This is a genomic window from Actinomadura fibrosa (genome assembly GCF_900659615.1).
GTDB lineage: Bacteria > Actinomycetota > Actinomycetes > Streptosporangiales > Streptosporangiaceae > Spirillospora > Spirillospora fibrosa.
Map to the genome: position 1 here is coordinate 169,838 of NZ_CAACUY010000001.1, position 52,620 is coordinate 222,457.

The following is a 52,620-nucleotide window of genomic DNA, read 5'->3' on the forward strand; positions in this document are numbered from 1 at the left end:
TTGCCGATGAACGTCTCCCAGGACATCTCGGCCAGCGGGGCGAACGGCGGTGCGATGTTGGCGTTGCAGACAAGGGCCTGGATCGGGCCGAAGGCGGCGGTGACGTCCGTGACCAGGTCCGTGACCTCGGACGGGTCGCGGACGTCGGCGCGGAACGCGCGGGCCGTTCCGCCGGCCGTCTCGATCTCCTTGACGACGGCCTCCGCCGAGTCCCGGTCGCGGTGGTAGTTGACGGCCACATGGAGGCCGAGGCGGGCCAGCTCTCGCGCGGTGGCGGCACCGATCCCGCGTCCGGCGCCCGTGATGAGTGCGGTGTCCATGCGCTGGACGGTAGGCCGCCGGGCTTACGAAACGGAAGTACGTACCTTTCGGTAAGCTGCTAACCCCACGGTAGTTGGCGAGGTGAGGCGCGTGAGCGACGACGTCTTCCGGCGGGACTGCCCCGCGCGGGTGGTGCTCGACCACGTGAGCGGGCGGTGGGGCGTGCTCGTCCTGACCGCGCTCGGCGGCGGCGATCTCCGCTTCTTCGAGCTCCGGGAGCGGATCGAGGGCATCAGCGAGAAGATGCTCTCCCAGACGCTGCGCACGCTCGTCCGGGACGGGCTGGTCGTGCGGACGGTGGAGCCGTCCGTCCCGCCGAAGGTGTCGTACGGGCTGACCGGGCTCGGCCGCGGCATCGGGGAGCCGCTGCGGGCCCTGACCGGCTGGATCAAGGAGCACGCGCCAGAGATCGTCGGCGCGCAGCTGGCCTACGACGAGGCGGCGATGAGGTCGCGGAACCAGGCGTAGGACCGCTTCGGCGTGCGCCGCTGCGTCGCGTAGTCGACGTGGACGAGGCCGAACCGCGGGTGGTAGCCCTCGGCCCACTCGAAGTTGTCGAGCAGCGACCAGGCGAAGTAGCCGCGGACGTCGGCGCCCTCGTCGACGGCGGTGCGGGTCGCGGCGATGTGCGCGTCCAGGAAGGCGATGCGGGCCGCGTCGTCGATCGTCCCGCCGGGGCCGGGCTCGTCGGGGAACGAGCAGCCGTTCTCGGTGATGTAGATCGGCGGGAGCGCGGACCGGTAGCGCTCGCCGAGCGTGCGGAGCAGGGACAGCAGGCCGTCCGGGACGATGGGCCAGCCCATGCCCGTCCGCGGGAACTCCATGATGTCGACCATGTCGAAGGGGAGCGGACCTCCCGCGGGCGGTGCGGTGACCCGCGTCGGCTGGTAGTAGTTCACGCCGAGGAAGTCGATGGGCGCCGAGATGACCGCGAGGTCCTCCGGGCGGACGAACGAGGCGAAGTCCGGTCCGCCGTGCCCGGAGACGTGCTCGGCGATGTCCGGGTAGCGGCCGAGCAGGACGGGATCGGTGAAGAGCCGGTTCATGAGGGTGTCGAACGCGTCCGCGGCACGCAGGTCGCCGGGGCTGGACGCGTCCGCGGCCCAGGCGGGCGAGTAGTGGTTGGTCAGCCCGATCTCGCGGGCGCCGCGCCCGCGCAGCGCGGTGACGGCGAGGCCGTGGCCGAGGAGCTGGTGGTGCGCGGTCGGCAGGGCGCCGAGCATGAGCGTCCGGCCGGGCGCGTAGACGCCGAACGCGTAGCCGTACGCCATCACGACGACGGGCTCGTTCAGCGTGATCCACATGCCGACGCGGTCGGCGAGGCGCTCGGCGGCGAGGTAGGCGAACTCGGCGAACCGGTAGGCGGTGTCGCGGTCCATCCAGCCGCCCCGGTCCTCCAGCGGCTGGGGGAGGTCCCAGTGGTAGAGGGTGGCGGCGGGCATGATGCCGTTCGCGAGGAGGGCGTCCACGAGGCGGTCGTAGAAGTCGAGGCCCTTCGCGTTGGCGGGCCCGCCGCCGGACGGCTGGACGCGGGGCCACGCGATCGAGAACCGGTAGGCGTCGACGCCGAGACCGGCCAGCAGCGCGACGTCCTCGGGCCACCGGTGGTAGTGGTCGCAGGCGACGTCGCCGGTGTGGCCGTCGCGGACGCGGCCGGGCGTGTGGGCGAAGGTGTCCCAGGTCGAGGGGCCGCGGCCGTCCTCGGCGACGGCGCCCTCGATCTGGTACGCGGCGGTGGCGACGCCCCACCGGAAGCCGTCCGGGAACCCCATCGGCGCCCCTCCCCAGGATGCGAATGTTTTTCGGATTTTAGGGGCGCGGCGGGTCGCGGCGGAAGAGTGGGGTGTCCCCGCGGCGCGGATCGTCCCGGCGGGCATGCCGGCGGGCGCGCCGCTCGGGTGACAATGGTGCGGTGACCGACATCCGGACCCCGCTCCGCCGCCGTCCCGCCCAGCGCCGCAGCGCCGAACGCGTCCAGCGGATGCTCGACGCGTGCGCGGAGATCCTCGACGAGGACGGCTACGAGGGCCTCACCACCACGCGGATCGCCCAGCGCGCCGAGGTCGCGATCGGCTCGGTCTACCAGTTCTTCCCCGACAAGCGCGCGGTCGCGCAGGCGCTCGCGCTGCGCAACCTGGAGGTCTTCGGCGCGCGCATCTCCCGGACGCTCGCCGACGGCACCTTCGCCGACTGGTCCGACACGGTCGGCGCGATCATCGGCATCTTCGTGGAGATGCACCGGACCGTCCCCGGCTTCCGCGTGCTGCGCTTCGGCGACGTCGCCGACGTCAACCTGCTCGACTCCGACGCCGACAACAACGCGGTCGTCGCCGACCGGCTCCGCCGGATGATCGTCGAGACGTTCGCGATCCAGGACACCCCCGCGCTCGCCACCGCGCTCGCCATCGCGGTGGAGGCCGGCGACGCCGTGCTGAAGCTGGCCTTCCGCCGCGACCCGGACGGCGATCCCGAGATCCTCGCCGAGGCCGAGCGGCTCATCCACGGCTATCTCGCGGGGCACATCGAGAAGTCCTGAGATACCGCTGGACCGGGCGCCGAGTCCGGACTGTGCCGTTCGCCGCCCTACGTCCGATACGTATGGCAGACTCCGCCCTTGTTTCACGATTTCACGACGGAACGGGTGAGTCCGCTGGACGAAGAGCGGTTCCAGGCGCAGACCAGGTTGCTGATACGGCAGCGCCTCCGCCTGATGGTGAACCAGTACGAGGTCCACGCCGAGGCGCCCGACGGGTCCGAGGGCGAGCTGCTCGCCTTCGCGCAGCAGAAGCGCATGGCGTTCAAGGAGCAGGTGACCCTGTACGCCGACGACTCCAAGACCCGTCCGATCCTCGGCTTCAAGGCCCGCAAGCGGATCGACCTGGCCTCGGCGTACGACATCACGGACGCGTCGGGCCAGCCGATCGGCGTGTTCCGCAAGGACTTCAAGAAGTCGCTGATCGCCTCGACCTGGCACCTGGAGCAGCCCGGCCTCGGCGTGACGACCGGCAGCGAGCGCAACAAGTTCGTCGCGGTGCTGCGGCGGGTCTGGAACGTCATCCCGTACGTGGAGAACCTGCCGTTCGCCTGGCCGTACCACTTCGACTTCCACGCCGGCGACCAGGTCGTCTTCTCGGTGGACAAGAAGTTCGGGTTCCGCGACCGGTACGTCGTCGAGATCAAGGACCCGCGCCTCGACCGGCGCCTGGTCATCGCCCAGGCCATCGGCCTGGACGCCCTCCAGTCGCGCTGATCGCCGCCGGCCCGCCGGTGACCGGTCACCGGCGGGCGGCCCGGTCCGAGGGGCGGCGCGCGTCAGAGGGCGGTGGCGGACGGCGCGGGCATGATCCCCTCCGGTGCCAGCGGCACCCGGACCGCCAGCCGGAAGCCGCCCTCCGGGCGGGGGCCCGCGTCGACGGTGCCGCCCGCCGCCGCGACCCGCTCGGCCAGCCCGGTCAGGCCGTTGCCCGGGGCGTCCGCCGCCTCGGGCCGCGCCCGCCCGTCGTCCACGACCTCCAGCACGGCGCACTCGCGCTCGCGGGCGACCGTGATGGTCACCGTGCGGGCGCGGGCATGCCGGACGACGTTGGTCACCCCCTCCCGCACCGCCCAGCCGAACAGGCCGTCCACCGCGTCCGGGAGCGGTTCGCCCGGGACGCGGACGACGGCCTCGACCTCGGCGGCCGCCAGGACCGCGCGGGCACCGTCCAGCTCCTCGGTGAGGTCGCGGCGGCGGTAGCCGGAGATCGCCGCCCGCACGTCCGCGAGCGACTGGCGCGCCACCGACTCGATGTCGGCGACCTCGGCCAGCGCCCGGTCGACGTCCCGGCCGGCGATCCGCCGCGCCAGCTCCGCCTTGATGACGATCAGCGACAGCCCCTGCCCGAGCAGGTCGTGCAGGTCGCGGGCGATGCGGAGCCGCTCGTCCGCCGCGGCCAGCCGGGCCACCTCGCCGCGCGCCTCGCGGAGCTCCTGGACGAGCGTCCGCGCGTGCCGGAAGCCGAACATGAACACGCCGAGCGACGCCGTGGTGACGGTGATGACCGGCAGCGAGTCCCGCGCGCCGTCGATCAGCGCGCCCTGGAGCGCGGCGAGCGCCGCCGCCGCGCCGACGCCCCACAGGACGCGGCACATCGGCAGCGTCATCGCGCAGATCAGCGACAGGTAGATCGGCATGCCCGTCCAGGCGTTCCCGAAGCCGAAAGGGAGGGCGGCGCACAGCGCGGCGAACAGCGCGAGCATCACGTAGGTGCGCGTGCGCACGGGGTGGATCCAGCTGGTCATGCTCAGCGGTGTCGCCAGGTAGAGGCCGACGAAGGCCAGCGTGCCGAGGACCCCGAGCCACAGCCTGGCCCCCGTGTACCCGGAGAGGACATGGACGAGCGGGACCATGTAGACGAGCCCGGTGGCGGCCCAGAACGTCCGCCGCTTCCGGGACTGGGCGGGGTCGGGGGGATTCCGGGCGTCGCCGTCGAAAAGCATGGTCATCAGGCCTGAATCGTACGCCGACGGCGGTCGCGGAGCGGTCCGCGCGCGGAATGCGGGGAAGTGGGTCCGTCCGGGCTATGGTCTCCGCGCGCTTTACATGTTACGAAGAGATGTAAAGCGATGGGCGGACCACTTTTCCCCGCGCCCCCCCGCGCCCGCGAACGCGGCCGCGCATCCCCGGAGGAGGCTTCCCCCGTGAGTTCGTACGACCTGTACACCACGCCGGTCAGCACCGACACCTGGAACGTCCCGATGGCCGGAGACTCCCGCTTCACCTGGGAGTACGACGACGGCCGGGACCGGTTGCTCAACCTGTACCAGAAGGGCAAGGACAAGCAGTGGGACGCCCAGAAGCGCATCGACTGGGACCAGGAGGTCGATCCGTTCAACGTCGCGGGCCTCCCGGAGCACTTCAACCCGCTGTTCGGCTCCGACATCTGGGACAAGATGACCCAGAAGGAGCGGGACGAGTACGGCCGGCACCAGGGCGCCTGGCTGTTCAGCCAGTTCCTGCACGGTGAGCAGGGCGCGCTGAACGTCTCGGCCCGCATCGTGCAGTCCGTCCCGGACCTCGACTCCAAGTTCTACGCCGCCACGCAGACCATGGACGAGGCGCGGCACGTCGAGCTGTACACCAAGTTCGTGCACGAGAAGATCGGCATGTACTACCCGATCAACCAGGACCTCGCGAAGCTGCTCGCCGAGTCGCTGGAGGACAGCCGCTGGGACCTCCCCTACCTCGGCATGCAGGTGCTCATCGAGGGCCTCGCGCTCGCGGCCTTCGGCCTCTACCGCGACCTGTCGACCACCCCGCTGGTCAAGCAGCTGCTCGCGTACGTCATGCAGGACGAGGCGCGGCACGTCGCGTTCGGCCGGCTCGCGCTCCGGGACTACTACGCCGAGCTGACCGACAAGGAGCGCGCGGAGCGCGAGGAGTTCGTCGTCGAGGGCTGCTACCTGATGCGGGACCGCTTCAAGGGCCGCGAGGTGTTCGAGCAGCTCGGCATGCCCGTCGACGAGTGCATGAAGTACGTCGACAACTCGGACATGTACACGCTCTACCAGTCGCTGCTGTTCAGCCGGATCGTGCCGTGCGTCCGCGACGTCGGCCTCTGGGGCGACAAGGTGCAGGCGGCCTACGCCGACATGGGCGTGCTCGACAACGCCAAGGCGGACCTCGAAGCGCTGATGCGCCAGGACGAGGAGATCGCCGAGAAGGTGGACGAGGAGCGGTACGCGGCCGAAGTGGCCGCGCGCAAGGAGGAGGTCGACGAGGCCATCTCCCTCGGCGGCGCCGCGGAGTAGACGACAGGTAAAAAGCGGGGGTGCTCCGGGACGGGCCCGGGGCGCCCCCGTCGCGCTGCCCGCGCCATGGTCCCCCCACGCGGGGCCAAAGCGTTTATCAAAGGGCCGGGCGAATCGTTCGATGATGTCGCGTTATGGCGCCCGTTCCTTCCTCCTCGGCCATTCTTCGTAGATCTTCATTGTGTTGGCCAACTGATTTCCGTAACGGCTGTGCGTCCTCCCGCCCTGTACTAATGTCCCCGCTCGACGGTGCGGCGGTTTCCCAAGCCACTCGGCATCACTCGGGGACGCAGCGCGCACACGTGCAGGGTCAGATCTCGAAAACCCCGGGGGGAAGAATGAACAGATCCGCCAGAAGCCTGCTCCGCGTCTCCGTGCTCGTCCCCGTCGCGGCGGCGGTGGCCGTCTCCGCGGCGGCCGCGCACGCCGAGGGGCCCGCCTCGGACCTGCTCGGCCGCACGGTGGGGCCCGCGGTCCCGGCGCAGGCCGTCCCGGCACCCGTCGCGGGCGTGACCGGCAAGGCGGCCGAGCTGTCCGCCTCCGCCCTGGACACCGCCCTGTCCACCGCCGAGGACGCCGCGGCGCCCGGCCTGCTCCCCGCGCCGTCCAAGCCGTCCGCCCACGGCCGGCCCGGCAGGGGGAGCAAGGCGGGCAAGGCGGGCAAGGGCGGAGTCCGCAAGCCCGGGAAGGGCCGCCGGTACGGCGTGCTGTCCGGCCGGAGCCGTGCCGCGGGCCGCGGCGCCCAGCGCCTCGCGCGGACCGGAACCGCCGCCGCGCCGTCCGCCGCCCGGTCCACCGCGCTGCCCGCCGCCCGGTCCGCGGCGCTGCCCGCCGCTCCGTGCGCCCTGAACCCCGGCGGCCTGCTGGACAAGGCGAACGGCATCGTCCCCGAGAACACGCTGCCCGGGCTGCGCCGCGTGCCCGAGTCGCTGCGCGCCACGTCCACCGCCGGTCTCGGGCTGCCGTTCGGCAAGACCAAGATGGTGATCAAGCCGAAGAAGAAGACCTCGCTCGGCGGCAGCCTCCCGCTGTCCAACGTGTCGCTGGAGAACGCCCGCAGCGCCGCCGCCCCGTCCACCGGGACCTGCGGGAACGCCCCGCACCGCGCCGGCGGCGCGCTGCGGGCCCGGCAGCGGCCCGCCGAGCGCCGGCTGCCCGTGCCCGTCGGCCCCGCGCTCATGATCGTCGGCGATCTCACCTCGCCCGCCAACACGGGCCGTCCGCCGCAGCTCCTGAACCCCGAGCAGCTCGGCTCGCTCGGCCCGCTGAGCGGTTCGAGCGGCCCCAAGACGATCAGCGCCCGCCGCGCCGCGCCCGCCGCGCCCGCCGCTCCGGCCGCGCCCGATGCGCCTGCCGCTCCGGCCGATGGGCCGCTCGACGCCGTCGCCAACCTCGGTCTCCCGCTGCTCCAGAACCCGACCGGCCCGCTACAGCAGCAGCCCGCCGACCCGGGGCCCGTGCCGGGCGTCCGTCCGGGAACGCACCACGGCCGTCCCGCCGGCGGGCACGCGGGTCACGGCGGCCACGGCCGCCCGTCCGCCGCCCACCGCGTCATGGGCTCCAACCCGGCGCCGGTGGACGACGCCCTGAAGTCGACCGACCGGACCATCAGCCTGGTGAACGAGGTCCTCAAGGCCGGCAACGTGTCCAACCCGGTGGGGACGAAGGTCGGCGGCGCGCCCGTTCTGCCCGGCAAGCCCTCGACCGGCGCCGGCAAGCGCTACGCCGGTGCGCGGTACGCGGTCGCGCCGACGTCGGCCGACCCGCTGAGCGGCGTGCTCAGCATGGTGCCCGGCATGCCCTTCAAGCAGCTTCCGGTGAACCCGCTCCAGGGCGTCCCGGGGGCCGGTCTCTCTGCCACGCCCAAGGGCTGACCGAGGTCCGACCCGAGGTTCGCCCAAGGTCACCGCGCGCCGCCGGCGCGGCGCGCGACCAGCCCTGACGGGGCGTTCCGCGAATGCCGTCGCATCCGCGGAACGCCCCGTTCGCTTTTCCTGCAAATTCCGATTTCGCAGTTGTTATCCGGCTGAGATCAGGCGGTCAAGGATCTGTCAAATCGATCTACGAAGGCGGTGGCGCTGCGGAGTCGATCGACTTCGCACGGCAAAAAGAGAGGTGACTTATCCCACAAACAGGGGCGTTGTGGTCGTACCATGCGGAGCACAACGTACGGTCATGAACTTGTGTGCGGCGGGAAGATTGTCAATCGCGTATCGCCTTGCGCCGCACCGGCCGGACGCCAGTTCCGCGATGACGCGGAAGCGCCTGCGAGAAGGGCGCGAGAGCGGGTGATGCGCACCCGCGGGCGGCGGGAACTCGGGGACGTGAGCGTCGCCTGAGCGCGCCGCCGGAACGGCGGTTCACGAAACGCCGGGCGTCCGGGGCCCTGTCCCCGATCGAAGGACTCCTCTGTGGGTAGCCCCAAGGTCAGCTTTCGCATGCTCCTGATCGTCTCCGGCGTCGCCATGGCCGTCCTCGCGGCCGGCGCGTTCGCCCTCCTCAGCGGCGGCGGTTCCGCCGAGTCGGCGCAGGCCGCGCAGACCGCCCCCCAGCTCACCGCCCCCCAGGCCACGGCACCGGCGGCCGACCCGCCCCGGGCCGCGCCCACCCGGGCCAGCAGGGGAAAGACCCGCTCCCCCGGACCCGCGCCGAAGAAGAGCGCGAAGCCCGCGAAGACGGCCAAGCCCAAGCCGAAGAAGAAGGCACCCGCCTACAAGGTGCTGAAGTCGGGCTCCTGCCAGGCCTCCTACTACTGGGAGGGGCAGATGACCGCCAGCGGCGAGCCGTTCGACCCGAGCGAGCTGACGGCCGCGCACAAGACGCTGCCGATGGGGTCGAAGGTCCGCGTGACCAACAAGAACAACGGCCGCTCGGTGATCGTCCGCATCAACGACCGCGGCCCGTACGCGGGCGGCCGCTGCCTGGACCTGTCCAAGGCCGCGATGGCCGAGGTCGGTGGCACCGGCGCGGGCGTGATCCCCGTCCGCTACGAGGTGCTCGCCCGCCGCTGACCGCGCTCAGCGGTCGGAGCCCGCACCGCTCGCCGCCGCGGCCTTCACCCGCTCGGCGAGCGAGACCCGCACGGCCGGGGCCTCCGCGACGGGAAGGTGCCGGACCTCGGCGAGCCGCTCCCGGAACCACTCGGTGAGGACGCCGTCCGCCCGCACCGCCTCGGTGATCGGCGGGCGCGGCTCGGTCCCGGGCTCCGGGACCAGCGCGTGCCCCATCCGGAGCGTGACGGACTCCACCGCGCACCCGGTTCCGGACGCCTCCCCGGACGCCTCCCCGGACGCGTTCGGGGAGGCGTCCGCCGGTGGCCCGTCCGCCGGGGCGGCGGCCGTCAAGGAGGCGGCGGAGCGGCGCAGCGCGTCGCAGAGGGCGGTGATCTCGCTGGGCGGGACGACCCGGTCCTTGGCGCCCGCGACGAACAGCAGCGCCACGTCGCGGGCCGCGATGTCGCCGGCGAGGGAGCCGAGGTCGAGCCGGTCGGCGAGCGCGCGGGCCGGCTCGGTCCACGTCCGGTCGCGTCCGGCGCGCTTCTCCACCGCCCGCGCGGCCCGCGACGGCGCGACGACCGGCGCCACGAGCGCGGCGGTGCTCACCGGAACGGTCCCGCGCGCGACCGCCAGCAGCGCGGCGGCGGCGCCCGCGCTGAACCCGGCGAGCCCGATCGGGCCGTCCGGGATCGCGAGGTCGCGGCGCAGCTCCGCGACCGTGGCGGGCAGGCTCTCGACGGCGCGGATCACAGCGGCGCCGTAGGCCTCGACGGCCTCGCTCTCCAGGATCGCGCCGGAGCCGAGCCCGCCCGGCGACCGGCCCGGCAGGTCCAGGAAGACGCGCCACGCCGGGACGCCGGTCATCGGGATCGCGGCGGCCAGCGCGCCCGCCGTGCGCGGCGGGTCGAAGCCCGGCCAGGCGATGATCAGCCGGGTCGCGCCGGTGGCGACGGCGTCCACCGCCGTCGGCGGCAGCGCGACGTAGCCGGCGCCCGCGGCGGTGCCGTACACGGGCAGCGCATGGACGACCGGCACCTGAGCGGCCGGCATCTGCGCGGCCGGCATCTGCGCGGTCGGCGCTTGCGCGACTGGTGCCTGCCCGGGCGGCACCTGTGCGACCGGTGCCTGTGCGACCGGTGCCTGTGCGGGCGGTGGCTGCATGGTCGGTGGGTCTTCTTGGGTTCGGTCGGCCGGTGCGTGGGCGGCCGTCGCCTGGGCGGACGGCGCGGAGCGCGGATCGTGCGGGTGGTCGCCGCTCATGTCGTACGTCAGCTCCCGGGGTGCTCGACGGGCGATGCCGATCGCGCCTGGAGATCGGTCAAGGGAGGCGGCGCTCCTCCTGCGAACCCAGGGGTTCCCGGGTCCCATGCTCGCAGCGGGCGCCGGAGAACGCGGGCTTTACCCCACAGTCCGCCCACGGGAGTGAGATAGAGCTCACCTGCGGTAACCGGGCCTTCGGCGTGTCCGGCAGGCCCGCTGTGACGCGGGCCTCACCGCCAGCGCGAGGGGAACAATCCGGTGCCGGGCCGCGTCGTAGTAGGTCGTGGGCGTTGCGGGGGCGCGCCCAAAACGTCCCACAAAGGAGTGCCTGTGGACAGGAAGCGCAACGCGGCCGCCGCCGGGCAGGCCTGGCAGATCTACAGCGAGACCCTGAGCCCCGACGCACCCGGGTTCTTCGAGCGCCTTCGCGCCGTCCCGCGGATGATGAAGTCAGTCCTGCGGGGCCAGTACAAGGGGATGTCGTACGGGACGCTCGGGCTGCTCGCCCTGGGCCTCGTCTACATCATCTCCCCGATCGACGCCATCCCCGACGTGTTCCCCGTCATCGGCATCGTCGACGACACGGGCTTGGCGCTGTGGCTGGCGGCGGTCCTCGTCAAGTCGGCGGGCGACTTCGTCACTTGGGAGCGCGGAGGCCGTCCCACCGTCATCGTGGGCGAGCCGGTCGACTGACCCGGCCCGCCGCAGGAAAGGCGAGACCACCTACATGGTGGTCTCGCCTTTCTCATGTTCAGGGGCGCGCCGTGCGGTGAGCCTCACGTCGAGCCCTATGACGGGTTCAGTTCCTTCGCGAACCCTTCGGCGGCGTTCCGCATGATGGGGACGACGTCGGCGACCGTCTCGCGCGTCATCCGCGCGGACGGCCCCGAGACCGACAGGGCCGTCAGCGCGGGTGCGCCGCGCAGCGCGACCGCCACGCAGCGGACACCGACCTCCTGCTCCTCGTCGTCCAGCGCGTACCCCTGGACGCGGATCCGCTCCAGCTCAGCCAGCAGCGCGTCCGGGTCGGTGAACGTGTTGGGTGTGTGCGCGTCCATGCCCGTCCGGGCGAGGATGTCGCGGACCCTCGGCTCGGGCAGCTGCGACAGCAGCGCCTTGCCCACGCCCGTGCAGTGCGGCTGCACGCGCCGGCCCACCTCGGTGAACATCCGCATCGAGTGCTTGGACGGCACCTGCGCGACGTACACGGCCTCGTCGCCCTCCAGCACCGCCATGTTGGCCGTCTCGCCGACCTCGTGCACGAGCCGCGTCAGCACCGGCCGGGCCCAGGACCCGAGGAGGCGGCTCGCGCCCTCGCCGAGCCTGATCAGCCGCGGGCCGAGGGCGTAGCGCTTGGACGGCTCCTGCCGCACGTACCCGTGGTTCACGAGCGTCCGCATCAACCGGTAGATCGTCGGCATCGGCAGCCCGGAGACCTCCGTCAGCTCCGACAGCGCCATCTCGCCGCCCGCGTCCGCCAGATGCTCCAGGAGCTCGAACGCGCGCTCCAGCGACCGTACGGCCTCCGCCACCGGCCCTCCCTTCCAGGACGTGTCTCGGGATCCGGTGCACCACTGCACCGCTCGCCTCGGGCGCCCGCTCTCGGGCACGCTTTCGCGACCGTCCGATTCTACGGAGATCCTATTTCGCTCTGCGAAAGAGGGGTGGTGGGTTACGCGCGGCCACGGGGTGGCAATAACTGTCTGTGCCCGGCGTCACACGCGCCGCCCCCCAGGCAGCCATAGGGACACAGGTAACGGCGAGAGGGGCACGGGTGCGAACGGGGCGCGGAGCGACACGGAGGACGGCACGTCCAGGCGGGAGGACGCGCGGGCGGTACGCCGGCGCGATCGCGGCGGGGGGCGCGCTCGCCGTCGCACCGGTCATGCTGGTCGGCCCGTCCGCGCTGGCCGTGCCCTGGCTCGATCCAGGGCAGCGCGCGCCGGCCGTCCGGCTCATCGCCGACCTGACGGCCACCCGCACCACCTCCACCGGCGCCGACTACGAGACGACGTACGCGGCGCGCGTCCGGGCGGCCGGCGGGACGGCGCGCAACACCGTCCTGCGGCTGACCGTCCCGAGACCGCTGTCGTGGACGCGGAAGTCTCCGGACTGCGTGGTCGCCGCCCAGGAACTCCGCTGCCTCCTCGGTGACGTCAGCGACGCCGTCTCCGAGCGCACGGCCACCGTGCGGGTGCCGGGCCCGGTGGCGTCCAGCCCGTCCAGGGGCAATCTCAGCGTCGACATGGCGGCGGAGGCGGCCAACGCGCCCGCGCAGTCGGCGCAGGCCGCGGTCGAGCCGTCGAACGGCACCGCACAGCCCGCGCAGCCCGCGCAGCCCGCACATCCTGTGACGGGCGCGGCACCGTGCTCTGGCAGCGCCCCGACTCCGGGCGCCGCGCCGGCTCCGACCCTTCCCGCCGGGAATGCTCCGGCGGCGGGCGGCCAGCCATGCGACGAGGACGGTCCGATAGCGAGCACGGCCCCGGCTCCGTCACCGAGTGCGAGTCCCTGCCCGAGCGGGACGGCGGCTGGGAGCGCGCAGGGCACCGGAACCGCGCCCGCCGGGAGCACGCCCGCGGGCACCGCGTCCGGGACGGACGGCGCGCCCTGCACCGGGACCGGACCGTCCGCGCAACCGGCTCCGGCTCCGAGCCCCACCCCATGTGTCAGTCCCACGCCTGCCGCGGGGGCTACGCCGAGCGCTGGCAGCACGCCCACCGCGCAGGGCGGGAACGGCGCACCCTGCGTCTCGGGGAACGGTGCACCGACGGCGGGCGGCAAGCCCGCGGGAGGCGGCAAGCCGGGCTGCCACGGCGGCAAGCACGGCAAGAAGGGCGCGACGCCGCGGAAGGGCAAGCCCTGCCACGGGAAGAAGCCCGTACCCGGGGGGAAGCCCACGACGGGCGGTAAGCCCCATGCCGGCGGCAAGCCGCACGCCGGTAAGCCGCGCCCCGGCAAGCCCCATACCGCCGCACCTCACAGCGGCAAGCCGCACGGTGGCCGGCCGCATGCCGCCGGATGCCACCGCGCGGACGGCAAGCCCTGCCATGTGAAGTTCAAGCTCAAGGCCAAGAAGGGGAGCGGCAAGCCGCGCGGGCACGGCGGCGCGAAGCCGGCCTCCGCGCACGAGCCCGGGCGTCCGAGCTCGACGCCGGGCACGCCGGGAGTTCCGGTGGGACGTCCGCGCGGGCAGGGCTCGGGTGGGGTGAAGCACACGGCCGGGCACGCGCACGCGCCCAAGAACGCGCACGCGTCGAAGGGCGGGCACAAGCCCAAGCACAAGCCGAGGAGCGCGCACGCTCCGGCCCTTCCGGGAGCTCCGGGATCGCCCCTTCAACCGGCGAAGCCGCCGTCGCGGGGCCCGGACGCGGTGCTGGTGCCGCCGCTGACGGTGCCTCAGCCGAATCCGCAGGCGCCCTACGGGCAGCCCCCGAACGCGCAGGCGCCCTACGCCCAGGCCCCGAGCGGGCAGGCGCCTTACGACCAGGCGCCTCAGCCGCCGCAGTCCGCCCCGTTCCCGCAGCTGCCGCAGGCCCTGCCCGCGGTTCCGGGACGGGCGCGGCCCCAGGCCGCGGCCGGGAGGAGCCAGATGACGCTGGTCTCGCCCACCGGTGTGGAGGAGGGGGACGGGACGGACTGGGCCGTCGTCCTCGGCATCGCGCTCATCGCGGAGATCGCGCTGCTGTGGGCCGCCGCGTGCTTCGGCCTCTGGAGGCGCAGGGTCGCCTTCGCCCGCGCGCTGGAAGCCGGCGCCGACCGGGGCCGCGAGCTGGGCTGAGCCGGAGCGTTCCACTCGTCCACGGCCACGAGACGAAAGGGGGCCGGCGAGTCCCTTTCCGGGTGCCGGCACCGAGGTGACGTGCACGAACGGAAGATCGCCGCACTGTCTGTGACGGTGCGAGCGCTCCAGGCGCATGGGTGTCCCAGCCCTTGTCACTGGGGTGACAAAGGGCCGGTCGGCTAATGTGACCGAGAGCTAATATCGCGCGCTGCCTACCATCCGGTAGCTTCACGATCATTGCCGGTAATCGGGGGCCGCGCCAGACACCGTCGTCCGGTCCCCATCGTCGAAACCGCCGACGGCGCTCACCCTCCTACGGCCCCGCCAGGCCCCTTCCCTCCGGGAGACTGATCAATGGCATTGGGCTCGCTGCTCCCCGAACTCCTGCCGGGCGGCTCCGGCCGCACCCCGCTGATCGAGCGGTTGGCGAGGTGGGCGGAAGAGAAGCCGGACGCCCCGGCCTTCACCTTCGTCGACTACTCGCTCGACCCGGCCGGCGCCAGGATCACGCTGGACTGGGCCGGGACGCACCGGCGGGCGCGCGCGATGGCGGCGCGGCTCCGCCAGGCGACCGTCCCCGGCGAGCGGGCCGCGCTGCTGCTCCCGCAGACCCTCGACTACATGATGACCATGCTCGGCGCGCTGTACGCGCACGTGGTCGCGGTGCCGCTGTTCTCCCCGGACCTGCCCGGGCACGCCGACCGGCTGATCGGCGCCTACGCCGACAGCGAGCCCGCGGTGATCGTGACGTCGCGGAACGCGCTGCCGCACGTGGAGAAGTTCCTCGCCGACCACGACGTCCCGCAGCCCAAGGAGATCGTCTTCGCCGAGGAGGTCGACCCGGCCCTCGCCGACACCTGGCAGGACGAGCCGATCGGTTTCGACGACCTGGCCTACCTCCAGTACACGTCGGGGTCGACGCGCCGCCCGGCCGGCGTGGAGATCACCCACGGGAACGTGACGGCGAACGCGGCGCAGCTCTGGGCCGGATGGGCGCCCGAGAAGCCCGAGCCCGAGCTGGTGAGCTGGCTGCCGCTGTTCCACGACATGGGGCTGATCGCGACGATGGCGCTGCCGCTGGTCCGCGGCGACCACGCGATCTACACCGACCCGGTGTCGTTCATCATGAACCCGATGCGCTGGATGGAGCTCATCGCCGAGCGCCCGGGCAAGAACGTCTACACCGCCGGCCCGAACTTCGCCTACGAGTACGTGGCGTCCATGGCCACCCCCGAGAAGCTCGCCGGGCTCGACCTGTCCGGCCTCACGACCTGCCTGAACGGCGCCGAGCCGATCCGCACGTCCACGCTGTCCACGTTCGCCGAGGCGTTCGCGGACGCGGGGCTGCGGCCCGGCGCGCAGGCCCCCGGCTACGGGCTCGCCGAGGCGACCGTGTTCGTCACCGCCGCCGCGGAGGACGTCCCGCCGAAGATCATCTCGGTGGACCGGGAGGCGCTCACCCAGGGCGAGCTGCGCCCGTGCGACGCCGGCTCCGAGCGGGCCAGCACGCTGGTGTCGTGCGGCGGCCCGTCCGGGCAGATCGTCGCGATCGTCGACCCGGACGCGCGCGCCGAGCAGCCGGACGGCCGCGTCGGCGAGATCTGGGTGCACGGGCCGAACACCGCGGCCGGGTACTGGCGCAACTCCGAGCGCAGCCAGGACGTCTTCGGCGGCGAGCTCGCCGAACCGGGCGACCTGCCCGCCGGGCCGTGGATGAGGACCGGCGACTACGGCGTGATCCACGAGGGCGAGCTGTACGTCACCGGCCGCATCAAGGACCTCATCATCGTGGACGGCCGCAACCACTACCCGCAGGACATCGAGGTCACCACGCAGGAGGCGCACCCGGCGATCCGTCCCGACCACGTCGCCGCTTTCGCGCTGCCGGGCGAGGAGACCGAGCGGCTCGTCGTCGTCGCCGAGCGCAACCGGCGCGTCCCGCTCGGGCGGCTCGACGTCGAGGAGGTGGAGGCGGCGGTGCGCGGCGCGGTGAACGTCGAGCACGAGATGAGCGTCCACGAGTTCGTGCTCATCGAGCCGGGCGGCGTGTCCCGCACCTCCAGCGGGAAGATCGCCCGGTCGGCCACCCGGCAGCGGTACCTCGACGGGGCGCTGCCGACGACCGCGGCCCGTCTCGCGTCCCGTAAGTAATGCCCTGGGCGGCGTCCTCGCGTAGGGTTCTCGCCGCGACCACATCAGGAGGATCATGCTTTCGGGGGCCGGGCGTCTCATCCACCGGCAGCGGTGGGCCAGCCTCGTCCTGATCCTGGTGCTGACCGGGATCGCGGGCGCGTGGGGCGTCGGCGTGTTCGCCAAGTTCAAGGCGGGCGGCTTCGAGGACCCGAACGCGTCGTCGACGCTGGTCGCCAAGCTCGGCGCCACCTACTTCGGCAGCACGAACCCCGACGTCCTCGTGGTCTACAAGAGCGACTCGATGACCGTGGCCGACCCGCGCTACGAGTCCGCCGTCATCACGACGGTCGCGCGGCTGCCCAAGGACCGGGTCGCCGAGATCATCTCGTACTGGGCGATCGACGGTAAGGACGCGGAGTCGTTCGCGTCCCGCGACGGGCACCAGACGTTCGTCGCGGTGAAGCTCCAGGGCAAGGACGACCCGACCAAGCTGGAGAACTACGACTACATCAAGCAGCGGCTCCAGGCCCCCGGCCTGGACGTGCGCTTCGGCGGCGCGATCCCGCTGGGGCAGGAGTTCGGCGAGCAGGTCACCGCCGACATCGTCCGCGCCGAGATGATCACGGCGCTGCCGCTGCTCGTCCTGCTGACGATCCTGTTCGGCGCGCTGGTCGCCTCCGTGCTGCCGATGGTCGTGGCGCTGTTCTCGATGATCGGCGGCCTCGCCGTCCTGCACATCGTGACCTACGCGGCGGACGTGACGTCCTTCGCCCTGGAGGTCGTCACGATGATGGGCGTCGGCCTGGCCATCGACTACTCGCTGTTCATCATCAGCAGGTTCCGAGAGGAACTCGACCGCGGCATGGCCCGGGAGGGTCTGCCGCCGGGCAAACCATGGAAGCGGGAGCGCGACAAACGGTCCCGCAAGGCGGCGAAGAAGGCCCACCGCCAGGCGATGAAACCGCTGCGCGAGGCCGCCCTCGGCGCCACCATGGCCACCGCGGGCCGCACCATCATGGTCTCCGGCGTCACCGTCTCGGCGGCACTCGCCGGCCTCCTGCTCTTCCCGCAGATGTTCCTCCGGACGATCGGCCTCGCCGGGATCGCCACCGTCATGGTCGCGGTGTTCGGCGCCACCGTCCTCCTGCCCACGCTCCTCGCCATCCTCGGCCACCGCGTCGAGGGCGGACGGATGCCGTGGCGGCGCCCCAACTCCAAGCGCGCCCGGCGCGACCCGGACAGCGGCTTCTGGTACCGCCTCGGCCACAGCGTCATGAAGCACCCGCTGCCCTACTTCGCCGTCGTCATCGTCATCCTCGGCGTCATGTTCGGGCCGTTCCTCAACGTCCAGTTCGGCAGCATCGACGCCCGCGTCCTCCCCAAGGACAGCCCCACCCGCGCCGTCGTCGAGACCGTCAAGCGGGACTTCCCCAACGGATCCGCCGAACCCATCGACGTGGTCGTCTCCGGCGACCTCATCCCGCGCAACTGGAAGCCCGTCCGCCAGGGCGACAACATCCCGCCCTACCTGGAGAACTTCCGCAAGCAACTGGACGCGCTGCCCGGGGTGACGCAGGCGAAGTTCACCGGATACTCCGGCGAGTACGGGGGCGTGCGGATCTCCGTCACCCACAAGTACGAGCCGATGGACAAGGGCGCGCAGAACCTCGTCAAGACGATCCGCGGGATGAGCCTGTCCAAGAACGGCTACCCGATGCACATCGACGTCGGCGGCAGCACCGCCGCGCAGATGGACCTCATGTCCAGCCTCATGCGCAGTCTGCCGAAGATGGCGATCGCGGTCGGCCTCGCCACGTTCCTCCTGCTGTTCATGTTCTTCGGCTCCGTCGTGCTGCCGCTGAAGGCGATCGTCATGAACGTCCTGTCCATCGGGGCATCGTTCGGCGCGATCGTCTGGGGCTTCCAGTACGGCCACCTCGCCGGGATCCTCGACTTCACCCCGACCGGCGGCGTCGAGGCCACCAGCATGATCCTCATCCTGGCGGTCGTGTTCGGCCTGTCCATGGACTACGAGGTCTTCCTGCTCAGCCGCATCCGCGAGGAGTGGGACCGCACCCACGACAACCGGCAGGCCGTCGCGTCCGGCATGCAGCACACCGGCGGCATCATCACCAGCGCCGCGCTGCTGTTCCTCGTCGTCATCGCCGCGTTCAGCATGGCCGGGATCACCGTCGTCAAGCTGATCGGCGTCGGCATGTTCGTCGCCGTCGTCGTGGACGCCGCGCTCGTCCGCTCGCTGCTCGTCCCGGCCACGATGCGGTTCATGGGCAACGCGAACTGGTGGCTGCCCGGACCGCTCGCCGGCCTGCACGCCCGCATGGACCTGCGCGAGCGCAGCGAGGTGCCCGCGGCGGCCGTCGTCGCCGCGCCGCCGCCGCTCCCGGCCGAGCAGCCCTTCCCGTACGCGCTCCGCTGGGAGCAGCCGGACCCCGCCGACGCCGCCCCGGGGCCGTCCGCCGGAGCGGCAGCCGCGGGAGCGGGACCTGCCGGGGCGAGGGCTGCCGGAGCAGGAGCCGCCGGAGCGAGGGCCGCCGCTCCGTCCCCGATGCCTGCCGCTCCGTCCCCGACGCCTGCCGCTCCGTCCCCGACGCCTGCCGCTCCGTCTCCGACGCCTGCCAACGGGGCGCCCGCCGCGTCCGGGATTCCTCCCGCGCCGCCGGTCGCGCCGAGCGCCCCGCGTCCACGGCCGGGCGCCGCGGCACCCGTCCCCACGCCCACGCCTGCGGGACCGCCCCCCGCGGACGCGAACGACGCCTTCAGGCCGGCCCTCCAGCCGACCATGGCGAGCCAGGTGAGGTTCGGCGGCGACGAGCGTCCGACCATGGTGTTCCGGTCCGCTCAGGACGCCGCCGGACCGGCGGTGCGGCCCGGAGTTCCGTGGGCTCCTTGGGCGAACGGTCAACCTCAGCCCCGTCCCGCACGTCACACTGGCATCAGACGTGAGATCGTGCCCACCCAGGACGGTACGGGGTGGCGCTGGAGAACAACTGGAGATTGAGTATGCCGATCGAGGCATGCCGCCGCGCCGCCCGGCGGGCGGGGACCACCCTGGCGGGCGCGGTCCTCGCGGGCGCGGCCGTGCTCCCCGTGAGCGCGCCGGCGGCCCACGCGGCCGCCTTCAAGCAGGCGGACACCGGTGCCCGCATCACGAGCTACACCTGGCTCAACAAGAGCAAGACCGCCTTCGACTTCCTCGTGAAGTCGCCGTCGCTCGGCTCGACCCAGCACGTCCGCGTGCTGCTCCCGAAGGGCTGGAAGAGCAAGTCCAACCAGAGCTGGCCCATCGTCTACGCCTACCACGGAGGCAACGACAACTGGACGTCCTGGACACGGAAGTCCAGCACCGACATCCAGACCCTGGCGCGGAAGTGGGGCGTCATGGTCGTGATGCCCGAGGGCGCGAACGGCTCCTACACGAACTGGTACAACGGCGGTAAGGGCGGCACGCCCAAGTGGGAGGACTTCCACCTCCGCGAGGTCCGCCAGCTCGCGGAGCGGAACTTCCACGCGGGCGGGTCCCGCGCCGCGATGGGCATCTCGTCCGGCGCCCAGGGCGCCTGCACCTACGCCGGGCGCGCCCCGGGCATGTTCCGCTACGCGGCCTGCTTCAGCGGCGTCCTGTCGATGAGCTCGCCCGGCATCCCCGCCCTGCTGATGTACACCAACAGCGGCAACGGCAACAGCGCCGCCGACATCTGGGGCCTGCCGTGGGTCGACCAGGCCAACTGGGACGCCCACGACCCGATCAAGCTGCTGCCCAAGATGCGCTCGACGAAGCTCTACGTCTCGTCCGGCACCACGGGGCAGCGGGGGCCGCTCGACCCGCCGGACATCGCGCCCTGGGACGTCGGCTACCTCAGCGAGCGGGCGATCGGCCCGACCGTCCAGGCGTTCGCGGCCGAGGCCAAGCGCCAGAACGTCCAGATCACCGCGCACATCTACGGTGACGGACGCCATTCCTGGCCGTACTGGAAACGTGAGATGCACACCGCGTGGCCGTCCATGATGAAGGCCATCGGCGCCAAACCCGTGAAATGACAGAACGCGAATGCTCCGGCCTTTCCCAGGCCGGAGCATTCGCATTTTCACTGATCAAAGAAGATTGGTGAGAAGATCGGCGGCGCGGGCCGTGCCGTCCTCCCGCTCGATGCGCCGGCCGATCTCGGCGGCCCGCTCCGCGATCTCCGGCGAGCCGGCGGCGCGGCGGATCGCGGCGGCCAGCCGCGGCACCGTGAGCCCGCCGAACGGCACCGGATCCGGCCCGGCGCCGAGCGCCGCCACCCGCTCCGCCCAGTACGGCTGGTCGCCGAAGAACGGGCACACGACCGTCGGCGCGCCCGCCCGCAGCCCCGCCGCCGTGGTCCCGGCACCGCCGTGGTGGACGACCGCGGCCATCCGCGGGAACAGCCACGAGTGCGGCACGTCGCTGACCGCCAGGACGTCGTCGTCGGACGTCGCCGGATCACCTTGAACCACGCCGCGGACACCGGCGAGGCGCAGCGCCGTCCGCACCACGCGGTCGGTCATCACCGGGTCGCGGGGCAGCATGCTGCCGAAACCCACGTACACCGGCGGCGGACCGTCGTCGAGGAAGCCCGCCAGCTCGGACGGCGGCTCGTACGCGGGCTCGTCCAGGAACCAGTAGCCGGTGAGGTGCACGTACGCGGGCCAGTCCTTCGGGCGCGGCACGACGGCCGGGCTGAAGCACGCCAGCACCGGCCGCTCCTGGGCCCGCGCCACGCGCATCGGACCGCGCACGGACAGCCCGTCCAGGCCGAGCCGCGTGCGGCGCCACGGGTCGATGAACGGCCGCGCGAGCTGCCAGGCGACCTGGTCGATCGCCATGAAGCTCGCCCGGTTCCCCCACGGCCCGAGCAGTCGCGCCTGCGGCACGAACGGATGCGGGAACGCGCCGGTGGGCTGGCTCGGCTGGAAGTGAATGAGCGCCCAGGGAACGTCCAAATGCTCGGCGATGTGCAGGGGCAGGAATCCGAGCGTGGGACCGAGCACCAGGTCGGCGCCCTTGCAGGCGTCCAGGCACTCGGTCAGGAGCCGTTCCGCCATCGGCCCGAGGATGCGCTTGAATCCGCGGAGGAATTTGACGGGATTACGGCCGCCCGAAAGCAGTTCCTGCCCCTCGTCCGATTCGAGGATCTCCGTCGGATCCGCCGTGAGCGGCGCGAGTTCCATGCCCGCGGCGACCACCATCGGCGCGTACCGCGCGCTCGCCACCAGCCGCACCTCGTGCCCGCGCTCCCGCAACTCGCGTCCCAGCGCGACGCAGGGCTGGATGTCCCCGCGCGATCCCGCCGCGAAGATCACTATCCGGCTCATCGCGGCCTCCTCACCAGGCATCGCTGCGCGGGTCGGCCTGCGGCTCGCCGGGCGGCGTCTCATCGGGGTCATAGGGCGCATACCACCCCGCCGGAGGCGTCGGCAGCTCCTCCGGCACCGGCCGCAACGCACCAGACCCGACCTGCACGACCCACCCCTCCTCGGGCACACGAACCGCCGCCCCCGGAGGCTGCGCGGCAGGTGACGCCCCCACAGGCGGCGCGGCCTGAGCAGCCGCGGCAGACACGTCCGAAGGCAGCGCGGGCTGCGCGGGCGCGGCGGGCGGCGTCGCATGCATGGGCGCGGCGGGCGTGCCAGCAGGTGGCGTGAGCTGCGCAGGCGCGGCGGGCACGTCCGAGGGCTGCGCGGGCTGCGCGGAATGCGCGGGCTCGGCGGGCGCGGTTGGACGTTGCGTGGTAGGTGGCGGCGCTTGCCTAGGGGCGGCGAGCGCGTCTGAGGGCTGCGCGGGATGCGTGGGCACGGGTCGGGCTTGCGCGGTGGGTGGTGTTGCTGGGGGGGTTGTTGGGTCGGGCCAGTCTTCCCAGGCGTTGTTGCTGGTCGGGAGGGCGCTTGGTGGGCTCGGCCAGGGAGTGGGGGTGGGGGGCGGGTTCTCGTCCTCGCGCCAGGTGTAGGTGTCGTCCGGCGGCTTGGGGGGCTCCTCGCCGTCGGTCCACCAGTGGGGGCCGGGCGTGGGCGTCGGGACGGGCTTCTGGGGCATGTCGTCGTCCTCCTGGGAGACGGACAGCGGGAGAGGCTCGTTGGGCGGCGCGGCGCTGGCGAGGGTGAGATCCAGGTCGGGGGCCGGGTCGGGGGCCAGGTCAGGGACGGGTTCCACCGGTGCCGCGAGCGGTCCGTCCGCGGCGGACACGATGGGCAGCGGGTCGCGTGGGGTGGCGTGGACGGCCGTCATGGCGAGCTCGGCGGCGGGGACCACGGGGAGCTCAGGGGCGGCGGGGTCGATGGCGGGGACCGAGGTCGCCGGGGCGGGTTTTTGTTTTTCGGCGAGCAGGGGGGCCTGTTTGCCGTGCTTCGGGCCGAGCCAGCCGCGGCGGCTCGGCAGGGTGAGGCCGCTGATCAGGCCGCCGATCAGGACGAGCACGGCGCCGAGGATCAGCCCGGAGGCCGTCCCCTTGCGGAAGGTCTCCAGTTCGGCGGCGCTCGCGCCCTGCTCGGGGACGTGGTGGATGAGCAGGCCGAGGATGGCGATGCCGAACGCGCCGGACGCCTCCCGGATGACGTTGATGACGCCGCTCGCGACGCCGGCCTGCTCCTCGGGGACGGCCTTGAGCACGTACATCACGAGGGGCATGCCCATGGCGGCGCCGACGCCGACGATCATGACGCCGGGCATGAGCTGGGCGTAGCCGTCGCCCTGCTGGATGGTGGAGAACAGGAACATGCCGAAGGCCATGAGCGCGAGGCCGCCGCCGATGGCGGGCCGGGGGCCGAGCTTGGCGGCCAGCCAGAACGCGACCGGCGTCATGACCATGATGGCGATGGACGGGGGCAGCATGACCAGGCCCGCCTGGGGCGGGGAGAAGCCGAGGAAGCGCTGGAGGAAGGTCGCCGAGTAGAAGATCATCCCGTTGAAGCCGATGCCGTAGAGCATCTGGGACAGCAGGCCGCCCGCGAAGACCCGGTTGCGGAAGAACCGCAGGTTGATCATCGGGTCGGGGGCCCAGTTCTCCACCATGACGAAGCACACGAAGGCGATCGCGGCGAGCGCGAAGACGCTGATCACGGAGGGGTCGGCCCAGCCGTGCTTGTTCCCGGCCTCCAGGCCGTAGGTGAAGGCGAAGAGCATCGTGGCCGAGATGAGCACGCCGGGGAGGTCGACCTTGGCGTCGCGGTTCTCGCCCTTGCCGGTGAGGACGACGAGGCCGAGCAGGATGACGAGCACGCCGGGCACGATGTTGATCAGGAAGATCCAGCCCCAGCTCCACTGCTGGACGATGAAGCCGCCGATGGTGGGGCCGAGCGCGGTGGCGACGGCGCCGGCGCCGACCCACACGATGGTGCCGAGGGAGCGCTGCTTGTCGGTGCGCCCGACGGTGACCATGACCTGCGTTGCGGGGAGGGCGAGGGCGGCGCCGGCGCCCTGGGTGACGCGGGCGAGGATGAGGACGCCGGACTCCTGGGCGAGTCCGCAGACGGCGGACGCGGCGGTGAAGACGATCATGCCGATGGTGAAGGTGACGCGGCAGCCGAAGACGTCGGTGAGCCGCCCGCCCGCGACCATCAGGCAGGAGAACATGAGGATGTAGCCCGTGGCGACCCAGTCCTTGGCGGAGTTGGACATGTCGAGGTCGCGCATGATGGTGGGCAGGGCGTTGGCGACCACCGTGTTGTCCATGGTGATCATGAATGCGCTGACGGCCACCACCGCCAGCGCCCATCGGTATCGGCCCCGGGTCACTGTCCGTCCGGCGTGCGCTCCCGGCCCGTCGGCCGGGAAATCCGCCGCTTCCCCCTAAAAGCACTAGTCGCTATTGTTACTGCAGGTTGGTCTCTGGTCACTCGGCCCCGGCCGTCCGGCAGGGAACCTCAACTATCCCATCAGGCCACATTGGTTACTCCTGAGTCTTGTCATCACCGTGACAAGTACCCACGGAGAAAAGTGGTCTGGATGCGCATCGTGAGCCGGTCATCGTAGGACAAAGTGGTCCCTCCGCTTCGATGAACGATCCCGGTTTCATGGGGGGAACCCACCGCATGCAGAGCAACGATCGTTCCGGAGCCGCGCGGGTCCGCCCGCAGGACGACACTCGGATCAGCGAGGATTCGATTCGCCGGTACCTGATCGAGCAGATCGCGCGTCGCTCCAGGATCGCCGCCGCCGAGGTCGACCCCGACCGTCCGCTGGAGGAGTTCGGACTCGCCTCCCGGGACGCCGTCGCCATCGCCGGCGAGCTGGAGCAGATGCTCGGCCGCGCGCTGCCCGCCACGCTGGTCTGGGAGCACCCGACGATCGACAGGCTCGCGGTGGCGCTCGCCGGGGGCGCGGTCGAGGCCGCGCCGGAGCCGGCCCCCGCCGCGGTGGCGCGGAAGGCCGCCGCGGACGAGCCCATCGCCGTCATCGGGATCGGCTGCCGCTTCCCCGGCGGCGAGCGGGACCTGACCGGGCCCGAGGACTACTGGCGGTTCCTGACCGGGCGCGGCGACGCGATCCGCGAGGTGCCGGACGGGCGCTGGGACGCGTTCGACGACGGTTCCCCCGAGGTCGGTGACCTGCTGGAGCGGACGACGCGGCTCGGCGGCTTCCTGGACGACGTCGCCGGGTTCGACGCGCGGTTCTTCGGCATCACCCCGCGCGAGGCCGCGGTGATGGACCCCCAGCAGCGCCTCGTCCTGGAAGTGGCGTGGGAGGCGTTCGAGCACGCGGGCATCGGTCCCGCGTCGCTGCGCGGCAGCCGCACCGGGGTGTTCGTGGGCGTCTCGGCGCCGGAGTACGCGGCGTTCACCGCGTCCGACCTGGCCTCGCTGGAGCCGTTCACGGCGACGGGCGCGGCGCTCAGCATCATCGCCAACCGGCTGTCGTACCTGCTGGACCTGCGCGGCCCCAGCATGATCGTGGACACGGCGTGCTCGTCGTCGCTCGTCTCGACGCATCTCGCGGTGCGGGCGCTGCGCAGCGGCGAGGCGGACGTGGCGCTGGCGGGCGGCGTGAACCTGTTGCTGTCGCCGACGGTCACGATGACGTTCGACCTCGCCGGCGGGACGGCCGCGGACGGGCACTGCAAGGCGTTCGACGCGTCCGCCGACGGGATGGTCCGCGCGGAGGGCTGCGGCGCCGTCGTCCTGAAGCGGCTGTCGGACGCGCAGCGCGACGGCGACCGGATCCTCGCCGTCGTCCGCGAGTCCGGGGTGAACTCCGACGGCCGGTCGAACGGGCTGGTCGCGCCGAACTCGGACGCGCAGCGGGCCCTGCTGCGCGACGTGTACGCGTCCGCGGGCATCGACACCCGCGAGGTCGACTACGTCGAGGCGCACGGGACGGGCACGTTCCTCGGCGACCCGATCGAGGCGAAGGCGGTCGGCGAGGTGCTCGGCGCGGGCCGTCCGGAGGACGAGCCGCTGCTGCTGGGGTCGGCCAAGTCGAACCTCGGGCACATGGAGTCGGCGGCGGGCGTCGCCGGGCTGATCAAGGCCGTGCTGGCGCTGCACCACCGGGTGATCCCGCCGAGCGCGCACTACAAGGAGCCGAACCCGCACATCCCGTTCGACGAGCTGCGGCTGCGGGTCGTGGCGGAGGAGACGCCCTGGCCCGAGCGGAGCCATCCGCCGCGCGCGGGCGTGTCCGGGTTCGGGTTCGGCGGGACGAACGCGCACGTGCTGCTGGAGGCGGCGCCCGTCCAGGAGGCGGACGTCCAGCCGACCGTGGTCCGCACGTTCCCGCTGTCGGACGTCTCCGACGACAGGATCCGCGACCACGCGGCGCTCCTGGCGGCATGGCTGCCGGGACGCGACGACGTCGAGCTCGCCGACCTGGCCCGCACCCTGCACCGGCGGGGCGGGCGGGGCCGTGCCCGCGCCGCCGTCGCCGCCCGCGACCGCGCCGGGCTGGTGGAGGGGCTGACCGCGCTGGCCGAGGGCCGCCCGCACCCCGGCGTGATCACCGGGAGCGCGCTCGGCGTGCCCGGCCGTCCGGTATGGGTGTTCTCCGGGTACGGCGCGCAGCGGGCCGGGATGGCGCAGCGGCTGCTGGAGGAGGAGCCCGCGTTCGCCGAGGCGATCGACGACCTGGACGGGCTGTTCGCCGAGGAGGGCGGCCCCGACCTGTGGTCGCTGCTGGAGGAGGGCCGCAAGCCGGACGGGCCCGCCGAGGCGATGCCGGTGCTGTTCGCGGTCCAGCTCGGCCTGGCCCGCATGTGGAAGGCGTACGGCGTCACGCCCGGCGCGGTGATCGGGCACTCGATGGGCGAGGTCGCGGCCGCGGTCGTCGCGGGCGCGCTCACCCCGCAGGACGGCGTCCGGGTGATCTGCCGCCGGTCCCGGCTGCTGACCCGGCTGGTCGGCGGCGGCGCGATGGCGGTGCTCGGCGCGTCCGCGGACGAGGTCGCGCGGCTCGCCCACGACCTGCCCGAGGTGTACGCGGCGGTGCACTCGTCGCCGAAGCAGACCGTCGTGACCGGCGACGCCGAGCAGGTCGCGCAGGTCGTCAAGCGGGCCGAGGCCGAGGGGCGGCTGGCCCGGATGGTGCAGGCCGAGGGCGCCGGGCACTCCCCGCAGGTCGATCCGCTGCTGCCCGACCTGCGCGAGCAGCTCGCCGAGGTCGGCGCGGAGCCCGGCACCCCGCTCGCCGAGGGCATCAGGCTCTACACGACCGCGCTGGAGGACCCGCGCGCCTTCCTCGGCGCCGAGGGCGGGCTCGACGAGAAGGCCCGGCTCGACGCCGGCTACTGGGCCGAGAACCTGCGCAACCCCGTCCGGCTGACGGACGCGGTCGCGGCGGCGGCCGAGGACGGTTTCCGGACGTTCGTCGAGGTCAACGCCCACCCGATCCTCGCGCACGCGGTCGGGGAGACCCTCGACGGGACGGGCGCGCTCGTCACGCACACGCTCAAGCGGGCGCGGAAGGGCGAGGAGACCGACGACACCCTGACCTTCCACGCGCAGCTCGCCACGCTGGCCGCGCACGGGCACGCGATCGCACCGCCCGCCGACGGCCGCGTCGTGGACGTGCCGCAGTCGCCGTGGCGGCACGAGCGGCACTGGGTGGACGTGTCGTCCCGCGCGGCCGGCGGCCGGGACGAGCACCCGCTGCTCGGCGCGTACGTCGAGCTGCCGGGCGAGGACCGGCACGCCTGGCGCGCCGACGTGGGCCTCGCGGCGCAGCCGTGGCTGCGCGAGACCGTCGTGCACGGCCTGCACGCGCTGCCCGTCGCCGCGTTCGCGGAGATGGCGGTCGCCGCGGGCGCGATCGCGCTCGGGACGGACGCCGTCCGCGTCAACAGCCTGTGGATGGAGCGCCCGCTCGCGCTGTCCGAGCACACGACCGTGACCACGACGTTCGCGGAGGCGGAGCAGCGGGTCGAGGTGCACGCGCTGACGCCCGCGGGGACGTGGGCGCGGCTCGCCAGCGCGGACGTGGGCGACGACCACCGCCCGCCCGCCTCGCCCGCCGCGGGCGCGGCGACCGAGGTGGCGGGCGCCGAGCGCGGCAGCCGCCACTACCGGCTGCACCCCGAGGTGTTCGACCGCTGCCTGGCGGTGCTGTCCGCCGAGGTCGCGGCCGGTGACGGCAGCGTGTGGCAGGCCGAGACGATCGGCAGCCTGCGCGTGTACGGGCCGACGCACCGGGGCGGCCACGTCCAGGCGGAGGTCGTCCACGACGACGACGCCGTGACCGGTTCCGTGCGGCTCCTCGGCTCGGACGGTGAGGTCCTCGTCGAGGCCACCGGCATCGTCCTGCGCCGTGTGGAGCGCCATGACGTGCCCGTCCCGCTGGAGGACAAGCTCGTCCACCTCGTCTGGGACGAGGTGGAGGCGCCCCCGGCCAGCGAAGAGGGCGGTACCTGGCTGCTGCTCTCCGACGAGGACGACGCGCTCGCCGGAGCCGCCGCCGCGGAGCTGGAGGAGCGCGGCCGGACCGTCGTCCGGCGGCGCCTGACCGACCGGTCACTGGCGGACGAGCCGCTCGCCGGAGTGGTCCTGATCCCCTCCGCCGAGCTTGTGGACGAGGACCTCGTCCTCACGGTCGCCGAGGTGAGCCGGACTCTCCCCGACGGACCCCGCCTGTACGTGGCGACCCGTTCCGCCCTGCCCGTCCTGGACGGGGAGGCGGGCGACCCCGGCCACGGGTTCGTGCGCGCGCTCACCCGCGTCCTCGCCTTCGAGCGCACCGTCCAGCGGGCCACGCTCGTGGACGTCGACCGTCCGGCCGACCTCGTGGACGAGCTGCTCGGCGACGGCGAGGCGCGCGAGGTCGCGTGGCGCGGCGGCGTCCGGTACGCGGCGCGGCTCGCGCAGGCCGCCCTGCCGGAGCCCGCGGCCAAGCCGAAGCGGATCGTCCGGCGCGGCGGCGCCTACGTGATCACCGGCGGCTACGGCGGGATCGGCCTGGTCACCGCCCGGCTGCTGGCCGAGCGCGGCGCGGGCCGCATCGTGCTGTCCGGCCGCCGCGGCCCCGGCCCCGAGGCCGAGAAGGCCATCGCGAGGCTCCGCGAGGACGGCGTGGACATCGACGTCGTCCTCGGCGACATCGCCGCCCCCGGCACCGCCGAGCGGCTCGTCGCGGCCGCCGCGGAGGGCGGCGCGCGGCTGCGCGGCGTCGTCCACGGCGCCGGCGCCATCGACGACCGGCTGATCGCCGACCTCGGCGCCGAGGATCTCCACAGGGTGTGGACGGCGAAGGTCGAGGGCGCCCGGCGGCTCAGCGAGGCCACCTGGGACGCCGACCTCGACTTCTTCGTCACGCACTCCTCGGCCGCCGCGCTGCTCGGCTCGCCGGGACAGGCCGCCTACGCCTCCGCCAACGCCGCGATCGACGCGCTCATGGCCTGGCGCCGGGCGCACGGCCGCCCCGGAACGACCATCAACTGGGGCACGTGGTCCGAAGTCGGCGGCGCCGCCGACACCGCCGTGACCGTCATCGACCCGATCAGCCCCGCGGAGGGCGCCGAGGCGCTGGAGGCGCTGCTCGCCGCCGGCCGCGCCGAGACCGGCGTGCTCCGCTTCGACCCGGTCACCGCGGTCGGCCTGTTCCCCGAGATCCGCCGGATGCCGTACTTCGCGGCGCTGACCGAGGCCGCGGACGAGCGCGGCGCGGACGACGCGGGCGACTGGCCCGGCGTCGAGGCGCTGAAGGACCTCGACCCCGCCGCCGCCCGGGCCGCGATCGCCGCCCGCGTCCGGTACCGGATCGCGTCCGTCCTGGGCTTCGACCCGGAACGGCTGGACCCGGCCGTCCCGCTCACCGACCTCGGCCTGGACTCCCTGGTCGCCGTCCGGATCAAGAGCGGCGTCGAGCACGACCTCGGGCTGACCGTCCCCGCGTCCGTCCTGCTCCAGGGCGCCAGCGTCAACGTCTTCGAGGAATGGGCCGCCGGGGAGTTGGGCCTCGCGGACGCCCCCGCCCCCGCGCCGTCGGCGTCGTCCAACGCCGAGGCCGGCTACGTGATGCCGCGCGACGCCGCCGAACGGCTCGCCGTCCGGATCTTCGAGGACGTCCTCGGCCTCGACCGCGTCAGCGCCACCGCCGACTTCTTCGCCGAGCTCGGCGGCCAGGAGCACCAGGCCGACCAGGTCGTCGCCCGCGTCGCCGCCGAGCTCGGCGGCGAGGTCACGCGCGGCGAGCTGCTCGCCGTGCCGACCGCGGAGAACGTCGCCGCGTTCATCCGCGCCGCGGACGAGGAGGCGGCGCGGCAGACCGTCCGGCCGCTGAAGCCGTCCGGCGACCGCCGCCCGCTCTTCATCGCCCACCCGGCCGGCGGCACCACCGCCTGCTACCGCCAGCTCATCGACCTGCTGGGCGCGGACCAGCCCGTCTACGGCCTGGAACGGTTCGAGGACGCGCCCTCGGTCGAGGAACGGGCCGCCCGATACGTCGAGCACCTCCAGCGGGCCCAGCCCGACGGCGCGTTCCGCCTCGGCGGCTGGTCGTTCGGCGGCGTCCTCGCCTACGAGACCGCACGGCAGCTCCAGGCGGCCGGACGCGACGTCGAGTTCGTCGCCCTGTTCGACGCGGGCCTCCCGCTCGCGGTGGACGACGAGTCCGACACCCTCGCCCGCCGCTTCTCCGCGTTCGCCGACTACATCAACGAGACGTACGGCCTGGACGTCTCCCTCACCTACGAGGAGCTGTCCGGGCTGGACGAGGAGGCGCAGTTCGCGCTCGTGATGGAGCGGGCCGCGCCCCTGGTGGACCACATCCCCCCGGCGGCCCTCGCCCACCAGCTCACCTCGCACCAGGACACCCGCTCCCTGGAGGCGTACGAGCCCGGCACCTATGACGGACATGTCATCCTCTACTACGCGCCCGAGGAGACCCCCTGGGCGGTGCGGGACGCACGGTACGCGCTCGACGGGACCAACGGTTTCGGCGGGCTCTGCTCGAACCTGGAGATCGTCACCATCCCCGGTGTGCACCACCTGAACCTGCTCGACCCGCCCGGTGTGGAGGCCCTCGCCGCCCACCTGGAGGACCGGCTCGCCGGACGCGCCCCCGCGGACGGCGCCGCGCGCAGCGACCGGACGGCGGCCCCCGGCCCCGGCGCGAACGGCACCCCCGTTCCCGCCGCGTCCGGACGGCCCCGGGCCCGGTCCACCCACGCCCGCTGAGGGCTCGCCCACGACCCCTTTCCACGGAGGACACCCCCATGGCCCAGTCCGGCTCGTCCCACGACCTGCTCGACGCCGTACGGTCCGGCGCGAGCGGCCCCGAGCTGCAGGAGATCGACCTGCCGACCCGCTTCCGCGCCGCGTTCACGCGCAAGGAGGAGGTCGGGATCTTCGAGGGGCAGACCGACAAGGACGTCCGGCGCTCGCTCCACGTGGGCGAGGTGGACATGCCCGAGCTCGCGCCCGACGAGTGCGTGGTCGCCGTCATGGCCGCGGCGATCAACTTCAACACCGTCTGGTCGGCGATCTTCGAGCCGGTGCCGACCTTCGCCTTCCTGGAGAAGTTCGGCCGCCAGGGCTGGTACGGCGCCCGCCACGACCTCCCGTACCACATCCTCGGCTCCGACGGCGCCGGCGTGGTCGTCCGCACCGGCAGCGGCGTGAAGAGCTGGAAGGTGGGCGACAAGGTCGTCCTCTCCCCGTCCTACGTGGACGAGGAGGACCACGGCTCCTACGACGACGGCATGATGAGCGAGAGCCAGCTCGCCTGGGGCTTCGAGACCAACTTCGGCTCCCTCGGCGAGTACTGCATCGTCAAGGCCAACCAGCTCATCCGCAAGCCCGCCCACCTCAGCTGGGAGGAGGCGGGCTCCAACACCCTCTGCGCCGCCACCGCCTACCGGATGCTCGTCGGCTCGCACGGCGCCCGCATGAAGCAGGGCGACGTCGTCCTGATCTGGGGCGCCACGGGCGGCCTCGGCTCCTACGCCACCCAGCTCGTCAAGAACGGCGGCGGCATCCCCGTCGCGGTCGTCTCGTCCGAGGAGAAGGCCGAGATCGTCCGCGCCCAGGGCTGCGATCACATCATCAACCGCAACGAGCTCGACCTCGGCGAGCAGGGCCTCCGCCACCCCAAGGCCGGCCGCATGCTCGGCGAGGCCATCCGCCGCCTCGTCGGCGAGGACCCCGGCATCGTCTTCGAGTACCTCGGCCGCGAGACCTTCGGCGCGTCCGTCTACGTCGCCAAGCGCGGCGGCAAGATCGTCACCTGCGGCTCGTCCACCGGCTACAAGCACGACTACGACAACCGCTTCCTCTGGATGCGCCTCAAGAGCATCATCGGCTCGCACGGCTTCAACTACCACGAGGCCGTCGAGACCAACCGCCTCATCGGCCTCGGCATGATCCACCCGACCCTCTCCACGGTGTTCCCCCTGGAGCAGGCCGGCGACGCGACCCGCGCCGTCCAGACCAACCAGCACATCGGCAAGGTCGCCGTCCTCTGCGGCGCCGACGCCGAGGGCCAGGGCATCGACGACCCGGCCCTCCGCGAGCGCATCGGCGAGGAGCACTTCAACCTGTACCGCCGCTGACCCACCCCGCGTGGCGGGGCCGGCACCCCCGGCCCCGCCACGAACTTTTCACAAACGCTGCGTAATGGCTTGAGCACACATAGTGTTCTCGCATGCCCAGCAACATCCACGAGCTCCCCCTGGAGATGGTGCGCAACCGTCCCCAGCTCGTCCCCGAACTCCTCAAAAGCCTCGGCGTACCCATACCCGACGAACCCGCCACGCTGACGTCGGAGTCCTACGCCGACCTCAACCCCGCCGAACTCCGCTGCGACGCCACCGTCCTGCTCGGCGACCCCAAGAAACCCCAGCTCGGCATCGTCGTCGAGTCGCAACGACGCATTAACCTCGACAAGACCTACAGCTGGCCCGCCTACCTGACCTCCCTGCGCCTACGGCGCCGATGCCCGGTCATCCTCCTCATCCTCTGCCCCGACCCGGCCACCGCCCGCGGCTGCGCCACCCCCATCAAGCTGGGCCACCCCGAATGGGTCCTCACACCCCTGGCCATGTCCCCCGAGGACCTGCCCCCCATCACCGACCCCGCCCAAGCCGGACGCCTCCCCGAACTGGCCGTCCTCAGCGCCCCCGCCCACGCCGACGGCCCCCAAGCCCCGGCCGTCATCCAGGCCCTCGCCGGAGCCATCGACGCCCTCCCCGGTGACACCGGCCCGCTGTACTATGACTACGTACTGTCGCGGTTGTCTGACGCCGCCCGCAAGATCCTGGAGAAGACCATGGACCTCAAGAACTACGAGTGGCAGTCAGACTTCGCCAAGACCCACGAGGCCCGGGGTGAGGCCAAGTCGATCCTCCTCGTCCTCGACGCTCGCGGGATCGATGTTCCGGCCGAGATTCGCAGTCGGGTCAACGAGTGCACCGATCTTGAGCTGCTTGCGCGGTTGGTTCGGCGGGCTGCGGTGATCGAGAGTGCGGACGAGCTGTTCGACTGATCGTTGGGGGACGCCCCGTGCCGAGTTTCGGTGCGGGGCGTTTCGCTTCTAGGGGTCTAGGGCCTCGTGTTTTTCGTGGTCGCCGTTGGGGGCGGTGCGCAGGTCGGCTCGGAAGCGGCGGTTCAGGGCCAGGCGGGCCCGGCCCAGGCGGGTGCGGGCTCCGGGGGGTGTGACGCCCTCGGTGTCGGGACGGGCCAGGGGGATCGCCGGGGGCGGGCGCTCGTCCTGGATGGTGGCGAGGGCGGCGGTGTCCAGGGGGCGTTCCACTTCGATGTACTCGCCGCTGGGCAGGCGGCGGATCACGCCCGTTTCCAGGCCGTGGTGGGCGAGGTCGAGGTCGCGGCGCTGGAGGCCCAGGCAGATGCGGTAGGTGATGGCGTACGCGACGATCGGGCCGAGGATGATGGTGAAGCGGAAGAACCAGGTCGTCCAGAAGAGCGGGATCTGGAAGCGGTTCGCGATGACGTCGTTGCCGCCGGCGAGCCAGAGGACGCCGTAGAAGACGACGCCGCCGGCGCCGATGGCGGTGCGGACGGGGACGTCGCGGGGGCGGTCGAGCAGGTGGTGGATCTCGTGGTCGCCGGTGACCCAGCGTTCGAGGAACGGGTAGGCGGCGAGGCCGGTGAACAGCAGGCCGGGGACGACGAGGGCGGGGATGAGGACGCTCAGCGGCAGGGTGTGGCCCCAGGCGTTGATCTCCCAGGCGGGCATCATGCGGAGCGAGCCTTCCAGCCAGCCCATGTACCAGTCGGGCTGGGAGCCGGAGCTGATCGCGCCGGGGTCGTAGGGGCCGAACAGCCAGATGGGGTTGATCTGGAAGAACGTCGCGAGCAGGGCGGTGACGCCGAAGACCCAGAGGAAGTACGCGGTGGTCTTGCCGATGAAGACGGGGAAGAACTGGTAGCCGTACACCGTCCTGTTGGAGCTGCCCTTGCCGGGGAACTGGGTGTGCGTCTGCCGCCAGGTGAGGACGACGGCGTGCAGCGGGATGAGGGCGGCGAGGATGCCGGGGATCAGCAGGACGTGGATGACGTAGAGGCGGGGGATGATCTCGGTGCCGGGGAACTCGCCGCCGAACAGGAACATCATGAGGTAGGAGCCGACGAGCGGGAGCGAGGCGATGACGCCTTCGAGGATGCGGAGGCCGGTGCCGGAGAGCAGGTCGTCGGGGAGCGAGTAGCCGAACAGGCCGTTCAGCATGACGAGCATGAACAGGACGACGCCGATCAGCCAGTTCAGCTCGCGGGGCTTGCGGAACGCGCCGGTGAAGAAGTTGCGCAGCAGGTGGACGACGATGGCGGCGAGGAAGATGACCGTCGCCCAGTGGTGGACCTGCCGCATGAGCAGGCCGCCGCGGACGTCGAAGGTGATCTTCAGCGTGGACGCGTACGCCTCGCTCATCCGGACGCCGTGCAGCGGGCCGTAGGAGCCGTCGTAGAGCACCTCGTCCATGCTCGGCTTGAAGAAGAACGTGAGGAAGACGCCGCTCAGCAGGATGATCACGAACGAGTACATCGCGATCTCGCCGAGCAGGAAGCTCCAGTGGTCCGGGAAGGCCTTGCGCACGGCCTTGCGGAGGAAGGGCGTGCCGCCGAAGCGCTCGTCGACGGCGCGGCCCGCCGCGCCGAGCCGCGGGGGGACGCGGTCGCCGGAACCTGAGGGCACGTGATCACCTCACGCCTCGTTCGCTCGTGCCTTCACTGTCGCACCGGAGGGCGGGCCCGGCCAGGGGGACGTCCCCGCTGTGAAGTTCTGCGGTGGAATCGGCCGAAGCTGGTCGAAATCAGACCTAGACTTTGCGCCCCAGCGCGTATCAGGTCATGATTTGCCCCACATGGACCACGTAAGTAAGTAATTACCCCGTGTGTATGGCGCGCGACGCAGGGGGAGAGCGGCGGGAGGTACACGTGGCGGACGAGGGATCCACCGCTTACGGGCGCCCGTGGGCGGACATCCCCAGGGAACTGGCCGACCACATGCGCCCGCACCTCGACGAGGTGGCGGACGACATGATCCAGGAGATCCAGACGCGCGTCAGGGAGTACGACCGGCCGGGCGACGGCTCCTACTCGAGCACGTTGCGGACGGCCGTCGAGCGCGTCCTGCACTACTTCGTGGACCGGGTGGCCGATCCCGGCCACGACCCGAGCCCGGTCACCGACTTCTTCCGCGCGATCGGGCGGGGCGAGGCCGGCGAGGGCCGGAGCTTGGACGCGATGCAGACCGCGATGCGGGTCGGCGGCATGGTCGCCTGGCGGCGGATCACCGCGGGCGCGGACGCCCTCCAGGCGTCGCCGCGGATGCTCGGCTCCGTCGGCGAGGTGCTCATGCAGTTCCAGGACGAGCTGGCCGCGGCGGCCGCCGAGGGGTACTCGCAGGCGAAGGCGGCCGTGGCGGGCGAGATGCAGCGCCGCCGCAAGCGGCTGCTGGACCTGCTGTTCGCCGACCCGCCGGCCGCGCCGGAGGCGATCGCCGACCTCGCCGCCGCGGCGCACTGGCCGGTGCCCCGCACGGTCGCGGCCGTCGCGCTCGGCCGGCACCACCAGGACGCCCGGCACCCGGCGTTCCCGCCGGACGTCCTCGCCGACCTGACCCGCCGCACGCCGAGCCTGATCATCCCGGACCCGGACGGCCCCGGCCGCGCCAAGCTGGTGGACCGCGCGCTGGCCGGCACGCTCGCGGTGGTGGGGCCGACCGTCCCGGTCATCGAGGCGGCGCGGTCGATCCAGTGGGCCCGCAAGACGCTCGGGCTCGTCCAGCGCGGCGTGATCGACACCGAGGGCGAGGTGATCCGCAGCGTGGAGCACATGTCCACGCTGATCCTGTTCCAGGACGAGGAGCTCATCACCTCGCTCGCCGACCTGCGCCTCGCGCCGCTGGCCCACCTGCGGTCGAGCCAGCAGGACCGGCTCGCCGAGACGCTGCTGGCGTGGCTCCAGTCCGGCCGCAACGCCAACGAGGTCGCGATGCGGCTGCACGTACACCCGCAGACCGTCCGCTACCGGCTGCGCCAGCTGGAGGAGCTGTTCGGCGACCAGTTGCTGGACCCCGACCTGCGCTTCGACCTGGAGATCGTGCTGCGGGCCCGGGCGCTGCTGGCGGAGGGCGCCGGCGAGCACATCGTGTCCCCGGCCCGCGAGGTCGTCGGCGACAGCGGCGAGGTGGTCAGTTTCCGCCGGACCTGACCCGCAGCCCCTCGGCGGTGGCGACGCGCTCGGCCAGCCGGGTCTGGGCGTCGCAGAGCAGCCACAGCTCGCCCTCGTCGGCGGCGACGAGCTCCTCCAGGCAGCCGTTCAGCAACTGGTAGTCCGAGAGGGGGCCCACGCGCGTGGCCCGCAGGCTCCCGGCCGAGCGCTCGGCGTGCCATCCGGGCACGCACCTGATCACCGACATCGCCGCGGACTCCTTGGTCGCCCCATGGTAGGTCTACCGTAGGACGGCGGCCCCGCCCCCACAACGCGTTCGGCGATACCGAGTGTCCGGTTCCGGCAACCGTGCGTGACGGTGTGCCGGGTGCCGGGAGCCCCGCCTGTGTACCGTGTGGTCGTTCAGCGCAGTACGGAGCAGGGACGGGTATGCCGCGACCTCCCACGAAGGCCCAGGCGATCACTCGTGCGCTGGGCGCGCGGATCGTCGAGGGCGAGCTGGAGCCGGGCGCGTGGCTGCCGTCGGAGCGCGAGCTGGCGCGGGCGTACGGCGCCGACCGCTCGACCGTGCGGCGGGCCCTGCGGATGCTCGCCGATCAGGGGCTCGTGCAGGTCAGGCACGGCGCGGGCGTGCAGGTGCGGCCCGCGTCGCCGGTGCGGCGCAGCGCGTCCGACATCACCCGGCAGGTCGGCGCGTGGCGCGGCTTCCACGTGTCGGCCGGGGCGGACGGGCGCCGGCCGTTCACCCGGACCACCGTCGGCGAGGTCGAGGCGGACGCGCGGCTGTCGCGCCGGCTGGACGTCCCCGCCGGGACGCGGGTGCTGGAGCGGGCCCGGGTGCAGGGGCTGGACGGCGAGCCGCCCGTCCAGACGGCGACGACGTGGGTGGTGCCGGACGTCGTCGCGCGGATCCCGGTGCTGCGGCAGGTCGACACGGGGCCGGGCGGCATCTACTCGCGGCTGGAGGAGGCGGGGTTCCGGCTGCGGTTCGAGGAGGCGGTGACGTGCCGCCTGCCCTTGCCGGACGAGCGCGAGACGTTGCGGATCGGTTCCGAGCAGCCCGTCCTGACCCTGTGGCGCCGCGCGTACGACCAGGATGAGCGCGTGGTGGAGGTGACCCACCGCGTCGTGGTGGGCGACCGCCACGAACTCGTCTACCGATACGGCTCGGGGGCCTGACGTGAACGATGAGGGCTACGTGGACAACGTCGAGGAGCACGCCGTCCGCCAGGTCGGCACGCGCGTGGTGTACGAGAACCCGTGGATGACCGTCCGCGAGGACGAGGTCGAGCGGCTGGACGGGTCGCGCGGCATCTACGGCGTCGTCGACAAGCCCGACTTCGCGCTGGTGATCCCGGCGGAGAACGGCGGCTTCCACCTGGTGGAGGAGTACCGGTACCCGATCGGGCGGCGGACCTGGAGCTTCCCGCAGGGCACGATGCCGGGCACCCGGCGCGCGGACCCGGAGGAGCTGGCCCGGCGGGAGCTGGCCGAGGAGGCCGGCCTGCGCGCGGGGACGCTGCGCCACCTCGGCCGCCTGAACAGCTCGCACGGGACGAGCTCCCAGGCCTTCGACGCCTTCCTCGCGACGGACCTCACGGCGGGGGAGGCCGCCCGCGAGCACGAGGAGCAGGACATGCGGCAGCGGTGGGTGTCCCGGGCCGAGTTCAAGGCCATGATCAGGGACGGGTCGATCACCGACGACTCGTCGCTCGCCGCGTACACGCTCCTCGTCCTCGCCGAGGAGGACTCCTAGGCGCCCGGCTGCGGGGGGAGCGCCACGCGGATCCGGCAGCCGCCGGGGGTGTCGAGGACGGTGATCTCGCCGCCGTGCAGGTCGGTCGCCCAGCGGGCGATGGCGAGGCCGAGGCCGGTGCCGCCGCCGGGCGTCCCGGCGCGGGGCCCGGACGCGGCGCCGCGGGAGAACCGCTCGAAGACGCGCTCGCGCTCCTCCCGGGGGATGCCGGGGCCCTCGTCGGCGACCTCCAGCACCAGCCCGCCGGGGGTGCCGCCCTGGCGGGCGGTGACGGTGACGGGGCGGCCGGGCGGGCCGTGCCGGGCGGCGTTGTCGAGCAGGTTCGCGACCACCTGGTGGAGGCGGTCGCGGTCGGCGGTGGCGTGCAGGCCGGGGGCGACGTCGGACGTGAACGTCACGTCCGGGTGGCTCGCGGCGGCCTCCGCGGTGACGTCGGCGATGAACGCGGCGATGTCGAGCCGGTCCAGGTCGAGCGCCGCGGCGCCCGCGTCGGCGCGGGACAGGTCGAGGAGCTGGGTGACGAGCCGTCCGAGCCGCTCGGTCTGCTCCAGCGCGGAGTCGAGGACGTCGGGCGCGGCGGGCGTGACGCCGTCCGCGACGTTCTCCAGGACGGCCCGCAGCGCGCTGATCGGGGTCCGCAGCTCGTGCGAGACGTTCGCGACGAACTCGCGGCGCTGCCGGTCCACCTCGGCGAGGTCGGCGGCCATCCGGTTGAACGCCTGGGCCAGCTCGCCGACCTCGTCGCGGGAGGTGGCGCGGACGCGGCGGCTGTAGTCGCCGCGCGCCATCGCCCGCGCCGCCGCGGTCATCTCGCGCAGCGGCGCGGTCATGCCGTGCGCGAGGAGCTGGATCACGACGAGCGAGATGAGGACGCCGACCGGCATCGTCTGCCGCGCCCGGAACCCCAGCGGATATCCCCAGAGGACGATGAGGACGGCGACGCACGCCGTCACCACCACGACGACGCCGAACTTGACCTTGATCGAGCGCAGCGGGTCCAGCGGGCGCGGGAGCCTCGCCCACAGCCTGTGGACAACGGGCGCGGGCGGTCCCTCGGCGGTCACGCGGCGACCTCCAGGCTGTACCCGACGCCGTGGACGGTGCGGATCAGGTCGGGTCCGAGCTTGCGGCGCAGCGCCTTGACGTGGCTGTCGACGACGCGGGTCCCGGACGCGTCCGCCCAGTCCCACACCTGCTCCAGCAGGACGGCCCGGGTCAGGACCGTCCCGCGGTTGCGGACGAGGCAGGCGAGCAGGTCGAACTCGGTCGGGGTGAGGTGCACCTCGGCGCCGTCCCGGCGGACGCGCCGGGTCCGCGGGTCGATCTCCAGCGGCCCGGCGCGCAGCGGCCCGGCGGGCGCCGCGTCGGGCGCGGGCCGCTCGATCCGGCGGAGCACCGCGCGGATGCGGGCGACGAGCTCGCGCATGCTGAACGGCTTGGTCACGTAGTCGTCGGCGCCGACGCCGAGGCCGACGAGCAGGTCGGTCTCGTCGTCGCGGGCGGTCAGCATGACGACGGGGACGGGGCGCTCCGCCTGGACGCGGCGGCAGACCTCCAGCCCGTCGAAGCCGGGGAGCATCACGTCCAGCACGATGAGGTGCGGCTCCCAGCCGCGGGCCCGCTCGACCGCGGCGGGGCCGTCGGCGGCGATCTCGGCCGCGAAGCCCTCGGCGGCGAGGCGGTCCGCCACCGCCCGGGCGATCGTGGGTTCGTCCTCGACGACGAGGATGCGCGGTTCGTTCCCTCTCACGGGCCCGACTCTAGGAGCCGCGCATGTGTGCTCGATGCGCGAATTGTGGCGGAACGGTGAAGACCGCCGCGGCGGCTCCGCTCCCGGGCCTCGTTGACCGGGGCGGAGTCTCAGGCGCCGATCGGCCAGGTGTGGACGGGCTCGTTGCCGCGCATGTTGGCGTGGTAGGCGAGGGTCATCAGGCGCAGGGCCTCGTGGCGGGAGCAGCCGCGGGCCTCCTCGATCGCCCGGACGGTCCGGATCTGCCAGGCGGAGCCGGTCTGCCCGGTCAGGCAGCGCTGCTCGACGATGCCGAGCAGCCGGTCGCGCCGGGCGGCGTCCACGCCCCAGCGGTCCAGGCCCTCGTGGGCGAGGGGCAGGAGCTTGCGCAGGATGAGCTCGGACGCGGGAGCGTCGCCCATCCCGGGCCAGTAGAGGTTCGAGTCCATGCCGTCCCGGGCGGCGCGGTGCAGGTTCTCCTCGGCGGCGGAGAACGACATGCGGCTCCAGACGGGCCGGTCCTCCTCGGCCAGCATCCGGACGAGGCCGTAGTAGAACGCGCCGTTGGCGACGATGTCGGCGGCGGTCGGCCCGGCGGGCAGGACGCGGTTCTCCACCCGCAGGTGGGGGCGGCCCTTCACGACCGCGTAGATGGGACGGTTCCACCGGTAGATCGTCCCGTTGTGCAGGGTGAGCTCGCCCAGCTCGGGGATGCCGCCGGCGGCCAGCACGGCCTCGGGGTCCTCCTCGTCGCACAGCGGCAGGAGCGCCGGGAAGTAGCGGGTGTTCTCCTCGAAGAGGTCGAACACCGACGTCGCCCAGCGCTCGCCGAACCACACCCGCGGCCGCACGCCCTGGGTCTTGAGCTCCTCCGGGCGCGTGTCGGTGGCCTGCTCGAACAGGGTGATGCGGGTCTCGTGCCACAGACGGTGGCCGAACAGGTACGGGGAGTTGCAGCCCAGCGCGACCTGGGGGCCCGCGATCGCCTGTGCCGCGTTCCAGTAGGCGCCGAACTCGTCGGGGCTGACCTGGAGGTGGAACTGGACGCTCGTGCACGCCGCCTCGGGGGTGATGGAGTCGGTGTGCATGCGCAGCGGCTCGTCCCCGTCGATCTCGATGCGCATCTCCTCGCCGCGCGCGGCGAAGATCTGGTCGTTGAGCATCTTGTAGCGCGCGTTGGACGACAGCGTCTCCTCGCCGATGTCGGAGCGCCGCAGCGTCGGCAGGATGCCGATCATGACCAGCCCGCCGCCGACCTCCTGCGCGCGGTTGTCGGCGTGGTCGAGGTGGTCGCGGACCTCGGCCTCCAGCTCGCCGGTGCCCTCCCCGCCGAGCTCGCGCGGCGGGATGTTGATCTCCAGGTTGAACTGGCCGAGCTCGGTGGCCCAGGCCGGATCGGCGATGGCCTTGAGCACGTCCGCGTTGCGCATGAGGGGGTCGCCGAGCGCGTCGATCAGGTTGAGCTCGATCTCCAGCCCGATGTGCGGGCGGTCGAACTCGAACTGCGACTCGCCGAGCATGCGCGCCAGTACGTCCAGGCACCTCCGCACCTTGTCCCTGTAGCGGCGCCGATCCTCGCCGCTGATGCTGACCGAAGCCACGTCCCTGCCCATGTGTCCGTCCCTGTGCTTCGGGTGAACCGTCATAAAACGGGATGTCCCGGCGAGGGGGGGTAAAAACACGGCCTCCGTTTCGGGCCGCGTGACCATGACCGCCCGGCGGCGTGAGCGAACCACCGGGTGCGGTGCCCCCGGGACGTGACACGCTGTGATGAGCGGCGAGGTCCACCGTCGCCGCCGGTCACGGCGGCCACCCCCCGGACGGCGCCGGACGACCCCCCGGAAGCGGGCCAACGGAGGTGCCGATGCGGATGCGCCCGAGGTCGATCAGGGCCAGGGACACGCTGGTCGCCGCCGTGCTCGCGGTCCTGGTGTTCGGCCTCACGGCGGCCGGGATCGACACGGCGGTGCGGGGCGCGACCAAGGCCGACCTCCTCTCCGAGGTCCAGGTCGACGCGCGCCGCGCGAGCGGCGGCGTGCGCGACGGGACCCTCGCGACCCCGATCCCGGACGACACCGGCGGCCGCATCCTCGTGCAGGTCGTCGGCCCGGGCGGTCACGTCCTCGATTCCACGCCGGCCGCCGCGGGACGCGAACCGGTGAGCACACTCTGGCCGGACCGCAACATGCGCGTCCGCGACTTCACCGAGTGCCGCGGCGGCTGGCCGGGCGCCGACTGCCGGGTCGTCGAGGCGATCCGGGCCACCACCGCGCCCGACTCCGTCGTCGTGTACGCCTCGGAGTCCCTGCCGTCCTACCTGGTGAACGGGCTGCTCGAAGGGCTCCTCTCCGGCGGCGTGCTGCTGCTCGCGGCGATCGTCGCCTGGATCACCTGGCATGTCGTCGGCCGGACGCTCGGCCCGGTGGAGGCGATCCGCGCCCAGCTCGCCGAGATCAGCGCCAGCGACCTGAGCCGCCGGGTCCCCGAACCGCCGGGCCAGGACGAGATCGCCCAGCTCGCCCGCACCGCGAACGCGACGCTCGCCCGGCTGGAGGCGGCCGTGGGGCGGCAGCGGCAGTTCGCCTCCGACGCCTCCCACGAGCTGCGCACGCCGATCGCCGGGCTGCGCGCCAACCTGGAGGACGCGTCCATGCACCCGGAGGACAACGACCTGCGGGCCGTCGTCGACTCCGCGCTGCGCGACACCGACCGGCTGGAGTCGATCGTCGCCGACCTGCTGCTGCTCGCCCGGATCGGGACGGGCGGCACCGCCGCCCAGGAGTCGATCGACCTGTCCGCGCTGGCCGGCGCGGAGGTCGGCCGCCGCACCTTCGCGCTGAAGATCGACACCGAGCTGGCGTGCGGCGTCACCGTGCGCGGCGTGCGGATGCAGCTCGTCCGGCTGCTGGGCAACCTGCTCGACAACGCCGAGCGGTACGCCGACGAGCGCGTCGAGGTGGAGGTGACCCGCGCGGGCGGGCAGGCGCTGCTGACCGTCACCGACGACGGCGCGGGCATCGCCCCCGCCGACCGCGAGCGCGTCTTCGAGCGCTTCACCCGGCTCGACACGGCCCGCAGCCGCGGCGCCGGCGGGACCGGCCTCGGCCTGGCCATCGCCCGCGAGATCGCCGAGGCCCACGGGGGAACCCTCCGCGTCGAGGACCGCGACCACGGCACCCGCTTCGCCCTGCGCCTCCCTTTGAGCGCCCCTGAGGAGTGACCCGTGCTGGGGCTCCGGAAAGCGGAAAGGGCCGTCCACCGGGGGTGGACGGCCCTTCCCAGGGTGGCGCCCAGAGGTGCGGTGGGCGCCGGGAGAGTGGTCTGCGTCAGGCGCGGACGGCCTGGATCTCCAGCTGGATGTCGACCTTGTCGCCGAGGAGGGCCTTGTCGCCCTTGAGGGGCACGTTGAACTCGATGCCCCAGTCCTTGCGGTTGATCGTGGTGGTGGCGGAGAACCCGGCGCGCGTGCCGCCCCAGGGGTCCTCGCCGACGCCGTTGAACTCGACCTCCAGCGTCACGGGACGGGCGATGCCCTTGATGGCGAGCTCGCCGTCCAGGTAGTGGTCGCCGCCCTCGGCGCGGACGCCGTGGGTGGTGAAGGTGAAGGTCGGGTGGTTCTCGACGTCCAGCACGTCGGCGGTGCGGACGTGGGCGTCGCGGTCGGCGTTGCGGGTGTCCAGCGAGGCGACCTTGATCTCGGCCGTGGCGGTGGACTGCGCGAGCTCCTCGGCGATCTGGATGGCGCCGCTGAACTCGGTGAAGCTGCCGCGCACCTTGCTCATCAGGTGGCGGATCGTGAAGGTGACCTCGGAGTGCGCGGGGTCGATGTTCCAGGTGCCGGCGGTGAGGCCCGGGGCGGCGGTCGCGATGCTCATGGGAACTCCAGTGGCGCTAGTGATTGAACCTTCAACGACTTGGTCGAGGTTAGTTGAGGGTTCAAACACTTGTCAAACCCTCATTGTTCCCCTCCGGTCCCGTTCCTTCAATCGATACGGCCCAAGCCGTCACGCCCCAAGCCGTCACGCCCCGAGGCGTCCGGCCGAGGGGCCTGGCCAGTCCCCGACGCACAAACAGCCCTGCCTGTTTGTGCGTCGGCTACCCTTCCGCCATGTCCCTCCCCGAGCCGTCCTCCGGCCCGCCGCCCGACGCGGCGCCGTCCGATGCCGCGCCGTCCGGGACCGCGCCGTCCGGGACCGCGCCGTCCGGGACCGCGCCGTCCGGGACCGCGAGCGGGCGGGTCCGGCGGCGGCAGGAGGAGCGCACCGCCGCCACCCGGCGCCTCCTCCTGGACGCGACCGTCGCCTGCCTCGTCGAGTACGGGTACCACGGCACGACGACGACGCGGGTGGTGGAGCGCGCCGGCGTCTCGCGCGGGGCCCAGGTGCACCACTTCCCGACGAAGAACGAGCTCGTGCTGGCCGCCGTCCAGCATCTGGCCGCCCGCCGGGCCGCCGAGTTCGCCGAGCGGGGTCTCGGCGAGCTGCGCCGCTCGGCGGACCCGGTCGGCGACCTGCTCGACCTCGTGTGGGAGGCGCACCAGGGGCCGCTGTTCGAGGCGTCGATGGAGCTGTGGGTCGCCGCCCGCACCGATCCGGAGCTGCGCGAGCAGGTGGCCGCGTTCGAGCGCGTCGTGACCGCCGCGATCATCGAGGTGGCGCGGACGCTGCCGGTCCCGGACGACCGCGGCGACGTCTACCTGGTGCTGGAGACGGTCCGGGGGCTGCGGATGCTCCAGTTCGTCCACCCGGCGCCGGACGAGCGGGTCCGGGAGCGGTGGGAGCGGTCCAAGGCCCGCCTCCGCCTGATGGTCGGCGAAGGCGCCGGAACCTGAACCGGACGGCGGGGCGGCGAGGCGAACGGGGCCGGGTCCGGTTCGGGGCTGTGACGGAAACAGTCGAGGCTGTATGTTTCTGCGCATGACCGACGCGCAGTCCAACGAGCCGCGGATGAACACCGGCAACCTCGGCGTGTGGAGCGACCCGTTCGACTTCAAGGTCGAGCGCGAGCGCACGATCGCCTACGCCGCGGCGACCAACGACGGCAACTCCCGGTACACGTCGGGCGAGCTGGCGCCGCCGGTCTTCGCGATCGTGCCGGTGTTCGAGGGCATGATCGGCCCGCTGTTCACGGTGGTCCCCGACTCGCTGATCCCGTTCGTCGTGCACGGCGAGCAGGACATGGTCTTCCACCGGCCGATCACGCCGGGCATGGCGCTGGTGTCCCGCGCCAAGGTCACCGGCTTCGCGTCCAAGCGGTCGGGCACCACGGTCTCGGTCCGGCTGGAGACGCGGACGGACGGCGGCGACCTGGTCAACGAGCAGTGGATGGTGTCGTTCTTCCGCGGCTTCCAGGCGGGCGAGACCGTCGGCGAGCTCGCGCCGGCGCACGCGTTCCCCGAGGAGCTGCGGGACGCCGCGCCGTTCGCGGAGGTCGTCCAGCACGTGGACGACGACCAGACGTTCCGCTACGCCGAGGCGTCCGGCGACCCGATGCCCATCCACCTGGACGAGGAGTTCGCCAGGTCGGCCGGGCTGCCGGGGATCATCGCCCACGGCCTGTGCACGATGGCGTTCACCTCGCGGGCCGTGATCGAGTCGGCCGCCGCGGGGGACCCGGCCCGGCTGAAGCGCCTCGCCGTCCGGTTCTCCAAGCCCGTTCTGCCGGGCCAGGACGTCACGACGCGGATCTGGCGGGCGTCCGGCGGTGCCTACGCGTTCGAGACGACGTCCAGTTCCGGTGACGTCGTCATCAAGGACGGCCTGGCGGAGATCGGCGACTGACGCGCCGCTACGCCGGGCGGTGGATCAGTGGTCGCCGGTGACGGTGGCCACGGCGTCCGGGGCGGCCTCGGCCGGGCGGCGGTGCTCCAGCGCCGCGCGGAGCTGGGCGCGGCCCCGGTGGATGCGGGAGCGGACGGTGCCGAGCTTGACGCCCAGGGACGCGGCGATCTCCTCGTAGGTGAGGCCCTCGATGTCGCAGAGGACGACGGCGGCCCGGTACTCGGGGGCGAGCCCGTCCAGCGCCTTCTGGATGTCGGCGTCGAGGTGCTGCTCGTCGTAGGCCTGGGCGGGGCTCGGCTCGCGGCCCTGGAGCCGCTCCGCCGCGTCGTCGCCGAGCGCGTCGAAGCGGATGCGCTGCTTGCGCCGGGCCCGGTCCAGGAAGAGGTTCGTCGTGATGCGGTGCAGCCAGCCCTCGAAGGTGCCGGGGCTGTAGGAGGACAGCGAGCGGAAGACCCGGATGAAGACGTCCTGGGTCAGGTCCTCGGCGTCGTGCCGGTTGCCGGTAAGGCGGTACGCCAGCCGGAACACCCGCGTGGAGTGCTCGCTGACGATCTCCTCCCATGTCGGAGGAGTCCACGCCATCGCGCCTGCGCTCACCACTACCCCCGGTCTGATGCAGAATCGTTACTGCCAAGCATGCCGGTACCCGGATAAGAGCCGTGTAAGAAGCTCGGCACTGGCCGGAAACGGCGCCGCAACACGGTGGCCATTCGCGCGTCCGACGGCGTCCGGCATCCGTACTGATCAGCCGGAATGTGACCGATGTCATTGGACCGGACGTACAACAGCAATTGAGCATTCCGGGTGCCGTCAACGATGATCGAAGGACTCGTACCCCACCCCGAAACGCGAGGACGTGGCATGGCGCGAAGCTACAACCTGGCCGATCTTCTCGAAATCCTGGCCGCGGCGGGTCCGGACCGCCCGGCCCTCGTGGCCGGGGACGAGCGGCGCACGTACCGCGAACTCAACGAGCGGGCGAGCAGGGTCGGCCACCACCTCGCGGACGCGGGCGTGCGGCCGGGCGAGCACGTCGCGATCCTCGCCTACAACCGGGCGGAATGGATCGAGGCCATGCTCGGTGTCTTCAAGATCCGCGCCGTGCCGATCCCGGTGAACTTCCGCTACGTCGCCGCCGAGCTGCACCACGTCCTGTCCGACTCCGACTCGGTCGCGATCATCGGCGAGCGGGCGCTGCTGGCGAAGGTCGGGGAGATCCGCGCCGACCTGCCGCTGCTGCGCCACGTCGTCGTGCTGGAGGACGGGTCCGCCGGCGAGATCCCGGACGCGGTGGAGTACGAGAAGGCGCTGGCCGAGGCCGCGCCGGGCGACGACTTCCCGGAGCGGTCGAACGACGACCGCTACATCATGTACACCGGCGGCACCACCGGCTACCCCAAGGGCGTCGAGTGGCGCTGCGAGGACATCTTCTTCGGCGCGCTCGGCGGCGGGAACGTGCTGGGCGACCCGATCACGAGCCCCGAGGCGCTCGCGGCCAACGCCGAGCAGCCCGCGATGGCCGTGCTCGACTGCGCGCCCGTCATGCACGGCGCCGGGCAGTGGGTCGCGTTCATGGGCCTGTTCAGCGGCGCCAAGGTCGTCCTCTACACCGACCACGCCTTCGACGCCGACCGGGCGCTGCGCCTGCTCGCGGAGGAGCAGGCGAACGTGCTGATGCTCGTCGGGGACGTCATGGCCCGCCCGGTCGCGCAGGCGCTCGCCACCGGCGAGTACGACACGTCGTCGCTGTTCGCGATCGCGTCCGGCGGCGCGCCGCTCACCGAGGGAGCGAAGGACGCCCTCAAGGAGCACCTGCCGAACGTGATGTTCCTCGACAACTACGGCGCGTCCGAGACGGGCGCGTGCGGGCCGTCCGTCGGCGGGAAGGAGGGCACGGCGCGGTTCATGATGAAGCCGGGCATCACCGTCCTGGACGACGACCTCCGCGTCGTGCGGCCAGGCGAGATCGGCAAGCTCGCCCGCAGCGGCCACATCCCGCTCGGCTACTACAACGACCCCGCGAAGACCGCGTCGACGTTCTTCACCGACGCCGAGGGCACCCGCTGGTCGATCCCGGGCGACTACGCGAGCCTGGAGGAGGACGGCACGATCACCCTCCTCGGCCGCGGCTCCCTGATGATCAACACGGGTGGCGAGAAGGTCTACCCGGAGGAGGTCGAGGTCGCGCTGAAGGACCACCCCGACGTGTACGACGTCGTCGTGGTGGGCCTGCCGGACGAGCGGTTCGGGCAGCGCGTCGCCGCGGTCGTCGCGCCCCGCCCCGGCGCGACCGTCACGCTGGAGCAGCTGACGGAGCACTGCCGCGGGCGCCTCGCCGGCTACAAGCTCCCGCGCCAGATCCAGATCGTGGACGAGGTGCAGCGCACGGCCGTCGGGAAGTCCGACTACAAGTGGGCGAGGTCCGTGTTCGCCGACGCGGACGCCTGACCTCCCGCCGAGCCGTCCCCGTCCCGATCTGTGCCGGCGGGCCGGGACGAAACGCCCGCGAATCGCCGAGGTGCGCGAGACGCGGTCAAATAATGATTGGCCCGGCGGGGGCGTGCCTTGAGCGCTTCCGGGCGCATACCCTTCCCATGGACGGGAACCGGCTGATACCGCTCGCGCGGCGGTATCGCCTGCTGTCCGTGGTCGGCAGGGGCGGCATGGGCACCGTCTGGCGGGCCTACGACGAGATGCTCGACCGCGACGTGGCGGTCAAGGAGGTCCACCTCCCGGCGCGCATCACCGAGGCGGAGCGGCGGGTGCTGTGCCGGCGGCTGCTCGGCGAGGCGCGGGCCACCGCGGCGCTGCGGCATCCCGGCGTGGTCGCCGTCCACGATCTGATCATCGAGGACGGCCGGCCGTGGATCGTCATGGAGTACCTGGAGTCCCGGTCGCTGCACCGGGTCGTCACCGACGGCGGCCCCCTCGGCGTGCGGCGGGTCGCCGAGATCGGCTCCGCCGTCCTGTCGGTGCTGCGTGCCGCGCACGCGGCCGGGATCCTGCACCGCGACGTCAAGCCCAGCAACGTCCTGATCTGCGAGGACGGCCGGGTGCTGCTCACCGACTTCGGGCTCGCCGTCCATGTCGACCGGAGCCGGGAGGCGGCGGAGACGCTGGTCGCGGGCATCGAGGGCTCGCCCGCGTACCTGCCGCCCGAGCGCGTGCACGGCTTCCCGAGCGTGGAGGCGTCGGACCTGTGGTCGCTCGGCGCGACGCTCTACACCGCCGTCGAGGGGTTCTCGCCGTTCCTGCGCTGCCACGCGCTCGCGTCCATGATCGCGGTGCTGCTCGGCGAGTACGCGCGGCCGGTGCGGGCCGGGGCGCTGGCCCCCGTCATCGAGGGCCTGCTCCGCCAGCGTCCCGAGGACCGCCTGTCGAGCGAGGCGACCGCCCTTCTCCTGCGCGATGTCGCCGGACGGCGGCCGAGCGCCGCGGCGGACGCGGAGGCGTTCACGGCACCGCCCGTCCTGCTGCACCCCGCGCGGACGCACGGCGCGTCAGGGGCCGGCGGCACGGCGCATGCGCGCGTGACGAACCATGGGGGCCGTGGGGGCCGGCGGACGTCCGGCGGGCATCTGCGGCCCGGCGCCGTCCTCAGCGTGGCGGTGCTCGCGGCGCTCACGGCCGGGACGTGCACGTGGGCGGCGCGGTGGACGTCCATCGGCAAGAGCGACGCGGTGGCGCTGCACCCGGCGGCGGGCGTGACGGTCCGGACGCACCGGGTGGCGGGCGCCTACTCGGTGCGGATCCCGGCGGGATGGCGCGGCGAGCGGCACGGCGCCGTCACGGAGTGGAGGGACCGGAGCTCGGGTCAGGGGCTGCGCATCGCCCCGGCGCCGGGCGATCCGCTGTCCGGCCTCCGCGCGGCGGAGCGGAAGGCGGCGGAACGGCGCTATCCCGGGTATCGCCGGCTGCGGCTGGAGGCGGTGCCCGGAGTCTCCGGCGGCGCGGCGGAGTGGGAGTTCACGTGGAAGGGCGGGCACGCGCTGCGCGGCCGGGTCGCCGGATACGAGTTCTTCTTCTCCGCGCCCGAGTCCCGGTGGACGCCGGGTCAGCGGCTCTACGACCGGATCGTCGGGTCGTTCAAGCCGGAGCGGAGAAGGTGAGCGGGCCGGCTCAGGCGGTCTGCTGGAGCCGGAGCAGGAACTCGGCGTTGGACGCGGTCCCCTTCATCTTCTCCAGGAGCTGCTCGACGGCCTGCTGCTTCTCCAGGCCCTGGAGGGCGCGGCGGAGGCGCCAGGTCAGCGCGAGCTCCTCGGGGGACATCAGCAGCTCGTCGCGGCGGGTGCCGGAGGCGTCGATGTCCACGGCGGGGAAGACCCGCCGGTCGGCGAGGCTCCGGTCGAGCTTCAGCTCCATGTTCCCGGTGCCCTTGAACTCCTCGAAGAAGACGTCGTCCATGCGGGACCCGGTCTCCACGAGGGCGGTGGCGAGGATGGTCAGCGAGCCGCCGTTCTCGATGTTGCGGGCGGCGCCGAAGAACTTCTTGGGCGGGTACAGCGCGGTCGTCGCGACGCCGCCCGCCAGGATGCGGCTGCTGGACGGCGCGGCGAGGTTGTAGGCGCGGCCGAGCCGGGTGATCGAGTCGAGCAGCATGACGACGTCGTGGCCCTGCTCGACCAGGCGCTTGGCGCGCTCGACGGCGAGCTCGGCGAGCGCCGTGTGGTCCTGCGCCGGGCGGTCGAACGTCGAGTGCAGGACCTCGCCGCGGACCGTCCGCTGCATGTCGGTGACCTCTTCGGGACGCTCGTCGATGAGCACGACCATGAGGTGCACGTCGGGGTTGTTCTGGCTGATCGCGTTGGCGACGGCCTGGAGGACCATCGTCTTGCCGACCTTGGGCGGCGACACGATCAGGCCGCGCTGGCCCTTGCCGATCGGCGCCACGATGTCGATGACGCGGGTCGCGAGCGCGCCGGTGTCGAGCCGGAGCCGCTCCTGCGGGAACAGGGGCGTCAGCTTCGCGAAGTCGGGCCGGTGCGCGGCCTCCTGCGGGGTCACGCCGTTGACCGTCTCGACGGTCGCGAGGGCGGCGAACTTGTCGCGTCCCGACTTCGGCGGCCGGGCGGTGCCGGCGACGGCGTCGCCGGGGCGGAGGTTGAAGGTCCTGACCTGGGCGAGCGACACGTGCACGTCGTCCGGGCCGGAGAGGTAGCCGGAGGTCCGCACGAACGCGTGCTTGTCCTGGACGGCGAGGATCCCGGTGAACGGGACGGCGGGCGCCTCGGCGGCCGGTCTGTCGGCGGCCGGGCGGCGGCCCTGCGGGGCTCCCTTGCGGGCGCCCTGCGCGGGCACGGCGGCCCTGGGCTTGTGTTCGGTGATGGTGGAAGCGGACATGGGGGTCCCTTCTCAGGTCCGTGCGGAACGCTCCGCGCGGCCTGGAGTCGACGTCCGCGTACGGCGGCGGAACCCGCGGCCTGTACGCGAGAGGAATGCGAGAGAAGCAGCTCGGTTCACCGGGCTGAGATCGGCTCCCTTGTGCGGCGGCCCGGACGCGAGAACCGCGCTGCCGAGCCGGTGATCACCGGGCGCTCAGATGGCCCGGGCGGGGAAAGGGGCGCTTTCGCCGTGGATGACGGAAAACCGAAGGCGCTGCCTCGACAGTACAGCACCGCGGCTCCGATGTGCATTCCCGGAGGTGAGTGATTGTTTTCGGGCCGCGGGGCGCCGTGGTCACTTCCCTGCCGCGGTGGTCGGTTCCCGCCGCGGTGGTCAGCTCCCCGCCGGGCTCACCGAGACGACGCGGAAGCGGGCCCGGTCGACCACCGCGTCCTCCAGGCAGCCGCGCATCCGGCGGAGCGCGTGCTCGCCGAGGGCGGGCCGGACGACCAGCGCGTACCGGCCGCCGCCCAGCGGCACGGTGCCGCCGCCCTCGACGTACGGGCGGGTCGAGCCGCGGCAGTACTCCCACAGCCGCGTGACCAGCGGGTCCGGTGTCGCTGCGCCGGTGCTGCCGCGCGTGTCGGCCTCGATGACGACCGTGCTCGCGGCGGCGGCCACCGGCCGGTCGGCCCGGTCCTGGGTGCGCTCGGCCAGCTCGTCCACGGCGAGCCACGCGACGGCCAGCGCCGCCAGGACCGCCGCGGTCGCCCGCAGCCACGCCTTCGGGTCCGGGCGGAGCGGCGCGAGGTCGGGGGCCCCGGCCAGCACGCCCCCGGACGGCGGCGTCAGCGCGTCCGGCAGCCGGACGGCGGCGCTCCCGTGACCGGTCCGGACGAGCGCCGTGGCGAGCCGCTCCACCAGGGCGGCGATCCCCGACACGATGATCCCGGCGCCCAGCAGGACCGGGATGAACACGCGGTAGGCGTCCTCGCCGGGCTCCAGCCAGCGGAATCTGGGTGCCGCGTCCTTACCGGCGGTGCCTCCGGACGGCTCGCCATAGGCCGCGCGTTGCAGCGGGACGGCGGCGAGCCGCGGCGCCGCGGCCGGGCGGCCCGTCCCCTCGATCAGGTCGGACAGCCGCCGCTCCATCCGCGCGAGCCGCCGGGCGCCCGCCACCGCCAGCAGCACCACCAGGGCGACGAGCAGCAGCTCGCCCGCCATCAGCGCCCGCTGCCACTCCCAGCGCGCCAGGTAGATGACCACGTACGCCGCCGTCCAGAAGACGACCGCCGCGAGCCCGAGGTAGGTGACCGCCCTGAGGAAGCTTCCCCTCATGCGACCTCCTCCCCCTGCCTCGGAGTCGCGGGAAGGGCCTCGACGCGTCCGGTGTCGCCGTCCACGAGGAGCTCCGTGCCGGGCGGGAACCGGTCGAGCGCACCGCGCAGGCCGACCACCGTCGGGACGCCGAGCTCGCGGGCCAGGATCGCCAGGTGCGACAGCGGGCTGCCGGTCTCGGCCACGAGCCCCGCGAGGGACGGCAGGTGGACGGCCAGCGCGGGCGCGAGCGTCCGGACGACCAGCACCGATCCGGGCGGCGGGGCGTCCGGGCCGGTGGCCGCCGGCCCGGATCCGCGGCCACCGCCCGCGGGACGCGCGCCGTC

At 73.0% G+C, this 52,620-nt stretch carries 38 protein-coding genes and 1 pseudogene (1 of these 39 running past the window's edge); 22 read left to right on the forward strand and 17 right to left on the reverse strand.

Features of this window, described 5'->3' with window-relative positions; genetic code table 11:
• Positions 1 to 320, reverse strand: partial view of an SDR family oxidoreductase gene (locus tag E1300_RS00765; protein WP_131754877.1) — the start only. Its footprint begins 424 nt before the window's first position; the window shows 320 of its 744 coding nt (coding positions 1-320); its start codon is at positions 318 to 320; the stop codon falls past the left edge of the window.
• A 91-nt stretch (positions 321 to 411) separates the two neighbouring features.
• Between E1300_RS00765 and E1300_RS00770 the strand changes: the two genes are divergently transcribed.
• Positions 412 to 789, forward strand: a complete 378-nt coding sequence (locus E1300_RS00770; protein WP_131754878.1) for a winged helix-turn-helix transcriptional regulator — start codon at positions 412 to 414, stop codon at positions 787 to 789.
• Here the strand turns inward: E1300_RS00770 and E1300_RS00775 are convergent.
• Positions 750 to 2,093: a GH1 family beta-glucosidase gene (locus E1300_RS00775; protein ID WP_131754879.1), complete on the reverse strand. Its 1,344-nt coding sequence runs from the start codon at positions 2,091 to 2,093 to the stop codon at positions 750 to 752. The two genes, E1300_RS00770 and E1300_RS00775, sit on opposite strands and share 40 nt — an antisense overlap.
• A gap of 140 nt (positions 2,094 to 2,233) precedes the next feature.
• On the opposite strand from E1300_RS00775, the gene E1300_RS00780 reads away from it, so the two are divergent.
• Both E1300_RS00780 and E1300_RS00785 read left to right on the forward strand, forming a co-directional pair.
• Positions 2,234 to 2,857 carry a TetR/AcrR family transcriptional regulator gene (locus tag E1300_RS00780; protein ID WP_131754880.1) on the forward strand — a complete coding sequence of 208 codons (624 nt, stop codon included), beginning with the start codon at positions 2,234 to 2,236 and terminating at the stop codon, positions 2,855 to 2,857.
• A gap of 105 nt (positions 2,858 to 2,962) precedes the next feature.
• Complete coding sequence (locus tag E1300_RS00785) at positions 2,963 to 3,571, forward strand: LURP-one-related family protein (RefSeq protein ID WP_242618865.1); 609 nt, start codon at positions 2,963 to 2,965, stop codon at positions 3,569 to 3,571.
• A 62-nt stretch (positions 3,572 to 3,633) separates the two neighbouring features.
• Here the strand turns inward: E1300_RS00785 and E1300_RS00790 are convergent, their stop codons facing one another.
• A complete protein-coding gene (locus E1300_RS00790) occupies positions 3,634 to 4,806 on the reverse strand; it encodes a sensor histidine kinase (RefSeq protein WP_131754881.1) in 1,173 nt (390 codons plus the stop codon).
• A gap of 195 nt (positions 4,807 to 5,001) precedes the next feature.
• Between E1300_RS00790 and E1300_RS00795 the strand changes: the two genes are divergently transcribed.
• The 3 genes from E1300_RS00795 to E1300_RS00805 all read left to right on the forward strand — a co-directional run bounded on the left by E1300_RS00795 (position 5,002) and on the right by E1300_RS00805 (position 9,122).
• Entirely contained in the window at positions 5,002 to 6,111 is a 1,110-nt protein-coding gene (locus tag E1300_RS00795; RefSeq protein WP_131754882.1) for a ferritin-like domain-containing protein, read from the forward strand.
• 338 nt (positions 6,112 to 6,449) lie between these two features.
• A complete protein-coding gene (locus E1300_RS00800; protein WP_131754883.1) occupies positions 6,450 to 7,985 on the forward strand; it encodes a hypothetical protein in 1,536 nt (511 codons plus the stop codon).
• Between the two features lie 564 nt (positions 7,986 to 8,549).
• A complete protein-coding gene (locus E1300_RS00805; RefSeq protein WP_131754884.1) occupies positions 8,550 to 9,122 on the forward strand; it encodes a septal ring lytic transglycosylase RlpA family protein in 573 nt (190 codons plus the stop codon).
• A gap of 6 nt (positions 9,123 to 9,128) precedes the next feature.
• Here the strand turns inward: E1300_RS00805 and E1300_RS00810 are convergent, their stop codons facing one another.
• Positions 9,129 to 10,172 (reverse strand): hypothetical protein, encoded by a 1,044-nt coding sequence (locus E1300_RS00810; RefSeq protein ID WP_207399406.1) that lies wholly within the window; start codon positions 10,170 to 10,172, stop codon positions 9,129 to 9,131.
• Between the two features lie 525 nt (positions 10,173 to 10,697).
• Between E1300_RS00810 and E1300_RS00815 the strand changes: the two genes are divergently transcribed.
• Positions 10,698 to 11,060 carry a YkvA family protein gene (locus tag E1300_RS00815; RefSeq protein WP_131754885.1) on the forward strand — a complete coding sequence of 121 codons (363 nt, stop codon included), beginning with the start codon at positions 10,698 to 10,700 and terminating at the stop codon, positions 11,058 to 11,060.
• Between the two features lie 95 nt (positions 11,061 to 11,155).
• Here the strand turns inward: E1300_RS00815 and E1300_RS00820 are convergent, their stop codons facing one another.
• Positions 11,156 to 11,899: an IclR family transcriptional regulator gene (locus E1300_RS00820; RefSeq protein ID WP_207399407.1), complete on the reverse strand. Its 744-nt coding sequence runs from the start codon at positions 11,897 to 11,899 to the stop codon at positions 11,156 to 11,158.
• A gap of 353 nt (positions 11,900 to 12,252) precedes the next feature.
• Between E1300_RS00820 and E1300_RS00825 the strand changes: the two genes are divergently transcribed.
• The 4 genes from E1300_RS00825 to E1300_RS00840 all read left to right on the forward strand — a co-directional run bounded on the left by E1300_RS00825 (position 12,253) and on the right by E1300_RS00840 (position 20,343).
• Positions 12,253 to 14,148, forward strand: a complete 1,896-nt coding sequence (locus E1300_RS00825; RefSeq protein WP_131754886.1) for a hypothetical protein — start codon at positions 12,253 to 12,255, stop codon at positions 14,146 to 14,148.
• A gap of 357 nt (positions 14,149 to 14,505) precedes the next feature.
• Positions 14,506 to 16,302 carry a fatty acyl-AMP ligase gene (locus E1300_RS00830; protein ID WP_131754887.1) on the forward strand — a complete coding sequence of 599 codons (1,797 nt, stop codon included), beginning with the start codon at positions 14,506 to 14,508 and terminating at the stop codon, positions 16,300 to 16,302.
• Positions 16,303 to 16,357: 55 nt separating this feature from the next.
• Positions 16,358 to 19,303 carry an MMPL family transporter gene (locus tag E1300_RS00835; protein WP_131754888.1) on the forward strand — a complete coding sequence of 982 codons (2,946 nt, stop codon included), beginning with the start codon at positions 16,358 to 16,360 and terminating at the stop codon, positions 19,301 to 19,303.
• A gap of 2 nt (positions 19,304 to 19,305) precedes the next feature.
• Positions 19,306 to 20,343 carry an alpha/beta hydrolase gene (locus E1300_RS00840; protein WP_131754889.1) on the forward strand — a complete coding sequence of 346 codons (1,038 nt, stop codon included), beginning with the start codon at positions 19,306 to 19,308 and terminating at the stop codon, positions 20,341 to 20,343.
• Positions 20,344 to 20,397: 54 nt separating this feature from the next.
• Here E1300_RS00840 and E1300_RS00845 read toward each other — a convergent pair whose 3' ends face one another.
• On the reverse strand, positions 20,398 to 21,639 hold the full coding sequence (locus E1300_RS00845; protein ID WP_131754890.1) for a glycosyltransferase: 1,242 nt from the start codon (positions 21,637 to 21,639) through the stop codon (positions 20,398 to 20,400).
• Between the two features lie 10 nt (positions 21,640 to 21,649).
• Positions 21,650 to 24,019, reverse strand: a complete 2,370-nt coding sequence (locus tag E1300_RS53275) for an MFS transporter (protein WP_278045332.1) — start codon at positions 24,017 to 24,019, stop codon at positions 21,650 to 21,652.
• Positions 24,020 to 24,351: 332 nt separating this feature from the next.
• On the opposite strand from E1300_RS53275, the gene E1300_RS00855 reads away from it, so the two are divergent.
• The 3 genes from E1300_RS00855 to E1300_RS00865 all read left to right on the forward strand — a co-directional run bounded on the left by E1300_RS00855 (position 24,352) and on the right by E1300_RS00865 (position 33,223).
• Positions 24,352 to 30,918 (forward strand): type I polyketide synthase, encoded by a 6,567-nt coding sequence (locus E1300_RS00855; protein WP_131754892.1) that lies wholly within the window; start codon positions 24,352 to 24,354, stop codon positions 30,916 to 30,918.
• 38 nt (positions 30,919 to 30,956) lie between these two features.
• Positions 30,957 to 32,291, forward strand: coding sequence for a crotonyl-CoA carboxylase/reductase (gene ccrA / locus E1300_RS00860; RefSeq protein WP_131754893.1), 1,335 nt, complete (start codon positions 30,957 to 30,959; stop codon positions 32,289 to 32,291).
• 92 nt (positions 32,292 to 32,383) lie between these two features.
• Positions 32,384 to 33,223: a hypothetical protein gene (locus tag E1300_RS00865; protein WP_131754894.1), complete on the forward strand. Its 840-nt coding sequence runs from the start codon at positions 32,384 to 32,386 to the stop codon at positions 33,221 to 33,223.
• Positions 33,224 to 33,271: 48 nt separating this feature from the next.
• On the opposite strand, the gene qcrB is transcribed toward E1300_RS00865, so the two are convergent.
• Positions 33,272 to 34,888 (reverse strand): cytochrome bc1 complex cytochrome b subunit, encoded by a 1,617-nt coding sequence (qcrB, locus tag E1300_RS00870; protein WP_131754895.1) that lies wholly within the window; start codon positions 34,886 to 34,888, stop codon positions 33,272 to 33,274.
• Positions 34,889 to 35,130: 242 nt separating this feature from the next.
• On the opposite strand from qcrB, the gene E1300_RS00875 reads away from it, so the two are divergent.
• Entirely contained in the window at positions 35,131 to 36,408 is a 1,278-nt protein-coding gene (locus tag E1300_RS00875) for a PucR family transcriptional regulator (RefSeq protein ID WP_207399408.1), read from the forward strand.
• Here the strand turns inward: E1300_RS00875 and E1300_RS00880 are convergent.
• On the reverse strand, positions 36,389 to 36,616 hold the full coding sequence (locus E1300_RS00880) for a hypothetical protein (protein WP_131754897.1): 228 nt from the start codon (positions 36,614 to 36,616) through the stop codon (positions 36,389 to 36,391). The two genes, E1300_RS00875 and E1300_RS00880, sit on opposite strands and share 20 nt — an antisense overlap.
• Before the next feature lie 182 nt (positions 36,617 to 36,798).
• Between E1300_RS00880 and E1300_RS00885 the strand changes: the two genes are divergently transcribed.
• Positions 36,799 to 37,548 (forward strand): GntR family transcriptional regulator, encoded by a 750-nt coding sequence (locus tag E1300_RS00885; protein WP_131754898.1) that lies wholly within the window; start codon positions 36,799 to 36,801, stop codon positions 37,546 to 37,548.
• A 1-nt stretch (position 37,549) separates the two neighbouring features.
• The gene (locus E1300_RS00890; RefSeq protein WP_242618866.1) at positions 37,550 to 38,125 is read left to right on the forward strand and encodes an NUDIX domain-containing protein; all 576 of its coding nucleotides are present in this window, start codon (positions 37,550 to 37,552) and stop codon (positions 38,123 to 38,125) included.
• Here E1300_RS00890 and E1300_RS53280 read toward each other — a convergent pair.
• From E1300_RS53280 to E1300_RS00905, 3 genes are all read right to left on the reverse strand, one after another.
• The gene (locus E1300_RS53280) at positions 38,122 to 39,189 is read right to left on the reverse strand and encodes a HAMP domain-containing sensor histidine kinase (RefSeq protein WP_278045333.1); all 1,068 of its coding nucleotides are present in this window, start codon (positions 39,187 to 39,189) and stop codon (positions 38,122 to 38,124) included. The genes E1300_RS00890 and E1300_RS53280 overlap by 4 nt on opposite strands.
• Positions 39,186 to 39,875: a response regulator transcription factor gene (locus tag E1300_RS00900; protein ID WP_242618867.1), complete on the reverse strand. Its 690-nt coding sequence runs from the start codon at positions 39,873 to 39,875 to the stop codon at positions 39,186 to 39,188. The genes E1300_RS53280 and E1300_RS00900 overlap by 4 nt, the downstream gene beginning before the upstream one ends.
• A 110-nt stretch (positions 39,876 to 39,985) precedes the next feature.
• Positions 39,986 to 41,467, reverse strand: coding sequence for a glutamate-cysteine ligase family protein (locus tag E1300_RS00905; RefSeq protein WP_131754899.1), 1,482 nt, complete (start codon positions 41,465 to 41,467; stop codon positions 39,986 to 39,988).
• Between the two features lie 251 nt (positions 41,468 to 41,718).
• Between E1300_RS00905 and E1300_RS00910 the strand changes: the two genes are divergently transcribed.
• Positions 41,719 to 43,074 (forward strand): sensor histidine kinase, encoded by a 1,356-nt coding sequence (locus E1300_RS00910; RefSeq protein WP_131754900.1) that lies wholly within the window; start codon positions 41,719 to 41,721, stop codon positions 43,072 to 43,074.
• A gap of 106 nt (positions 43,075 to 43,180) precedes the next feature.
• On the opposite strand, the gene E1300_RS00915 is transcribed toward E1300_RS00910, so the two are convergent.
• Entirely contained in the window at positions 43,181 to 43,729 is a 549-nt protein-coding gene (locus tag E1300_RS00915) for a YceI family protein (protein ID WP_131754901.1), read from the reverse strand.
• A 233-nt stretch (positions 43,730 to 43,962) separates the two neighbouring features.
• Here E1300_RS00915 and E1300_RS00920 point away from each other — a divergent pair, with 233 nt between their 5' ends.
• Positions 43,963 to 44,685 (forward strand): TetR/AcrR family transcriptional regulator, encoded by a 723-nt coding sequence (locus E1300_RS00920; protein ID WP_131754902.1) that lies wholly within the window; start codon positions 43,963 to 43,965, stop codon positions 44,683 to 44,685.
• An 85-nt stretch (positions 44,686 to 44,770) separates the two neighbouring features.
• Positions 44,771 to 45,634: a MaoC/PaaZ C-terminal domain-containing protein gene (locus E1300_RS00925; RefSeq protein ID WP_131754903.1), complete on the forward strand. Its 864-nt coding sequence runs from the start codon at positions 44,771 to 44,773 to the stop codon at positions 45,632 to 45,634.
• Positions 45,635 to 45,658: 24 nt separating this feature from the next.
• Here the strand turns inward: E1300_RS00925 and sigE are convergent, their stop codons facing one another.
• On the reverse strand, positions 45,659 to 46,216 hold the full coding sequence (sigE, locus tag E1300_RS00930; protein ID WP_131754924.1) for an RNA polymerase sigma factor SigE: 558 nt from the start codon (positions 46,214 to 46,216) through the stop codon (positions 45,659 to 45,661).
• A 279-nt stretch (positions 46,217 to 46,495) separates the two neighbouring features.
• Between sigE and E1300_RS00935 the strand changes: the two genes are divergently transcribed.
• Together E1300_RS00935 and E1300_RS00940 are read left to right on the forward strand one after the other, a co-directional pair.
• The gene (locus E1300_RS00935) at positions 46,496 to 48,082 is read left to right on the forward strand and encodes an acyl-CoA synthetase (protein ID WP_131754904.1); all 1,587 of its coding nucleotides are present in this window, start codon (positions 46,496 to 46,498) and stop codon (positions 48,080 to 48,082) included.
• A gap of 146 nt (positions 48,083 to 48,228) precedes the next feature.
• Positions 48,229 to 49,743: a serine/threonine-protein kinase gene (locus E1300_RS00940; RefSeq protein WP_165502616.1), complete on the forward strand. Its 1,515-nt coding sequence runs from the start codon at positions 48,229 to 48,231 to the stop codon at positions 49,741 to 49,743.
• Between the two features lie 10 nt (positions 49,744 to 49,753).
• On the opposite strand, the pseudogene rho reads toward E1300_RS00940, so the two are convergent.
• The 3 genes and pseudogenes from rho to E1300_RS00955 all read right to left on the reverse strand — a co-directional run.
• A pseudogene (rho, locus tag E1300_RS00945) lies at positions 49,754 to 50,920 on the reverse strand (transcription termination factor Rho); the annotation flags it as partial.
• A 429-nt stretch (positions 50,921 to 51,349) separates the two neighbouring features.
• Complete coding sequence (locus E1300_RS00950) at positions 51,350 to 52,294, reverse strand: hypothetical protein (RefSeq protein WP_131754907.1); 945 nt, start codon at positions 52,292 to 52,294, stop codon at positions 51,350 to 51,352.
• Positions 52,291 to 52,620, reverse strand: a 330-nt coding sequence (locus tag E1300_RS00955; protein WP_242618868.1) for a PEP-utilizing enzyme, incomplete at its 5' end; no start/stop codon positions are given. The genes E1300_RS00950 and E1300_RS00955, both read right to left, overlap by 4 nt.

Excerpts from the sequence above, each read along its gene's own strand:
- E1300_RS00805 (WP_131754884.1), top strand. The coding sequence starts at position 8,550 with ATGCTCCTGATCGTCTCCGGCGTCGCCATGGCCGTCCTCGCGGCCGGC.
- E1300_RS00835 (WP_131754888.1), top strand. The coding sequence starts at position 16,358 with ATGCTTTCGGGGGCCGGGCGTCTCATCCACCGGCAGCGGTGGGCCAGC.
- E1300_RS00950 (WP_131754907.1), bottom strand. The coding sequence starts at position 52,294 with ATGAGGGGAAGCTTCCTCAGGGCGGTCACCTACCTCGGGCTCGCGGCG.
- E1300_RS00800 (WP_131754883.1), top strand. The coding sequence starts at position 6,450 with ATGAACAGATCCGCCAGAAGCCTGCTCCGCGTCTCCGTGCTCGTCCCC.
- E1300_RS00905 (WP_131754899.1), bottom strand. The coding sequence starts at position 41,467 with ATGGGCAGGGACGTGGCTTCGGTCAGCATCAGCGGCGAGGATCGGCGC.
- E1300_RS00845 (WP_131754890.1), bottom strand. The coding sequence starts at position 21,639 with ATGAGCCGGATAGTGATCTTCGCGGCGGGATCGCGCGGGGACATCCAG.
- E1300_RS00910 (WP_131754900.1), top strand. The coding sequence starts at position 41,719 with ATGCGGATGCGCCCGAGGTCGATCAGGGCCAGGGACACGCTGGTCGCC.
- E1300_RS00855 (WP_131754892.1), top strand. The coding sequence starts at position 24,352 with ATGCAGAGCAACGATCGTTCCGGAGCCGCGCGGGTCCGCCCGCAGGAC.
- E1300_RS00825 (WP_131754886.1), top strand. The coding sequence starts at position 12,253 with ATGCTGGTCGGCCCGTCCGCGCTGGCCGTGCCCTGGCTCGATCCAGGG.
- sigE (WP_131754924.1), bottom strand. The coding sequence starts at position 46,216 with ATGGCGTGGACTCCTCCGACATGGGAGGAGATCGTCAGCGAGCACTCC.
- E1300_RS00775 (WP_131754879.1), bottom strand. The coding sequence starts at position 2,093 with ATGGGGTTCCCGGACGGCTTCCGGTGGGGCGTCGCCACCGCCGCGTAC.
- E1300_RS00920 (WP_131754902.1), top strand. The coding sequence starts at position 43,963 with ATGTCCCTCCCCGAGCCGTCCTCCGGCCCGCCGCCCGACGCGGCGCCG.
- E1300_RS00840 (WP_131754889.1), top strand. The coding sequence starts at position 19,306 with ATGCCGATCGAGGCATGCCGCCGCGCCGCCCGGCGGGCGGGGACCACC.
- ccrA (WP_131754893.1), top strand. The coding sequence starts at position 30,957 with ATGGCCCAGTCCGGCTCGTCCCACGACCTGCTCGACGCCGTACGGTCC.
- E1300_RS00935 (WP_131754904.1), top strand. The coding sequence starts at position 46,496 with ATGGCGCGAAGCTACAACCTGGCCGATCTTCTCGAAATCCTGGCCGCG.
- E1300_RS00865 (WP_131754894.1), top strand. The coding sequence starts at position 32,384 with ATGCCCAGCAACATCCACGAGCTCCCCCTGGAGATGGTGCGCAACCGT.
- E1300_RS00925 (WP_131754903.1), top strand. The coding sequence starts at position 44,771 with ATGACCGACGCGCAGTCCAACGAGCCGCGGATGAACACCGGCAACCTC.
- E1300_RS00830 (WP_131754887.1), top strand. The coding sequence starts at position 14,506 with ATGGCATTGGGCTCGCTGCTCCCCGAACTCCTGCCGGGCGGCTCCGGC.
- E1300_RS00915 (WP_131754901.1), bottom strand. The coding sequence starts at position 43,729 with ATGAGCATCGCGACCGCCGCCCCGGGCCTCACCGCCGGCACCTGGAAC.
- E1300_RS00940 (WP_165502616.1), top strand. The coding sequence starts at position 48,229 with ATGGACGGGAACCGGCTGATACCGCTCGCGCGGCGGTATCGCCTGCTG.
- E1300_RS00880 (WP_131754897.1), bottom strand. The coding sequence starts at position 36,616 with ATGTCGGTGATCAGGTGCGTGCCCGGATGGCACGCCGAGCGCTCGGCC.
- E1300_RS00885 (WP_131754898.1), top strand. The coding sequence starts at position 36,799 with ATGCCGCGACCTCCCACGAAGGCCCAGGCGATCACTCGTGCGCTGGGC.
- E1300_RS00810 (WP_207399406.1), bottom strand. The coding sequence starts at position 10,172 with ATGCCGGCCGCGCAGATGCCGGCCGCTCAGGTGCCGGTCGTCCATGCG.
- E1300_RS00790 (WP_131754881.1), bottom strand. The coding sequence starts at position 4,806 with ATGACCATGCTTTTCGACGGCGACGCCCGGAATCCCCCCGACCCCGCC.